Source organism: Leisingera sp. G5_S3_59_S7 (assembly GCF_054968485.1).
This window is the reverse complement of the sequence record NZ_JBQKUH010000035.1, coordinates 1-46,739: the sequence shown is the minus strand read 5'-3', so window position 1 is coordinate 46,739 and position 46,739 is coordinate 1. Positions and strand designations below refer to the sequence as shown.

The window sequence follows — 46,739 nt, the reverse complement described above, 5'->3', positions numbered from 1 at the left end:
CAGCCGGGCGCGGCCTCAGATCTCGATCGCCTGCATCACTTCAGGCTCGATCACGTCCACCCCGGGCAGGCCTTCGATCAGGTCCTTGGCGTCCTGCTCCAGGATCGGAAAGCTCTTGTAGTGGCAGGGAATCACTGTCTTGAAATTGAAATAGCGTTTCGCCGCATAGGCCGCCTGCTTCATGTCCATGGTGAAATGGCCGCCTGCTGACAGGATGCCCACGTCCGGCTTGTAATAATCCCCCATCCAATCCATGTCCGCCATGATCGCAGTGTCGCCGGACAGATAGACCGTCTTGCCCTCCGCCATCAGCATGTATCCCACTTCAGAGCCGCCGGTGCGCAAGCCATCCTCGGTGCTGAAGGTGGAGCTGTGCGACGCCGGCACCATCGCAACCTGCACATCGCCCAGGTCCACCGTGCCGCCCTTGTTGAAGCCGGTGGTCTCTACCCCTTCGGTCTCGCCCCAAAGCCCCATCAGATCGTATTGTCCGATCACCGGCACCTTCAGCCGTTTGGCCAGCGGCAGCACGTCGACCACATGGTCGAAATGCGCATGGGTCAGCAGGATGTGCGTGGCTCCGGAAACCGCCGCCTCTTGCTGCTCCTCAGGCAGCACCGGATTGCCGGTCAGCCAGGGGTCCACCAGCAGCGCCTGGCCGCTTGTTTCGATGCGGAACGAGCCGTGGCCCAGCCAAATGATCTTCATCTGTCATCTCCTCCCGGTTCTAATGCCCGCAGCCTAGCAGGCTGAGGCGAAAATGATATCCAGACGTGCCGGAACTGCGGGCGCCGCCGTTTTCCCGGCCGCCGCACGCCGCAGCCGGCTTGCAGCGCAGGCGGCACGGCGGTAAATGCCTATCCAACACCAGATGAGGGTTTCCATGTCGATTGACCAAAGCACCGCCGCCAAGGTGGCCAAACTGGCCCGGATCAAGGTCGAGGACGACGCGCTGCCGGCGCTGGCAGACGAGTTCAACAATATCCTGGGATTCATCGAGCAGCTGAACGAGGTGGATGTCGAGGGCGTCGAGCCGATGACCTCGGTCACTCCGCAGCGCCTCAAGCGCCGCAAGGACGAAGTCACCGACGGCAACCAGCAGGACAAGATCCTGGCCAATGCGCCGGACGCCCGCGAAGGTTTCTTCGCCGTGCCCAAAGTCGTGGAGTGAGAGACATGAGCGATCTGAACAAACTGGGCCTGGCAGAGGCCCGCGACGCGCTGCGCAAGGGCGACACCACCTCCGTCGAGCTGACCGAGGCCTGCCTCAAGGCAATTGATGCGGCTGACGCGCTGAACGCCTTCGTGCACAAGACGCCTGAGATTGCGATGGAACGCGCCAAGGCGGCGGACGACCGCATCAAGGCGGGCGATGCGCCGTCCATGTGCGGCCTGCCGGTGGGCATCAAGGATCTGTTCTGCACCAAGGGCGTGCCCTCGCAGGCGTCCTCCAGGATCCTCGAAGGCTTCAAGCCGGAGTATGAATCGACCGTTTCGCAGAAACTGGCCGATGCCGGCTCCGTGATGCTGGGCAAGCTGAACATGGATGAGTTCGCCATGGGCTCCTCCAACGAAACCTCGGTCTACGGCAACGCCGTCAGCCCCTGGCGCCGCGGCAATGACGACGCCCAGCTGACCCCGGGCGGCTCCTCTGGCGGCTCCGCGGCTGCCGTGGCAGCCGACCTCTGCCTCGCGGCCACCGGCACCGATACCGGCGGCTCGATCCGCCAGCCTGCCGCCTTCACCGGCACCGTCGGGATCAAGCCGACCTACGGCCGCTGCTCGCGCTGGGGCATCGTCGCCTTTGCGTCCTCGCTGGACCAGGCAGGCCCGATGACCAAGTCGGTGCGCGACGCCGCCATCATGCTGGAAGCCATGTGCGGCCACGACCCCAAGGATTCGACCTCTGCCGAACTGGCAGTGCCGGATTTCGAGGCGATGCTGACGGGCAACATCAAGGGCAAGAAAATCGGTATCCCCAAGGAATACCGTATGGACGGCATGCCGGGCGAGATCGAGAAACTGTGGTCCGACGGCGCCGAAATGCTCAAGGCCGCAGGTGCGGAGATCGTCGACATCTCGCTGCCCCACACCAAGTATGCGCTGCCCGCCTACTATGTGATCGCCCCGGCTGAGGCCTCCTCGAACCTCGCGCGCTATGATGGCGTCCGTTATGGCCGCCGCGCCACGCTGGAAGCGGGTGACGGCATCACCGAAATGTACGAGAAGACCCGCGCCGAGGGCTTCGGCCACGAAGTGCAGCGCCGTGTCATGGTCGGCACCTACGTGCTGTCGGCAGGCTTCTATGACGCCTACTATAACCGCGCCCGCAAGGTCCGCACCCTGATCAAGAAGGACTTCGAGGACGTCTTTGCCGCCGGCGTCGACGCCATCCTGACCCCGGCCACGCCGTCCGCGGCCTTTGGCCTGGGCGAGATGACCGAGGCGGATCCGGTGCAGATGTACCTGAACGACGTCTTCACAGTCACCGTGAACCTGGCGGGCCTGCCGGGTGTGGCGGTGCCTGCGGGGCTCGACAAGCAGGGTCTGCCGCTGGGTCTGCAGCTCATTGGCAAGCCGTGGGACGAGGGCGATCTGCTGAACACTGCCTATGCGCTGGAGAATGCGGCCGGCTTTGTAGCCAAGCCGCAGCAATGGTGGTAAACCTCCGCCTCAGCACTTGAGCAGAGCAGACAGGTAACCCCATGCGCGCATTCGCATCTTACGCCGCCGCAGGCAGCCTTTTGGTGATGGCTGCCTGTTCGCCCCAAGTCCCCGACAGTGCCGCAGGCATTGATGGCGATCCCTTCGCGCCGCCGCCCGCCGCGGGCACGACCATCAACGGTGATCCGCTGGTGCCGCCGGCGCGGGTGTCGACGGAACCGGTGCCGGCAGCAACAGCCCCGCGCAGCCCAGGCTCGGCAGCTGCGGCGGGCACGTTCAATACCGCCAGCACTGCCGCCAGCGGCGCGGACATCGCCCGCGAAACCGCCGCAGCGCTGGCGGCCTCCGGTACCGGCTCCGGCGCTGAGCCGCTGCAGGCAAGCCCCGCGAACCCGGCACCGCAGATGGCCGGCGATGGCCGGATTTCGGACGAGAACGACTTTCAGGCGGTCTCCGCCCGGCAGTCGATCGAGAGCGACGCCGCCCGGCTGGAGCGCCAGCGGGCGCAGTACCAGCAGGTGCAGCCGGTTGCAGTGCCGCAGCGCACGGAGGAGGCAGGGCCCAACATCGTGCGCTATGCCCTCGGCACCAGCAATCCCAAGGGCGTGCGCGTCTACAGCCGCTCCGGTATCAACCTGAAGGCCCGCAACCAGCGCAACTGCGCAGAGTTTGCCTCCCCCGACCAGGCCCAGGTCGCCTTTCTTGACGCCGGCGGGCCGGAGCGCGACCGCAAGGCTCTGGACCCGGATGGCGACGGCTATGCCTGCGGCTGGGACCCGGCACCTTACCGGCTGGCCGTCCAGAACTGATGGCCGCGGATCCGCGCGGGCCTGATCAGCCGGGTGCCCTCTGGCACCCGAGCCCCAACTTCGGGCCCCGCAGGGACGGCTTGAAGCCGTCCCTGATCGTTTTGCACTACACCGCCATGAAGGGTGCGCAGGCCGCGCTTGAGCGGCTCTGCGATCCGGCGGCGGAGGTTTCCGCCCACTATCTGATCGGCACTGACGGCACCCTGTGGCAGATGGTGGCGGAAGAACACCGCGCCTGGCACGCCGGAGCCGGCGAATGGCGGGGGCAGGCGGATATCAACTCCCGCTCCATCGGCATCGAACTCGACAACCTCGGCTCGCACCCGTTCGGCGCGCCGCAAATGGCCGCGCTGGAAGAGCTGATGCGCGGTGTGATGCAGCGCTGGAGCATCCCGGCCGCGGGTGTGATCGGGCATTCCTGCATGGCGCCGGGGCGGAAGTCCGACCCGGGCCCGCGGTTTGACTGGAACCGTCTGGCGCGGCAGGGGCTGGCGGCAGCGGCCGGCGAGGGCCGGGTGCCGCAGAACCCATCCTTTGCGAAGTTCCGCAAGGCCGCCGCTGCAGCCGGTTTCACGGCGCAAGCGGAGGATGAGGCGCTTCTGGCCGCCGTCCGCCTGCGGTTCCGCCCCTGGGCGCGCGGCCCGCTGACGCTAGCGGATTTCGCCCCCCTGGGGGCTGACGCGCTTGAACCCTGATAATATGCGAGGCTCTGCCTCGCGCTCCGGGATATTTCCGGCCAGATGAATAAAGGATCCTGTCTTCATCCGGCTGAAAATATCCTGGGGTGAATTGGCCGTGAGGCCAAGGGGGGCAAAGCCCCTGAATCTGCACTATCCGCTTGACGCCGCACGCTGATGTTTCTACGCCTCCAGTCGCGCAGAAGGCTGGACGGCCGCGCGGGGCGCGCAAGCCCCCCTCGAGGAAAGTCCGGACTCCATGAAGCAACGGTGCCGGGTAACGCCCGGGCGGGGAAACCCGACGGAAAGCGCCACAGAAAACAGACCGCCCGCCGGACCGGAGGTCCGCCAAAGGAGCATCCGCGCGGGTAAGGGTGAAACGGTGGGGTAAGAGCCCACCGCGCTGCTGGCAACAGCGGCGGCACGGCAAGCCCCACCGGGAGCAATGCCAAATAGGGCCCCCGCGCGGGCAGGTCCCGGGCAACCGGGAAACCGCCGCTAGGTTCGCTTCAGCCGAGAGGGGCCGGGTTGGCAGCTTGAGCGGCGCAGCAATGCGCCGCCTAGATGAATGGCCGTCGAACCCGGGATTACGGTCCCGGGGGGACAGGATCCGGCTTACAGGCCTTCTGCGCATAAATCCCTTGGGGAATGGGGGCGAATCCTATTGACTTGGGGGCTGAGGCGGGTAAAAGCCGGGCTTCAGATAGGAATTTACCGAGAGGCCCCTGCCTTTTCGGACGCAGGAGAAGCACCATGGCGAAGCCGACCACCATCAAAATCCGCCTGAACTCGAGCGCGGGCACCGGCCACTTCTATGTCACCAAGAAGAACGCACGCACCATGACCGAGAAAATGGTTGTGCGGAAGTACGACCCGGTTGTGCGCAAGCACGTCGAGTACAAGGAAGGCAAAATCAAGTAAGCCTTTCCTTCGGAATGATTTCCGGAAACGGGTCGCGCCAGGCGCGGCCCGTTTTCTTTTGCAGCTGCCCCGGCGGGACAGCGAATGCCATTAATTCCCGGTAAATGCTGTTTTGATTGTCCGTATTTGCCTGCCGCCGCGGCATCTTCCTGCCGCAATTCTGCTCTAGGCTGACACTTGTGGGTTAATGAGCAAACGGGTGGATGAGCTGTGAAGACATTTGCGATCGCCGCGGCGCTGACAGCGGCCTCGGCACCGGTTTCAAGTTCCTTTGATACAACAGCGGCGGCAGTCCCGCTGCCGCCAGCGGTGACGGCGGTTCACCTGCATTCCGCGCCTTCAGCCCCGGTTCCAGCGGCGGAGCCCGCAGGCCGGGACCACGCTGTGATAGACAGGATCGTGGAGTTCCAGGGACGGGAACTTGCCTTGTGCCTGGTCCGGTCCGGCAGCGCAGGAATGGCAGTGCTGAGCGTGCCTGAGGACAGTGCAGTGCCCAGCCTGCCGGACATCGCCGAAGCGGACTTCCGCGGCCTGGTGACCGGGGCGTCGGGCTGCCGCCTGGAGGGTGATATCCGCGAGGTGGCGAGCAGCCGCGGCACCATTGCCATTTCCACAGGCCTGGACTGCTCCGGCTTAGGGTCCTGAATTCACGGGCCTTAAGCCGTTAACGGGCCTCAGGCGCGCCATTCCGCCATGGTCAGCACCGGCTCCATTCCCATTCCCATTCCCTTCATCAGCGCGGCTGAGGCGGTGTTGAAGGGCGCATAGGTGGCCGCGATCACCGTGGCCCCGGCGTTCAGCGCGCGGGCCTGCATTGCCTCTACCAGTGCCTTGCCGACGCCCATCCGCCGCCAGGCCTCCGTGACTGAAATATGGTGCAGCATGGCGCGTGTCTCGGCCGGGCGGACCGGCAGGGCAGGGCGCTCCTGCAGTTCATAGACCAGATAGCCCAGCAGGGTGCCCTGCGGGCTCTCCGCGGCCAGCGCAAAGACATCTTCCCCGCTCAGCCAGTCCTGCAGCCATTTGGCCAGACCGTCGCTGCCGGGTGCCGGAATGTGGCGCTCCGGCTGATGGGTGACGTGCAGCGCGTGCAGGTCCTGCAGCATCGGCACCAGGCGCTCGGCCTCTTTGGCGGGAACCTCAATAATGTTCATGGGGAATACCTTGTTTTTGTTGTTGAAATAAGAAGGGGCGGATCTTTGCGATCCGCCCCTTGCAATGCCTGAAATGGAGGTGCGCTTATTCGCGGTTGCCAAGCAGCTGGAGCAGCATCATGAACATGTTGATGAAGTCCAGATACAGGCTCAGCGCGCCCATGATCGCGGATTTCGCCAGCCACTCCTGGTCGCCCGCATGGGCCATCTGCAGGTAGTCGTTCTTGATCCGCTGGGTGTCATAGGCTGTGAGGCCCGCAAAGATCAGCACGCCGATCACCGAGATCGCAAATGCCATGGCGGAGGATGCCAGGAAGATGTTTACAATCGACGCCACGATCAGGCCGATCAGGCCCATGATCAGGAAGGCGCCCATGCCGCTGAGGTCCTTCTTGGTGGTGTAGCCCACCAGCGACAGGCCCGCAAAGGCGATAGAGGTGATCAGGAACACCTGCACGATGCTTTCGCCGGTGAAGACCAGGAAGATCGAGCTGATCGACAGGCCCATCACCGTGGCAAAGACGTAGAACAGCAGCTGCACGCCGGCTGCGGACATGCGGTTTGCGGCGGCGCCGATGCCGAACACAAAGGCCAGCGGGGCAAACATGATGACCCACTTCAGCGGCGAGGCATAAAGCGCATACCCGACGTTGGTCAGGTACTTGTCAGCGCTCAGCTGCGCCACGGCGTTTGCCGGATCGGTGGTGACAGCCAGCCCGGCGATTGCCCAGGCGGCCAGGAAGGTGATGAACGTGCCTGCCGCCATGGTGGCGTAGACTTTGTTCATATGGGCGCGAAGGCCCTCATCAATCTGCGCGGCGCGGGCGCCGGCAGCAGACCGGATGGTGTCAAACTGTGCCATTCTCAATGGTCTCCGTAATCTACTCCCTTGCTGCCCGCGCGCGAACGGAGCCGCGGCCGGCAGCTTTCCCGGTAAATATCGGGCTAACCGCCTTGCGGTTCAAGTATTTCGGACCAAGAAATACATGAAAAAAGCAAGTTAGCGGGCCGCTTTTCGGCAGCCCGCGGGAAAAGGCAGGCAGGGGCGGATTTTCCGCTCAGCGCAGCCAGTGGTCCGGCGCGCTCCAGAACCCGCGGCGGGCTTCGGCCTCGGCTTGTGACCGGGTCAGCCCGATGTCTTTGAGCGCCCGGTCATCCAGCGCTGCCAGCTGGTCCCGCTGGCGCCGGACAGACCAGAGCAGGCGCAGGCGGCTGAACAGCGAATGCTGCGGCTTACGGGCGGTGCAGCTGGCGGGGCATGAGGCTGTTGCATGGGTCATGTCGGCGGATCCTTCAGTTGAGTTTGTGATGTTTACCCTTTGGGTGATCAATGGTATTGATGAATATGGCTCCCTGTGGCATATTTTGAAAACGAATGTTTTTGATACAATGCATCAGGTGTTGTGATGGTAAGAAATCTCGATATCACCACGCTCCGCTCCTTTGCAGCGGTGGCAGACAACGGCGGCGTGACACGGGCGGCGGGGTTCCTGCATCTCACCCAGTCGGCGGTCTCCATGCAGCTGAAGCGGCTGGAGGAGCTGCTGGGCGTGGCGCTGCTGGACCGATCCGGCCGCACCATTGCGCTGACGGCAGAGGGCGAGCAGTTGCTGGGATATGCCCGCAGAATGGTGGCGCTGAACGACGAGGTGATCGGCAGGCTGACCGATCAGGCCTATGAGGGCGAGGTGCTGCTCGGGGTGCCGCATGACGTGGTGCACCCGGTGATCCCCACGGTTCTGAAACGGTTCAACCTCAGCTATCCGCGGGTGAATGTGAATCTTTGCACTTCCAACACCCGTGATCTCAAGACAGAGTTCGGGCGCGGCGCCTTTGACCTGATCCTGACCACCGAAACTGGTGCGGGTGAGGGCGGTGAAACGATCCACAGCATGCCGCTGCGCTGGGTCGGCGCGCCGGACGGGTCGGTCTGGCGGCAGCGCCCGCTGCGGCTCGGCTTCTGCCGCAACTGCAGCTTCCGTCCGGTGGCCACGGCCGCGCTGGATGAGGCGGGCATCGAATGGGAGATGGCGCTCGACAGCGATTCCGACCGGACGGTCGAGGCGACGGTCAGCGCTGATCTAGCCGTTGGCGTGCTGCTCGAGGGCACCCAGCCGGGCTATCAGGAGCTGATCGACCAGGGTTGCGGCCTGCCGGACCTGCCGATGCAGCACATCAATCTCTACGGGGCGGAGCGCGTGCGTGCGCCTTACGTCGAAGAATTGGCCGAGTTCATCCGCCAGGGCTTCCAGGGGCTGTGGGCGGCACCGTTGCGGGCTGCCGGGTGACATGCGGCATCCCCGGCACGGGGCGGATCCGGTTGCCGGGGCATTGAGCACACAGTGACCGCGGAAAAGGCGGCCGCATCTCCCGCGCCCGCAGGCCGCCCTGGCTTTGCCAGCGCGTCCCTAACGGCCTTGGGCCAGGCGAATTGGCAGATGCACCGGCGGCGGGCGGGCGCCTTCGCGCAGGCAGCTGTTCGGCCGTCAGCCCTCCCTTGCAATCAGCTGCCGGTGCCTGTGGTGATTACGACCTTGCCAGTGGATTTGCGGCTGCGCAGCAGCTCCAGCCCTTCACCAGCCTGTTCCAGCGGCAGCACGTGGCTGATGTGCGGCTTGATGCGGCCCTCACCGTGCCAGGCAAACAGCGTCTCAAAGGACCGGCGCACCGCTTCGGGACGGAATTTCATGTAGCCGCCCAGATAGAATCCGATCACCGTCAGGTTCTTCACCAGCAGGTGGTTGGCCGGGATCTGCGGCACCTCGCCGCCGGCAAAGCCCACCGGCAGCAGCCGCGCACCGGGATTGGCGGACCGGAAGGCGGCCTTCCACACGTCGCCGCCGATTGCATCGTAAACAACATCCGCGCCGCCAAGCGCCTTCACCGCACTGCGCAGGTCCTCGCCCGCGTCGATCAGGTGATCCGCCCCGGCGGCTGCGGCCACCTCCAGCTTCTCCTGGCCGCGGGCCTGGGCAATTACCGTTGCCCCCATCAGCTTGCCGATCTCGACCGCTGTCAGGCCGACACCGCCGGCAGCGCCCGTCACCAGCAATGTCTCGCCAGGCTGCAGCCGGGCGCAGTGATCCAGCGCCATATGGCTGGTGCCATAGGCGATCTGCATCGCCGCGGCATGTTCGAAACTCATTTCATCGGGGATCCGGATCAGCCGCGCGGCATCGAACACGCCCGCCTCCGCCAGCCCGCCGCAGCCGCCGAACACAGCCACCCGGTCGCCAACGGCAAATCCTTCGGTTCCCTCTCCCAGCGCCGTCACCACGCCGGCGGCCTCCAGCCCCAGGGTGAAGGGCGGTTCCGGCGTGTCCTGATAGCTGCCCTTCATCATCAGCAGATCGGCAAAGTTCAGGCCGCAGGCCCGCAGCGCAATAGCCGCTTCTCCCGGGCCTGGCTGCGGGCATCCGGTTTCCGTCAGGGCTGCCGGTCTGTCGAAGCCGGAAACTTGGTAAGCCAGCATATTTCTTCCTCACCTTTTGCGGGAATCGGGGTGATTCGAAGCGGTACACTGCCGGGCCTCCGCACCCGGGCACACCTCGCTATTTTTGGGGAGGTACGCGATCTGCAGCCGCTTGGCAATAAAACGTTTATAAAAATGATACATGAAATCATGCGGTTGAGCTTTCGGGCCCCGCCGGGGGCGACGGCAGTCTTGCAATCAACCGCAAGGGTTGTACACTTTTGCTTAGAGGTTGATCTCAGATCGCTCTGATGGGGAACCGTGTTCCGGCAAAGATTTGAAGGCGCCAGAACAGGTTATAGGAATGCAGCGGTCCGGGGTGCAGCCGGATTTTGAGACTAGGAGAAACGCATGGCTCATCCCGTTGACGTGCATGTGGGAAAGCGCATCCGCCACCGCCGGTGGCTGATCGGCATGACGCAGCAGCAGCTAGCCGAACAAGTCGGCATTAAATTCCAGCAAATTCAGAAGTATGAGACCGGTGCCAACCGGGTCAGCGCGTCGCGGTTGTGGGATATTTCCGACGCCCTCGAGGTGCCGGTGAGCTTTTTCTTCGAAGGCTTGCAGGAAGAAGGCAAGGCCCCGGCCGAAAAGACCGCCGTGCCGGAGGATCTGATGGGCGACAAGGAAGCGCTCGATCTGGTGCGGTCCTACTACGCGATCCCGGAAAACCAGCGCCGCCGCCTGTTCGAACTGGCGCGGGTGCTGAGCGACGCCGCCTGAAAGCTGGACGGGTCCTGACGGCCATTGCGGCGCAAAACCGGCTTCGCGGCGGGATTTGCGCTTGCAATAAAACCGGCCGGGTGGCACCCGTTCACGCATGACACAGGCCGCTTTTTCCGATCTCGATGTTGCGCACAGGATGGCAGACGCGGCCCGCGCTGCCATCCTGCCGCATTTCCGCACCACCTCCCTGAACACCGAAAACAAGCTGGCTGGCGGGTTTGATCCCGTCACCGTGGCCGACCGCGCGGCAGAGCAAGCAATGCGCGCCGTGCTGGCAGAGCTGCGCCCTGCGGACGGCATCCTGGGCGAGGAGTTCGGCTCAGAACCCGGCACCTCCGGCCGCACCTGGGTGCTGGACCCGATCGACGGCACCCGCGGCTTCATCAGCGGCACGCCGACCTGGGGCGTTCTGATTGCGCTGGCGGATGAAAATGGCCCGTTCCTGGGGGTGATCGACCAGCCCTACACCGGCGAGCGTTTTTGCGGCGGCCCTGAGACCGCCATGATGACCGGCCCGCTGGGCGAGAGGCCGCTGGAAACCCGCGCCACCGCCGCGCTGGAGGACGCCATCCTGTTCACCACCTTTCCGGAGGTCGGCACCGCCGAGGAGCGCGCCGGGTTCGAGCGGGTGTCTGCCCGCGCCAAGCTGACCCGTTACGGCACCGATTGCTATGCCTATGCGCTGGTGGCCGCAGGACAGGTTGATCTGGTGATTGAGGCGGGCCTCAACGCCTATGACATCCAGGCGCCGATAGCATTGATCCAGGCGGCGGGCGGCATCGTGACAGACTGGCAGGGCAACCCGGCGCATCAGGGCGGCCGTGCCTTGGCCGCCGCCAATCCACGGATTCACGCCGCTGCGCTGGAGCTGCTGCGCCAGGCCTGACAGGCTTGAAACCGGCGGAGCCTGCTTGTAATCTGCGCAACAGGCCGGTTCTTCGCCCGTTTTCCATCGGCCAATCACACATTCCACTGAAGCGGGCTGCCAAAAGGAGTGTGTGACGATGGCAGAAATCCTGATTCAAAATGCCGATACCGTCCTGACGATGGACGATGCGCGGCGGGTGCTGCACGGGGCGGATGTGCTGATCCGCGGCGGCCAAATTGCCGCGGTAGGGCAGGGGCTGGAGACCAGCGGCGAGACCGTCTCCGGCCGCGGCTGCGTGGTGACGCCCGGTCTGGTCAACACCCACCACCACCTTTACCAGAACCTCACCCGCGCAGTGCCGGGCGCGCAGGACGCGCTGCTGTTCGGCTGGCTGCAGCGGCTGTATCCGGTTTGGGCGCAGTTCACTCCTGACGAGATGTTCGTCTCTGCCCAGCTGGGCCTGGCCGAACTGGCACTGTCGGGCTGCACCCTCAGCTCCGACCACCTGTATCTCTACCCCAACGGCTCCCGGTTGGAGGACACCATCCACGCCGCCCGTGACGTGGGCCTGCGCTTCCACCCGACCCGCGGCGCGATGAGCATCGGCGAAAGCGACGGCGGCCTGCCGCCGGACAGCCTGGTCGAAGACGAACGGGCCATCCTGGACGACATGATCCGGGTGGTGGACGCCTTCCATGACCCGGCTGAAGGCTCCATGTGCCGGGTTGGCCTGGCACCTTGCTCGCCGTTCTCAGTCAGCCGGGAGCTGATGCGCGACGCCGCGCTGCTGGCCCGCGACAAGGGAGTGATGCTGCACACCCACCTGGCCGAAAACGACGAGGACATCGCCTATTCCCAGGCGCAGTTCGGCTGCCGCCCCGGCCAATACGCCGAGGAACTCGGCTGGACCGGCGATGATGTCTGGCACGCGCATTGCGTCAAGCTCGACGTGCAAGAGATTGATCTTTTTGCCAGAACCCGAACGGGAGTTGCCCATTGCCCCTGTTCCAACTGCCGCCTGGGAAGCGGTATCGCGCCGGTGCGCGCGATGCGCGACGCAGGCGTGCCGGTCGGGCTGGGGGTGGATGGCTCTGCCAGCAACGATATGGCCAGCCTCAGTGCCGAAGCACGCCAAGCCATGCTGCTGCAAAGGGTCGCCAATGGCGCGGACGCGATGAGCGCCTATGAAACCCTGGAGATCGCCACCCGCGGCGGCGCTGATGTGCTGGGCCGCCCCGACTGCGGCCGCCTCGAACCCGGCAAGCGCGCGGATATTGCGATCTGGGACGCCACCGGCATCGCCTCCAGCGGCAGCTGGGACCCGGCGGCCTTGCTGCTGGCCGGCCCCACGCAGGTCAAACACCTGTTCGTCGAGGGCAAGCAGATCATCCGCGGCGGCGAACTCACCACACTGGACCTGCCGCGCCTGATCGAGCGCCACGGCCAGCTGGCGCAACGGTTGATGCAGTAGAGGATCCGTCCTTCATCTGGCTGAAAATATCCCCGCCGGAGGCAGAGGCGCGCCAGCGCCTCTCCTAAACCCGCTTGCCGCCGATCCAGGTCTCGGCAATGGCGCGGTCATCACCCATCATGATGGTCGGGAACACCGCTTCCCAGACATCTTCGGCCCTATCGGCGCGCTGCGCAATGGCCGGGGTGGAGGCCAGGTCCAGCACCACCAGATCCGCCTCCATGCCTGCCGCGATATTGCCGATCTTCCCATCCATCCGCAGCGCCGTGGCTGATCCTTGGGTCGCCAGCCACAACAGCTGCGCCGCGTGCAGCGGCGTGCCGCGCAGCTGGCCGATCTCATAGGCCGCCGCCATCGTGCGCAGCATCGAAAAACTCGACCCGCCGCCGGTGTCGGTGGCAAGGCCGATCCGCTGCCCCTCCGCCATCAGCCCGGCCATGTCAAACAGGCCGGAGCCGATGAAGGTGTTTGACGTCGGGCAATGGATCAGCGCCGCGCCATAATCGCGCAGCCGGTGCCGCTCGCGCTCCTCCAGGTGGATGGCGTGGCCATAAAGCCCCTTGGCGCCCAGCAGGCCGAACTCCTCATAGGTGTCCAGGTAATCCCGCGCCTGCGGGAACAGCTCCCGGACCCAGGCAATCTCATCTGTCTGCTCGCTCAGGTGCGTCTGCATCAGGCATTCCGGATGCTTGCCCCACAGCGCGCCCATCGCCTCGAGCTGCTCCGGCGTCGAGGTGGGGGAGAACCGCGGGGTGATGGCGTACTCCAGGCGGTCCACTCCGTGCCAGCGTCCGATCAAAGCCTCCGAGTCGTCATAGGCCGACTGCGCCGTGTCCCGCAGCCCCTCCGGCGCGTTGCGGTCCATGCAGGTTTTGCCCGCCGCCACCCGCTGGCCGCGCGCCTGCGCCGCGGCAAAGAACGCATCGACGCTTTCGGAATGGATAGTGCAATAGCTGCAGACCGTTGTGGTGCCATGCGCCGCGGTCAGGTCCAGATAGCGCGCGGCGATTTCATCGGCATAGGCCCGGTCCGCAAACCGCATTTCCTCCGGGAAGGTATAACTGTTCAGCCAGTCGATCAGCCGCTTGCCCCAGCTGGCGATGATCGCGGTCTGCGGGTAATGCACATGGGCATCGACAAAGCCCGCCATGATCAGCTTGCCGCTGTGATCCACGGTCGCCGCCTCTGGCAGAAGCGCCTGCATTTCCGCCAGCGTGCCGGCACCCGCGATCCGCCCGTCCTGCACCGCCACCGCCTCCTGCAGCCGGGCCGCGTATTCCGGGCGCTCCCCGTCAAAAGGCGAGCCGGAGAAGGACAGAACCTGTCCCTTCAGGATGAAACCGGTGGCCATATTTCCAACCCTTTCCTTGCAAATGCACCCCGCGCAGGGTACCCGCCGCATCAGCTCCGGACAGATTATGCCATTGTCATTGTTTTCCGGTAGCGGCTTCTTCTATTTTGCAGGCAAATACTCACAAAATACTCCGGGGGCATCACATGAGCAGCGGCGACAACATCTCCGGCGACCTGTCTCAGGACGACGCCTATGACCTGGACCGCAAGCTGGTGGCCCAGATTCTGGAGGCGGTGGAGCAGGGCGACCAGCAGGCCCTGACTGAGCTGCTGGAAGGCCTGCACGCGGCTGACATCGCCGACCTTCTGGAACAGATCGAATCGGCGGAGCGGACCAGGCTGATCCGCCTCTATGACCGGGAATTCGACGGCGAAATCCTGTCGGAACTGGATGAAAGCATCCGCGAAGAGGTCATCGAAATCCTCAACCCGCTGGTCTTGGCCGATGCGGTGCGGGAGATGGAAAGCGACGATGTCGTCGATCTGCTTGAAGACCTGGAGGTGCCGCAGCAGGAAGCCATCCTGGATGCGCTTGAGGATGCCGACAGGGTCGCGGTCGAACAATCCCTGAGCTTCCCGGAAAACTCTGCCGGCCGTCTGATGCAGCGCGAGGTGGTGATGGCGCCCGAGCATTGGAATGTCGGGCAGGCCATTGATTTCATGCGCAACTCCGAGGACTTGCCGGAGCAGTTCTACCATGTGGTTCTGGTTGATCCGCGCCTCCATCCGGTTGGCAACGTCACCCTGGGCCGGATCATGGCCGCCAAGCGCGAAGTGCCGCTGACCGATCTGCTGGAGGAGACGTTTCAGGTCATTCCCGCCGATCAGGACGAGGAAGACGTGGCCTATGCATTTAATCAGTACCACCTGATCTCGGCCCCTGTGGTGGACGACGAGGGGCGGCTGGTCGGCGTGATCACCATCGACGATGCGATGATCGTGCTGGACGAGGAACACGAGGAGGACATTCTGCGCCTGGCTGGCGTCGGCGAGGAAAGCTCGCTCGCCGACCGGGTGATTGAGACCACCAAGCGCCGCTTTCCCTGGCTGGCGGTCAACCTGGTGACGGCAGTGCTGGCCTCGCTGGTCATCGCTCAATTCGAGGCGGCGATTGCCCAGATCGTGGCGCTGGCCGTGCTGATGCCGATTGTCGCCTCCATGGGCGGCAATGCGGGCACCCAGTCGCTGACGGTGGCGGTGCGCGCCATCGCCACCCGCGACCTCACAGGCTCCAACGTCTGGCGGGTGATCCGCCGCGAGGTTCTGGTGGGGCTGGTCAACGGTGTGATCTTTGCCATCGTGATGGGGCTGGTGGGCCTGGCCTGGTTTGGCTCGCCGATGCTGGGTGTGGTGATCGCCGTCGCTATGGTGGTCAATCTGGTCGTGGCGGGGCTGGCGGGCACCGTGATCCCGGTTCTATTGGAGAAGACCGGAATTGACCCGGCCCTGGCTTCCGGCGCCTTTGTAACCACGGTGACCGACGTGGTGGGCTTCTTCGCCTTCCTGGGCCTGGCCGCCGCCGTACTGCTGTAGGAGACCGCTATGACGGATCTGACCGAAATCAAGGCCGCCGCCCGCAAGGCCGCCTTTGCCCGCCGCAAGGAGGCGCATGCCCGCAACATTCCCGGCGCTGCGGGCCACCTGTCGGAGGTGCTGGCCGGCTACCGGGGCGTGCCGCTGTCAGGTTTCTTGCCAATCCGCACCGAGATTGACCCGGTGCCTGCCATGGCAGAGGCCGCAGCACACGGGCCCGTCGGCGTGCCGGTGATCATGGGCGCGGGCAAGCCGCTGAAGTTCAGCCGCTGGCAGCCCGACGGCCCGCTGCGTGACGGCCCGTTCGGCGCCATGGTGCCGGAGGTTGACGATTTCTTTGAACCGGAAATCCTGGTGGTGCCGCTGGTTGCCTTTGATGCCACTGGCGGGCGGCTGGGCTATGGCGGCGGCTTTTACGACCGCACGCTGGAACTGCTGCGCGGCAAGCGGGCGACGCTGGCGATCGGCTTTGCCTTTGACGCGCAAGAGGCCGAAGACCTGCCGCTGGAACCCACCGACCAGCCGCTCGACATGATCGTGACCGAAAGCCGCATTTTGCAGTTCAAACGCTGACGCCGGCCCCCGGCAGCCAGGATTTTTCTGAAAAATCTTGGCAAAACTTTTCAGAAAAGTTTTGCGCGCCCGCCGCGGGACTTGTCCTGGCGGGCGCATCCGCGTACCACGCCGCAATGCGAATTCTGTTTCTAGGCGATGTGATGGGCCGCGCCGGGCGCCGTGCCGTCACCGAAAATCTGCGGCGGCTGCGGCAGGAGTGGCGGCTCGATTTTGTCGTGGTGAACGGCGAAAACGCCTCCAACGGCATGGGGCTGAGCGGCGAGCACGCCAAGCTGCTGCTGGACGCCGGCGTCGACTGCCTGACACTGGGCGATCATGCCTTCGACCAGAAGGACATGCTGCAGTTCATCGAGAAGGAACAGCGCATCATCCGGCCGCTGAACTTTGCCAAGGGCGCGCCGGGCCGCGGCTTCCGGCTGTTCAATGCGCCGGGCGGGCGCAAGGTGCTGGTGGTGCAGGTGCTGGGGCAGGTGTTCATGAAACGCGCCTTTGACGACCCCTTCGGCGCGGTGGAGGCTGTGCTGAAAGCGCATCCGCGCGGCGGGCTGGCGCAGGCGGTCATTGTCGACATGCATTGCGAGGCGACCTCAGAGAAGATGGCAATGGGCCATTTCTGCAACGGCCGCGCGTCGCTGGTTGCAGGCACCCATACCCATGTGCCGACCGCCGATGCGCAGATCCTGTCCGAAGGCACCGGCTATCTGACCGACGCGGGCATGTGCGGCGATTACAACTCGGTCATTGGCATGGACAAGGCCGAACCGATGCGCCGCTTCCTGACCGGCATGCCGAAAACGCGCTTTACCCCGGCAAACGGCGAAGCGACCCTGTCCGGCGTGTTTGTGGAAACCGACGACCGCACCGGCGCTGCGAAACAGATTCGGATGGTGCGCAATGGCGGGCTGCTGCAGGAATCGGCGCTCTGACCGGCGGCCGCATGTCCTCTTGCGCTGCCTGAGGCGGAAAGTTCGGCCGGAATGGCAGCGAATTGCTGCCAATTTTCCTGATTGGCACCGGATCAGCCCCAGCGGGTGCGGTAATTCTTGCCCCGCCAAAAAGTTTCAGGGAAACTGCGCGATGGCACAGCGCTGTCCCGCGCGCTAAACCCGCCTTAATCAATATGGGCATAGTCACGGCACATGCAGTTTTTCCAACTTGGTGACACCGGCAGCGCGGTCCTGGCGCTTGCAATTGTCCTGGCCATGTTCTTGGCGTTCCTGCGGGAAACCTACCCGACAGAGGTTGTGGCGCTGACCGGCGTGGCGGCGATGCTGGCCACCGGCATTCTCCCCTACAGCGAGGCGCTGCCGGTGCTGGCAAACCCGGCGCCCTGGACCATTGCGGCGATGTTTATCATCATGGGCGCCCTGGTGCGGACAGGCGCCCTCGACGCCTTCACCCAGATTGCCAAGAAGCAGGCGGAGGTGAACCCCAGGCTCGCCGTGGCCTTGCTGATGGCCTTTGTGGTGTCCGCCTCGGCCGTGGTGTCCAATACGCCGGTGGTGGTGGTGATGATCCCGGTGTTCATCCAGATCGCACGGACGTTGAAGGTTTCGGCCTCCAAGATGCTGATCCCGCTGAGTTATGCCGCAATCCTGGGCGGGACGCTGACCCTGATCGGCACCTCGACCAACCTTCTGGTGGATGGTGTTGCCCGGGCGCAGGGCTTGAAACCCTTCACCATCTTCGAGGTCACCCCGCTGGGGCTGATCCTGATCGTCTACGGCATGGTCTACCTGCGCTTCATCGCGCCGCGGCTGCTGCCGGAACGCGACAGCATGGCGGCGATGCTGAGCGACAAGTCGAAAATGAAGTTCTTCACCGAGGCGGTAATCCCGCCGGAAAGCAACCTGATCGGCCGCGAAGTCACCGGCGTGCAGTTGTTCAAGCGCCCGGGCGTGCGGCTGATCGACGTGATCCGCGGCGACGATTCCTTGCGCCGCAACCTCAAAGGCGTCGAGCTGCAGGTCGGCGACCGCGTTGTTTTGCGCACAAGGATGACCGAACTTTTGAGCCTGCAAAGCAACAAGGAGCTGAAGCGGGTCGATCAGGTCTCCGCGGTGGAGACCCATACCGTCGAAGTGCTGATCACCCCCGGCTGCCGCATGGTGGGACGTTCGCTTGGCGCCATGCGTCTGCGCCGCCGCTATGGTGTATATACGCTGGCGGTGCACCGGCGGAACCAGAATATCGGCGTGCAGCTTGATGATCTGGTGGTGCGGATCGGCGACACGCTGCTGCTGGAGGGCGCCCCCGCCGACATCCAGCGTCTGGCGGCCGACATGGACCTGGCCGATGTCTCGCAGCCGACCCAGCGCGCTTACCGCCGCAGCCATGCGCCGATTGCGGTTGTGGCGCTGTTCGGCATCGTTGTGCTGGCGGCCTTTGGCGTAGCGCCGATCCTGATGCTGTCGGTGATGTCGGTATCACTGGTTTTTGTGACCCGCTGCATCGACGCGGATGAGGCGTTTTCCTTTGTGGACGGCCGGCTTCTGGCACTGATTTTCTCTATGCTGGCGATTGGTGCGGCGCTGGAAAGCTCCGGTGCTGTCAGCCTGATCGTCAACGCCATTGCGCCAGCCCTGTCGATGCTGCCGCCGTTCCTGCTGGTCTGGGCGGTTTACCTGCTCACGTCGGTGCTGACGGAGCTGGTCTCCAACAATGCTGTCGCGGTGGTCGTCACCCCGATCGCCATTGGACTGGCGCAGGCCATGGGCGTGGATCCGCGGCCGCTGGTGGTGGCGGTGATGGTGGCGGCCTCGGCCTCCTTTGCCACCCCGATCGGCTATCAGACCAATACGCTGGTCTACGGCCCCGGCGGCTACAAGTTCACCGATTTCCTGCGCGTCGGCATCCCGCTGAACCTGACTGTCGGCATGCTGGCTTCGCTGATCATTCCCTTCATGTGGCCGCTCTGATCAGCGCAAAAGGGACTGAAAGCGGCGGACACCCGCCGGACGTGCAGGTCTTTACGGGAAATTAGCGGCGCCCACCCCATATGGAACAGAGTAAGAGTCCAAAGGGGGTAAAGATGGAGACGAGGAGAATATTTCTGTTTGTTGTGCTGGCTGGTTCGACGGCCATCGCGCTGGCGTCGCAGGTTTGGGCGCCCGATGCCGGTCAGGCGGTTCTGGCTGCATCGCAGGCCGCAAAACCCTTCTGACGGGCTCTGGCCGACCTTCTGAGCAAACGTTCTCCGCCGCCGGCTACAGCGGCCAGAAGACCAGAATGGCCGGGATCGACACCGCGATGACCAGCACCTCCAGCGGCAGGCCCATGCGCCAGTAATCGCCAAAGCGATAGCCGCCAGGCCCCAGCACCAGCGTGTTGTTCTTGTGCCCGATGGGGGTCAGGAACGCCGCGGACGCCGCAACCGCTACCGCCATCAGGAACGGATCCGGAGAGACCCCCAGGGTGTTTGCCATCTCGATCGCCACAGGGGCCGCGACAATCGCCGTGGCGGTGTTGTTCAGCACATCCGACAGCGTCATGGTGACCACCATCAGCACCGCCAGCACCGCCCAGGCCGGCAGCCCCGCCGTCAGCCCGTTCAGCGCATTGGCAATCAGCGCGGTGCCGCCAGAGGAATCCAGCGCCGCCCCCAGCGGGATCATCGAGCCGAGCAAAACCACCACCGGCCACTCAACATGGTCATAGATCTCTGCCACCGGCAGGATCTTCAGCAGCACATAGCCCACAGCGACCAAACCCAGCGCAACCGGCAGATACAGCAGCCCAACCGAGGCCGCGACCACTGCCGCGGCAAACAGCCCGATCGCGGCCCAGGTCTTGTCATTGGCAGTCACCGACAGGCCGCGCGCGGCCAGCGGCAGGCAGCCCAGCCAATCAGCGACATCGGCGCTGCGCCCGCGCGGACACAAAAGCAGCAGGATATCCCCCGCCTCGATCTTGGTCTGGCGGATGTGGTGAGTGATCCGGCGGCCTTGGCGGGCAATCCCCAGCAGCACTGCGCTTTGCCGCCAGGACAGCCCGATGGCCTGGGCGCTGCGGCCGCGGATGCGCGCGGTCTCGGGCACTACCAGCTCCAGCAGCTCCAGCCCTTCACCCGCCGCGGTCAGCTTCTCCTGACGGGCGGCATCTGCAAAATCCAGCTTCAGCGCGCTGCGGAATTCATCCAGCGCTTCCGGCTCGGCCTCTATCACCAGCGCGTCGCCCTCCCGCAGAATGGCAGCGACAGAGCGCCCGTAGCGCCGCTTGCCGTCCCGGATCAGCCCGAGAATGGCGACATCCGCCTTCTCAGCCTCTTCTTCCAGCTCCCCCAGCCGCTTGCCGATGAGATCGGACTCCTCGCCCACCGTCAGCTCGGCGATATAAGGCGCCAGCTGCGCCTCCGAGGCGCCGGCCGCGTTCTCCCGCGCCGGGATCAGCCGCCAGCCGATCAGCGCCACAAATGCCAAGCCCGCCAGCGCCGCCGCACCGCCCACCGGGGCAAAATCGAACATCCGGAACGGCTCGCCCAGGGTTTCCTCGCGGATCGCAGCGATTATGATGTTGGGTGGGGTGCCGATCAGTGTCGCCATGCCGCCCAGGATGGTGGCAAAGGACAGGGGCATCAGGCTCAGCCCCGGGGCGCGGCCCGCCTTGCGGGCAGTCTGAATATCCACCGGCATCAGCAGCGCCAGCGCTGCCACATTGTTCATAAAGGCCGACAGCACAGCGCCGACCCCGCCCATCAGCGCGATGTGGGCGCCCAGGCCGCGGGCGCTGTCCACCAGCGTCCGGGTGATCAAGAACACCGCGCCCGACCGCACCAGCCCGGCCGAGACGATCAGCACCAGCGCCACCACCAGCGTTGCCGGGTGCCCGAAACCGGCAAACGCCTCGCCCGCGGGCACCACCCCCAGCACCACGCCTGCCATCAGCGCGGCAAAGGCCACCAGGTCGTATCGCCAGCGCCCCCACAGAAGCAGGCCAAAGACGGCGGCAAAAAGGGCAAATAAAACACTTTGATCGAATGTCATACCGCCACCTTAGCCGCTCAAAACCGCGGAACAAGGACCAAGACTGGGCGGCAGCGCTTGAAAGCGGGCCGCGCCCAAGGCTATATGAGCGCCAATTCAGATATTCAGCAGCAAGGATGCACCATGGCAGGCCATTCAAAATGGGCTAACATTCAGCACCGCAAGGGCCGTCAGGACGCGGCGCGGTCAAAACTGTTTTCCAAGCTGGCCAAGGAGATCACCGTGGCCGCCAAAATGGGCGACCCTGATCCCGACAAGAACCCGCGCCTGCGCCTGGCCGTGAAGGAAGCCAAAAGCCAGTCCGTCCCCAAGGACGTGATTGAGCGCGCGATCAAGAAGGCCGTTGGCGGCGACGCCGAAAACTACGACGAAATCCGCTATGAGGGCTATGGCCCCAATGGCGTTGCGGTGATCGTCGAGGCGATGACCGACAACAAGAACCGCACCGCCTCCAACGTGCGCTCCACCTTCTCCAAGAACGGCGGCAACCTGGGCGAAACCGGGTCCGTGGGCTTCATGTTCGACCGCAAGGGCGAAGTGACCTATCCGGCCTCTGTCGGCGATGCCGACACCGTGATGATGGCAGCCATCGAAGCCGGGGCCGAGGATGTCGAAAGCTCCGAGGACGGCCACATCATCTATTGCGCCGACACTGATCTGAACGATGTTTCCAACGCTCTGGAAGCGGAGCTGGGCGAATCCGAGTCGACCAAGCTGGTCTGGAAGCCGACCACCACCACCGAGCTGGACCTGGAAGGCATGCAGAAGCTGATGAAGCTGGTCGATGCGCTGGAGGACGACGACGACGTGCAGCGCGTCACCACCAACTTCGAAGCCACCGACGAGGTCATGGCGCAGCTCTGACCCGCCCCGGACCGGACATGCAAAGGCCCGCCTTCCGGCGGGCCTTTTTCTTTGCTGATGATACCTCTCTGGGCCGCTGCGGCCTCTCGGCTGCATCTTTCGGGGCCCTGACACCCCGGACAGAGGCCGAAGTCCGGGAGGCAGCGCCCCTGTGCCTCAATCCAATTTGCGGTACTGCAGGAGATTGCCGCGCGGCAGGAACATCAGCGTCAGTTCCAGATGGTCGACGTAGTCGATGACATAACAGTATTCTTCGCCGGTTTCCTCCTCCCGGGCATAAAGATACGGTCCGCTGCCGTCAAAGTCCTGGCACCATCCGGACACCGACAGATACTCCCGTCCGGCATAGGCGCCGTCATAGGTATTGTCCCGCTCAGCCCCCAGCACGGTGAACTGCGCGTTGGGATCGTCCACTGAATACCAATGTCCCTGCAGCTTGTTCAAAAGCCCGTCATGCTCCGTCCACGGCCGCACGGCCGCATCCCGCAGCACAACATCCGCAGTCCGGTCGTACACGGCCTCCAGATCACCTTCGACGGTCAGCGGTGTTCCGGGATCCAGCGCCTCCATCGCGGCAAAGACAAACTGCGGTGTGCGCCCGTCGTCATAGACAAAGAACTTGGTGCCGCCGGCATGAAAACTGCAGGCCCGCTGCCCGTCCGAATGGCAATCCTGCAAGATCACATTGTCCGTGTAAGGCTCGCCAAAGGTGCCCGGCGCGCTGCCTTGCGGCGCGGCCGGCGGCTGTTCGGCCGGTGCCCCTGCCGCGGCGTTCAAAGTCAGCGTGAAACGGGTCGCGGTCTCGCCGGTGTCGAGCTTGCGGAAACCCTGGGTTTCATAGCCGCGCGCGGCGCAGTTGCTGTCACCGTGAATTGTGAAGGCCTGCGAGGTGGTGCAAAAGCTGTACTCGCCGCTGGCAAACGCCGTGCCCCCGGCATTGGCCCGGTAATAGTAATAGCGTTTCTTCAAATCGCCGGTTACCGGCGTTTTGCACTCCCCTGCGGGAATGTTCCACCAGCCTTCTGAAATCCATTCTTCGCCGTTGGAATATCCGATGGCCAGGCTCAGGCTTTGGCCGGCATTGTTGCAGATTTCCAGTCCGGCCAGTGCCGGCGATGCTGCCAGCCCAATGGCCGCGGTCAGTATAATGCTCTTCATGCAATGTCCCCGGGATGACCGTAGGAGGCAAAGGCCGGTCCGGCAAGGAAAACCCGTTCCCGCGGCGGTCCGCCCGGTCAGTCGGTGATGACCCCGCCAGCCAGCAGTTCGCCGGCCTGAGGGATCCAGAGGCCGCTGAAGGGGACGTCAAAAATACTGCTTGCAAAGTCCGCACGCACGCCTTGCCCGACCAGGAAGGCGCGGTCCTTCTGCTGTTCCTTGCGGATGTCTATGTGCGGCAGCCCGCTGCTGGACTGCAGGGCATAGCTGTGGAACCCAAGCTGCCCTGCCGGTCCCAGGCTGCGGCGGCTGCCGGCTGCAAAGAGCAGCGTGCAGGCGGACGCGCACAGCCCGTCTGCGTAAGTGTTCCAGCCCTGATCCCGGATCACCCGGGCGGCGCCGCGGGCCTCTGCAATCAGCCCGCCGGGGCCAGCAAGCTCCATCTGCTCTATGTCCGGGTGGTCCTGGGCCAGTTGCCGCAGCCGCTTGGTCAGTCCATGGGTGATTTCGCCGTCAAAGATCAGCACCCGGCCATCGCCGGAGACCGCCAGGCTGTATTTGGCCTCGCGCTTCAGCCGCTGCTGTTCGGCATAGGCCGGCTCCGCCACCGTCCGGGCAATCAGCAGCGCGTCCCACCACAGGATCAGCGCGGCAAAGCCTGCAAACAGCAGCACCAGATAGCCGCCCCAGACCGGCATCATCGCCCCGGTGCTGCGCACATGCGCATCAGCGCTCAGCTGAAACGCCCGTGCCTGCCACAGCAGGAACAACCCGTCCGCCGCCATCAGCAAAAAAGCCAGCGGCACCGGCAGCCGGATCCATTGGTTCAGCGCCAGCCACCCCAGCACCAGACAGCCCCGCGGCAGCACGACCTGCAGCGCCAGGCTGCGCGGCAGGGGCAGGGCGGTCACCCGCCCGTTCCCGCAGCCGCCTTGGCACGGACAGCCCGCGGCTGCAGCACAGGCGGCGGTTTGCCTTCAATAATCATTGCGGCCCTTTCCGGCGCGGCGGGTCAGTCTTGCGTCAGGTACTGCCTAGCCGATTTCTGCACGGCGCGGGTGACTTCGGCAAGGGCAGGCGCCATCACCCGCGCCACCTGCCAGGTCAGCGGCACCGGCAGCGTGCTGTCCGGGATCAGCGGCACCAGCCGCCCGGTTCGGATATCCTGCGCCACCATCGCCAGCGGGTTCATGCCCCAGCCCAATCCGGCGGCGGCGGCGTCAATGAACGCCTGGGTCGAGGGCAGGAAATGCGCCGGTGGCGCCAGACCTGGCGCCACATTCCGCTCCAGCCACAGGCGCTGCAGATTGTCCTTTGCGTTGAAGATCATACAGGGCGCTTTTGCAGCGGCCTCGGGCGTCACCCCGTCCGCAAACCAGCGCGCCATGAACGCCGGGCTGGCGGTCGCCGCGTAATCCAGCGTGCCCAGCGGATAGGCCTCGAACCCGGTCACCGGCTTGGAACTGGCAGTCACCGCGGCAGAAACCTCGCCGCGTTTCAGCCACTCCGCGCTGTGGTCCTGGTCATCCACCAGCAGATCGAACAGCACCCCCTCCACCGCCGCCATCGCCCCTATGAACCAGCTGGCCAGGCTGTCGGCATTGACCGCAATCCGCAGCCGCACCGGGCCGTGACCCGCCTCCAGCGCCAGCTCGCGCGCCAGCTGCGCTTCCAAGAGGCCGATGTCCTCCGCGTGTTTGGCAATCCTGAGCCCCGCCGCGGTGCCGGTGCAGGGCGCGCCGCGCAGCACCAGCGCGGTGCCGGTCCGGTCCTCCAGCGCCTTGATCCGCTGGGATATGGCCGAGGGCGTCACCGCCAGCGCATGCGCCGCCGCTTCAAAGCTGCCAAGGCGCAGCACCGCGCTCAGCGCGGCCAGCTGGCTGGGATCCATATTCATTAGAAGCTCTAATCTAGCCTAAGTCTCTTTAACTGGATTAATGGCAGGGCGGGGGTTAGTCAAACTTCGTACGAATACGAGGAGACATCCATGCCCCCCAGCCTGATTGCCGGATTTGCCCTGGGCCTCAGCCTGATCATGGCGATTGGCGCCCAGAACGCCTTTGTCCTGCGCCAGGGTCTGCGGCGTCAGCATGTGTTCTGGATCTGCCTCACCTGCGCGGGCTCGGATGCGGTTCTGATCACCGCCGGCGTCTTCGGTTTCGGCTCCCTGGCACTGGCGGTGCCGTGGTTCGAACAGGCGATGCGGCTGGGCGGCGCCGCCTTTCTGATCTGGTACGGTGCCCGCGCCCTGCGCACCGCCTGGCAGGGCGGGGAAAAACTGGAAGCGGCGCAGGAGGGCGCAGGCGCCGCGCTGCTGCCGGTGCTGGCCACGGTGCTGGCGCTCACCTGGCTGAACCCGCATGTGTATCTGGACACCGTGGTGCTCCTCGGCTCAATCTCCGCCCAGTATCCGCAGCCGCTGGTCTTTGCTGCCGGCGCCACCATCGCCAGCTTCACCTTCTTCTTCACGCTGGGCTACGGCGCCAGCCTGCTGGCCCCGGTCTTTGCCCGCCCGCGCGCCTGGCAGGTGCTGGACGCCGTAGTCGGCCTGACGATGTGGGCAATTGCCGCCAAGCTTCTCTTGATGTGACGAACAGCGCCTGTGCGCGTCCCGCCCTAACGCCTGCACTGAAATGCACTACCTTGTCCCTGTAGCCACCGACAGGAGGGAAGGATGAGCTGGAACCCGGCACTGGAACCGCAATGCCCCGATGCGGGCGACCTCGACGCGATCGAAACGGTGATCATCCCGCGCGCCCGCGACATCGGCGGCTTCGAGGTCCGCCGCGCGCTGCCCGCGCCGCGCCGTCAGATGGTCGGGCCCTTTATCTTCTTCGACCAGGCGGGGCCTGCCGAGTTCCTGACCGGTCAGGGCATCGACGTCCGCCCGCACCCGCATATCGGCCTCGGCACCGTCACCTATCTGTACGAAGGCGAGTTCGAGCACCGCGATTCCCTAGGCACCCACCAGATGATCTATCCGGGCGAGGTGAACTGGATGGTGGCGGGCGAGGGCGTCACCCATTCCGAGCGCACCTCCGCCGCCACCCGCCAGGGCGCCAGCAGCCTGTTCGGCATTCAGACCTGGATCGCACTGCCCGAAAGCCACGAGGATGCGCCCGCAACCTTTGAACACCACGGCAAGGAGGCGCTGCCGCTGCTGGAGGGCGAGGGCAAGGCCGCCCGGCTGATCCTTGGCACTGCTTGGGGGGAGAAAGCGCCAGCTACGCTCTATTCCGACACCTTCTATGCCGATGTGGTTCTGCAGGCCGGGTCCAAGCTGCCCTTGCCCACCGATCACGAGGACCGGGGCATCTATGTCACCCAGGGCTCTGTCGAAATCGCAGGCGAAACCTTCGAGGCCGGCCGCATGATGGTGTTCCGCCCGGGCGATGAAATCACCGTGACCGCAGGCCCCGAGGGCGCCCGGCTGATGGCGCTGGGCGGCGAGACGCTGAACGGGCCGCGCTATATCTGGTGGAACTTCGTCGCCTCCTCCCGCGACCGGATCGAGGCCGCCAAGGACTCCTGGGCTGCCGGCGACTGGCAGCACGGGCGTTTTCAGCTGCCGCCCGGCGACGATCAGGAGTTCATCCCGCTGCCGTGACGCCGCAGCGTTTCCGGGGCGGAAAGCGGCCTGCCCAGAGATAATTCACATGTGAAGCCTTGTGCCGCCGCCCGAACGGGTGTTCTGTCACCTCATGAGCCAGACCGCAGACACCGCCCCAGCCCTCCATAACCCGCTCAAAGGCGTGTTCTGGATGGTGGTGACGGGCCTGTGCTTTGTCGCGGTGACAGCGCTGGTCAAATACCTGGGCACCCGCATCCCGCCCGCCGAAAGCGCTTTTCTGCGTTATCTCCTGGGGCTGGTTTTTCTGCTGCCGATGATCGGCGCCCTGCGCAAGGCGCGCCTGACCCCGCGGCTGTGGGGGCTTTATGCCGGCCGCGGCGTGGTGCACTCCGCCGGGGTGATGCTGTGGTTTTACGCGATGACCCAGATCCCGCTGGCCGAAGTCACGGCGATGAACTACCTGTCGCCGGTTTACGTCACCCTGGGCGCGGCGCTTTTCCTGGGTGAGAAGCTGGCGTTCCGCCGCATCTCAGCCATTGCCGTGGCGCTGATCGGCGCGCTGATCATCCTGCGCCCGGGCTTCCGCGAGGTTTCGCCCGGCCACATTGCCATGCTGTTCACCGCGGTGTCCTTTGGCGCCTCCTACCTGATTGCCAAATTCACCGTCGGCAGCAACAGCCCGGCGGTGGTGGTGGCGATGCTCTCGGTCTTTGTCACCTTGGGGCTGGCGCCCTTCGCCCTGGCCGTCTGGGTGACGCCCACCCTGGCAGAGGTCGCAATCCTGTTCGGCGTCGCCTGCTTTGCCACTGCGGGCCACTACACCATGACCCTGGCCTTTGCCGCCGCTCCGGTGACGGTGACCCAGCCAGTCACCTTTTTGCAGCTGGTCTGGGCCACCCTGCTGGGCGCCCTGGTGTTCGCCGAGCCGGTGGACATCTGGGTGGTCTCCGGCGGCGGGCTGATCCTGGCGGCAGTCAGTTTCATCTCCTGGCGTGAAGCCAGGATCAAAAAGAAAGCAGCTACACCTTCGGGTAACCCGGCTGGGCTTTGATCGTCTTATAGATGTTACATGCCCGGGGTAATCTCGCGCCCTTACAGATGTCAGCGGGGGCTGTGAATGGCGTTCTTCCTTTGGCTGCCCGCGCTGCTGCTGGCGGCCCTTACAGATCCGGCGGCCGCCAATGCCGGGACCAGTATCTGCAATGATACCGGTGCCCTGCATCAGCTTGCCGTGAGTGTCCGTACAGAGGGCAGCTGGGTCACTGAGGGCTGGCAGGCTCTGGCGCCCGGCGACTGCATCAATCCTTTGCCGGAGGGGCACCAGGGCCGGTTCTTCTACTTCCGCGCCGAAAGCCCGGGGTACCAGTTCCGCGACGACAGCATCCGCTTCTGCACCAAGTCAGGGCCGTTCCGCGCCGGTGGCGGTGATTGTGCAGCCCGCGGTTACCGCGAGCAGGCATTTGCCAGGGTCCGCACCGATGCGGACGGGCAGGAGATCCTGCTCAGCTCCCGCTCTCAGGCTGCCGCGGCGGCGGAGCACTCGGCCGCCGCCGCGGCAACGCCCTATGCGGCGGATGTGGTTTTCCAGGGCTGCAGCCGGAGCCAGCCAGGTGCAACAGTGGCCTGCCGCTTTGTCGGAGGCGGTATGGAGATCAGGGCCGCCAGCGGCGAAACGGCCGCCGCGCCGGTATTTGCCATGCTGATGGGGCTGCAGCGGGGGGCGCTGCTGGCGGTTGAGGGAGAGTTGACCAGTTTCTTCGGCTCTCACGGCGAGCTGGACCTGCACAGCGCTGCATTGCGCAGGCCCAACCGTCATGACCGGATTTTGCAGCAGATGCAGGGCAAATGGGTGTCAGCAGCAGACCCCGGCGACAGTTTCACGATTGCCGGCGCGGTCCGCCAGGTCAGCTACATGGGCAGCGCGATGCCGCCGGAATTCGTCTCGGTGCAGGACAGCTGCCGCGGTGCGGACGATGCCGGCGATTTCCTGATCGCCCGCGACAGCGAGCGCGGCACCAGCCTGTGCTACCGGATCCATTCCCTGAGCCCTGATGAGCTGACCCTGATCTACCTGCCGCGCGGCAACCGCCTGGTCTACCGGCGCCAGCCGGAGGGCTAGGGGCGGGGCCGCAGCCGTTCAGGGGATCACCAGATCCACCACCCGGTGCGCCGCCGCGCGCGCATCCTCCGGGTTCAGCGCTTCCTCGGATTGCGCCGCCTGAAGCCAGACACCGTCCATATAGCACTGCAGCGCCTGGCGCGCGGTCTCCAGCTGTCCCGCCGGCAGCAGCGCCCGCAGCTCGGCCAGGAAATGGCTGCGCACCCGGGAACGGTTGATTCGGTGCAGGCGGCTGAGGCGCGGCGAATAGGGGGCATTTGCCCAGAACTGCATCCAGATGCTGCACTGCGGAACGGTGAACAGATCGTCGGCAAAGTTCGCATCCATCACCGCATACAGCCGCTCGCGCGGGGTGCGCGCAGTGGCGTAACCTTCGCTCATCGCCCGTCGCAGCTTGCCTAAAAGATGCAGCATCGTGGCTTCCATCAGCCCTTCCTTGGAGCCGAAATAGTAGTTGATCGACGCCGCCGAAGCCCCGGCCTCCCTGGCGATTTCCGCCATGGTAACAACGCCGTAACCGCGCTTGTGCACGGCGACGATGGTCGCTTCGATCAGCTCTTCGTTGCGGATGTCCCGGATGCGTTTCCTGCTCATGACAAAGTTGTGCGGCAATTGGGGCGCCGTTTCAACTGTTGTTCGCGTGAAATGAAATCTTGAATGGTCATTCAAAAAACCATTTGGCCGATCAGCCGGCTGTGTTATGTACCCAATCCATGTCTAAGGGCGGATACCGCCCGGAAATGGGAGGGACAAATGACTTCAATCATCTCATTCGGGATTCTGCTGGCCTTTGCGCTGGTGGCGTTCTGCGTGATCAAGTGGTGGAACGTCCGCAACGTCGGCGTGACCCCCGTTCACCTTTTCACCTTCATCGCAATCCTCTTCACCTCCGGTCTGGATGTGGGCCTGATCATGTTCCCGCTGGCCTGGGACTTCCCGCTTTATGCGGATACCGCGGCAGAGCCCGCCTACGCCTTCACCAACCCGCTGGCGCTGGAGTTCGGCTTCTGGGGCTTCCTGATCTGGGGCTTCTACTTCCTGACCACCTTCTATTTCTGCGTGATCGAGCCGCGGGTGAAGTTCTTCGAGATCCCGCTGGTGAAATGGATCAACAACATCGTGATCATCGGCACCTGCGCCTTCACCGGCGCGCTGTTCCTGATCTACCTGCCGTATTACGCCACCTTCATGGGCGACGGTGAAACCGTGATCCCGGCCTTCTATGTCATTACCTTCCTGGTGATCCTGTTTGCCGCCTTCTCCTCCACCGACATCAAATACGTCCGCATCCTGTCGGTGGGCTCCACCGTTCTGTTCATGGCGCTGATCCTGGGCATGTGGGCCTATGCCGGCATGGGCCTGGGCGCCTTTGGTGATACCGCCTCCAACATCGGCGGCTATTTCTCCAACATCCACAAATTCATCCTGCCGCTGACCGACTATCATGAGTTCTACCTGTTCTGGTGGTTTGCATGGTCGATCATGATCGGCCAGTTCACGTCCCGCTTTGTCGGCGGCCTGCGCACCTGGCAGGTTCTGGCAGCGCTGCTGATCTTCCCGTCGATCCCGCTGGGGGTGTGGTTCTCGGTGCTGTACTACTACCACCTGAACAGCATCGAAACGACGCTGCTGATCAACGTCTCCATGGTCGCGGTGGGCATCATCTTCGTGGTCAACTCCTTTGACTCGCTGATCCGCCTTTACACCGACAACCTGAACCTGACGGCCAAGCGGTTCGGCACCATCCCTTACGTGCTGGGCAACGCGGTTGTGCTCTTCGGCCTCACTCTGGCCTTCCAAAGCCAGTGGCTGCAGATCCAGTGGATCGGCACCATCGTGATCGGCATCTATGTGGCCTGCCTGGCCTACATCATGATCGCCAAGCGCAGCGAAGTGATGAGCATCGACGCCTCGCCCGAGGAGAACATTCTCGACTTCGAAAAGATCAAGACGGCCCACTAAGGGCGGTCTCCCGGCTGGCCCCCAAGTTTCCCCGAATGACGGGACCAGCCACCAACTGCCTGGCAGCGCCTTCGGGCCTGCCAGGCGCCTTTCGAAGAAACATCGCCAATACTTGGGAGGTCCGCGATGAGTGCCCCGAATATCCTGATCCTGATGGTAGACCAGTTGAATGGGACGCTTTTCCCGGACGGCCCCGCCGAATGGCTGCATGCTCCGAACCTGAAAAAGCTGGCGGAACGCTCCACCCGCTTTGCAAACGCCTATACCGCGTCGCCGCTCTGCGCGCCGGGCCGCGCCTCCTTCATGTCCGGCCAGCTGCCCTCGCGCACCGGCGTCTATGACAACGCGGCTGAGTTCCGCAGCGACATCCCCACCTACGCCCACCACCTGCGCCGCGCGGGCTATTACACCTGCCTCAGCGGTAAGATGCACTTTGTCGGCCCCGACCAGCTGCACGGGTTTGAGGACCGCCTGACCACCGACATCTACCCGGCCGATTTCGGCTGGACACCGGATTACCGCAAGCCCGGTGAGCGGATCGACTGGTGGTATCACAACATGGGGTCGGTCACCGGGGCAGGGGTGGCGGAAACCTCCAACCAGATGGAATACGATGACGAGGTTGCCTATAACGCCACCGCCAAGCTCTATGAGCTGTCGCGCGGGTTGGACGACCGCCCCTGGTGCGTGACCGTCTCCTTCACCCACCCGCACGACCCCTACGTGGCGCGCCGCAAGTACTGGGACCTGTACGAGGACTGCGAGCATCTGCTGCCTGAAGTCCCGGCGATGGACTACGAGGACCACGATCCCCACGCCCAGCGGATCTTTGACGCCAACGACTGGCGCAGCTTCGACATTACTGAAGAGAACATCAAACGCTCCCGCCGCGCGTACTTCGCCAATATCTCATACTTGGATGACAAGATCGGCGAGATCCTGAACGTGCTGGAAACCACAAGGCAGGAGGCGATCATCCTGTTTGTCTCCGACCACGGCGACATGCTGGGCGAGCGCGGCCTCTGGTTCAAGATGAGCTTCTACGAGGGCTCCTCCCGCGTGCCGCTGATGATCTCGGCGCCTGATCTGCCCGCGGGCCTCATTGAAACCCCGGTCTCCACGCTGGACGTGACCCCGACGCTGGGCGCGCTGGCCGGTGTCGACATGGCAGAAATCGAACCCTGGACTGACGGCCAGAACCTGGTGCCGCTGGCCAACGGGACTGAACGCAGCGAACCGGTCGCCGTGGAATACGCGGCGGAGGCGTCTTATGCGCCGCTGGTGTCGCTCCGCTATGGCAAGTGGAAATACAACCGCTGCGCCCTGGACCCCGACCAGCTGTTCGATCTGGAGGCCGACCCGCACGAGCTGACAAACCTTGCGGACGACCCGGCCCATGCAGGCACCCTGCAAACCCTGCGCGCCAAGTCCGAAGCCCGCTGGAACCTGGAAACCTTCGACGCAGAGGTGCGCGCCAGCCAGGCCCGCCGCTGGGTTGTCTACGAGGCCCTGCGCCAAGGCGGCTATTACCCATGGGATTACCAGCCGCTGCAAAAAGCCTCGGAGCGCTACATGCGCAACCACATGAATCTCGACACCCTCGAGGAAAGCAAACGTTTTCCCCGGGGCGAGTAACCCGAAAACAGCATCCCGCCAGTTCTTCTGGCCCCAAATATCCCCGCTGGAGGCACGAAAATATGACACACCCCGCACAGCCCAAAGCCAGCCATTTCATCAACGGCGAATACGTCGAAGACACCGCAGGCACCCCGATCCCGGTGATCTATGCCGCCACCGGCGAACAGATCGCCACCGTCTACGCCGCGACGCCCGCAATCGTCGAACAGGCGCTCTCCACCGCTAAGGAAGCGCAAAAGGCATGGGCCAAGATGACCGGCACCGAGCGCGGCCGCATCCTGCGCCGCGCCGCCGACATCATGCGCGAGCGCAACCACGAACTCAGCGTCCTGGAAACCTACGACACCGGCAAGCCGCTGCAGGAAACCTTGGTCGCCGACGCCACCTCCGGCGCCGATGCGCTGGAATACTTCGGCGGTCTCGCCGCCTCGCTGACCGGCGAGCATATCCCGATGGGTGAGGACTGGGTCTACACCGTGCGCGAGGCGCTGGGCCTGTGTGTGGGCATCGGCGCCTGGAACTACCCGACCCAGATCGCCTGCTGGAAAGGCGCGCCTGCGCTGGCTTGCGGCAACTCGATGGTGTTCAAACCGTCTGAGACCACGCCGCTCTGCGCTCTGAAAGTCGCGGAAATCCTGATCGAGGCCGGCGCCCCCGCTGGTATCTACAACGTCGTTCAGGGCATGGGTGAGGTCGGCAGCGCTCTGGTCACCGACCCGCGCGTCGACAAGGTTTCGCTGACTGGCTCCGTCCCGACCGGCAAGAAGGTTTATGCCGCCGCCGCCGAGGGCATGAAGCACGTCACGATGGAGCTGGGCGGCAAGTCGCCGCTGATCATCTTCGACGACGCCGACATCGACAACGCCGTCGGCGGTGCCATCAACGGCAACTTCTACTCCTCCGGCCAGGTCTGCTCCAACGGCACCCGCGTGTTCGTGCAGAAAGGCATCAAGGAGAAATTCCTGGCCCGTCTGGCAGAACGCACCGGCAACGCCATCATCGGCGACCCGATGGATGAGGCCACCAGCTTTGGCCCGATGGTCAGCGAGAACCAGATGAACATCGTGCTGGGCTACATCGAGAAAGGCAAGGAAGAGGGCGCCCGCCTGGTCTGCGGCGGCAAGCGCGCCGACAAGGACGGCTTCTTCATCGAGCCGACCGTGTTCGCCGATGTGACCGACGATATGACCATCGCCCGCGAGGAAATCTTCGGCCCGGTCATGTCCGTCCTCGACTTCGACACCGAGGAAGAGGTAATCGCCCGCGCCAATGACACCGAATTCGGCCTGTCTGCCGGCGTCTTCACCAACGACTTCAGCCGCGCCCACCGGGTGATCGGCCAGCTGGAGGCGGGCAGCTGCTTCATCAACTCCTACAACGACGCGCCGGTCGAGGCGCCGTTTGGCGGGGTGAAGGCCTCCGGCGTGGGCCGCGAGAACTCGAAAGAGGCGATCAAGCACTTCAGCCAGGTGAAATCCGTCTACGTGCGCATGGGCGACGTCGAAGCGGCATTCTGAGCGCATCTGCCTGAAGGCAACGGCCGGGCAGGGCGCCCCGCGCGCCCGCCCAATCAAACGAAAACGGCAGCAATCCAGAACCTCCGGCTGCCGGATGGAGAGTAGAAATGAACGCGGATTATGTGATTGTCGGGGCCGGCTCTGCGGGCTGTGCCATGGCCTACCGGCTCAGCGAGGCCGGCAAGAAGGTGCTGGTGATCGAACACGGCGGCACCGATGCCGGGCCGTTTATCCAGATGCCGGGCGCGCTCAGCTACCCGATGAACATGCCGCTTTATGACTGGGGCTACAAATCCCAGCCCGAACCGCACCTGGGCGGCCGCGAGTTGGTCTGCCCGCGCGGCAAGGTGATCGGCGGCTCTTCTTCGATCAACGGCATGGTCTATGTGCGCGGCCACGCGGGCGACTATAACCACTGGGCCGAGTCGGGCGCGGCGGGCTGGTCCTATGCCGACGTGCTGCCCTACTTCAAACGCATGGAAACCTGGAACGACCGCGGCCATGGCGGCGACCCGGACTGGCGCGGCAAGGACGGCCCGCTGCACGTGACCCGCGGCCCACGCGACAACCCGCTGCACGACGCTTTCGTCCAGGCGGGCGAGCAGGCAGGCTACCCTGTCACCTCCGACTATAATGGCGAGCAGCAGGAGGGCTTCGGCCCGATGGAGATGACGGTCTACAAGGGCCGCCGCTGGTCCGCCGCCAACGCCTACCTGAAGCCGGCGCTCAAGCGTGAAAACTGCGACCTGATCCGCGCCTTCGCCCGCAAGGTGGTGATCGAGGACGGCCGCGCCGTGGGCGTCGAGATCGAACGCGGCGGCAAGGTCGAGGTGATCCGCGCCAATGCCGAGGTGATCCTGGCCGCCTCCTCGCTGAACTCCCCCAAAATGCTGATGCTGTCCGGCATCGGTCCGGCCAAGCACCTGGCAGAGCATGGCATCGACGTGGTTGCCGACCGCCCCGGTGTGGGCCAGAACCTGCAGGACCACCTGGAATTCTACTTCCAGTTCGCCTGCAAGCAACCGATCACCCTGTTCAAGTACTGGAACCTGTTCGGCAAGGGCCTTGTCGGTGCCCAGTGGATGTTCACCAAGACCGGACTGGGGGCCTCCAACCAGTTCGAAAGCGCCGCGTTCATCCGCTCCGACAAAGGCGTCGACTACCCGGATATCCAGTACCACTTCCTGCCGATCGCGGTCCGCTACGACGGCCAGGCCGCGGCCGAGGGGCACGGCTTCCAGGCCCACGTCGGCCCGATGCGCTCGCCGTCTCGCGGCGAGGTCACGCTGGCGTCGAACGATCCCAAGGACGCGCCGAACATCCTGTTCAACTACATGTCCACCGAGCAGGACTGGATCGACTTCCGCAAATGCGTGCGCCTGACGCGCGAGATATTTGCCCAGGACGCCATGAAGCCGTTCCTCAAGCACGAGATCCAGCCGGGCGCCGATGTGCAGACCGATGACGAGATCGACGGCTTCCTGCGCGAACACGTGGAAAGCGCCTATCACCCCTGCGGCACTTGCAAGATGGGCGCCGTGGAGGATCCGATGTCGGTGGTCGACCCGGAATGCCGCGTGATCGGCGTTGACGGCCTGCGGGTCGCTGACAGCTCGATCTTCCCGCGCATCACCAACGGCAACCTCAACGGCCCCTCGATCATGACCGGTGAGAAAGCCTCCGACCACATCCTGGGCCGCCGCCTGCCGTCCTCCAACGCAGAGCCGTGGTTCAACCCGAACTGGCGCGAAGCGCAGCGCTGATCCTGCTGCCAAGCCAGCAAGCCGCCCGCCACCTCCCCTTTGTGCGGGCGGCTTATTGGCCATAAAATTTTTTCTGAAAATCAGCGCGCCGCGCACATCTTTTGATCCGCGTCAAAGTGGCGGGGCAGGGGGCGGCATAATCTGCAACCGACCCTAGGAAAAAGGAGCGAGCAGGTGTCCAACACTCCCCATGAACTGTCCGAAGAATTCCCCGAAAAAGCGGCGCTGATGAGCCAGCTGAAACAGACGGATGCGCATTTCGCCAAACTGTCGGACGAATACCACGCGGTGAACCGCGCCGTGCACCGGGCAGAAACCAACGTGGAGCCGGTGAGCGCCCAGGCCGAAACCGAGATGCGCAAGCAGCGCGCTGCGCTGAAGGATGAGATCTGGGGGATCCTGTCCAACGCATAAGGCAAAGACGGGTTCGTGACCGAAGGGGGGCATCGCCGATGCTCCCCTTTTTTGCGCCGCTGCCACAGGTTCTGGCGTGCGCCGCGTCGCGCCGCGGCTGGCGCTGCCGGTCATTCGGCCTGAATGGACTCCAGGAACTTCACCAGCGCGGCCACGCGTCCGAACGCAAGCGCCTGCGCGTCGACGTCATGCGGAACCGACTTTGATTTTTCCATGCCCACGGCAAAGTAACGGTTTCCCCAGATAGGCATCCCCCGGTCGCCATGCGGGTTGACCATGTTCCGGCCATCCACGATCGCCTGAATCTCATCGGCCGGGAACTGGCCGCTGTAGCGCGCTGAAATAGCGGTAAGATCCGGCGGCTTCTTCACAAGCACCTGGGCCACGGGGCCGTCGCCCTTGCCCCTCGGACCATGGCAGGATGCGCATTGCGCCATGTATTCCGACTGCCCCAAGGCCACCTGCGCGGCTTCATCCAGCGCACTGCCCTGACCCGCGAAGGCAATCAGCGAAACACAAGCGTAAACGGCCACAGGCACCTTGCGCCCGATTTTCTTGGCAATAGTCATGTCATTCTCCCAAACCAGAAATACCCGTACCAAAACAAAAGCGTGAGACACCCAGGCGCGGCTGTTCCCTGTCTCGCAGGGGCTGCCGGAACTGCTGCGGCCGCGTCTGGCCGTGCCTGACAGGTGCAGTGTTCCACCGCCGGAATTCTGCCGCAATAACGCAGATCAATCCCGCAGGCCGGGCCGTGCGGCAGGCTGGGTCAGGCCGCGGCGGTGTCCCGCAGGAACGCTTCGCCCGCCGCCAGGCCAGCGTCCCAGGTCGCCTGGATCTTCGCCGGATCGGTAAAGTCGATCTTGTCCGCGGGCACTTCTTCTTCCGGCGCGACATACAGCCGTCCCGGGACGTCCGGCAGGCGCTTGTAATTGCGGGTCAGCAGCACCAGCGTGCGCCCCTCATCCGGCTCCGGCATCGGCGCCTGATCGGCCATGCCGCCGTCGATCACCGCCCGCCCGTTCCAGCGCGGCGGCTTGAACACCGGCGGAATGGTGGCGGCGAACCGCACCAGATCGGCCAGCCGCCCGTCGCGCGCCGCAGCGTTCGCGTCCACCAGGCTGGAGGTGACGCCGATCCGCTCTGCCCAGTTGAAATGCGGTGAGCCGACCATGTGCAGCTCCGCCTCATAGGCCAGCGTGGCCATACTGCCGCTCAGCCGCGCCCAGCGGTCTGAGGGCGGATGCCCCAGCAGGATCTGCGCCTGCGGCCCGTTGGCCACCCGCGCCATTGCATCGCCGTCCAAGGCCCGGCCCACCACCTCGCCATAGACCCGCTGGTGCGGTGTCAGCCCGCCCTCGCCGGGCTCATGCCAGCTGATGTTGCTGCCGGTCCTGCGGAAGGCATCCTTCATCTCTGCCAGCACCCGCTCGCCGCGGCCCGCCAGGAACCCGGCCAGCGTCAGGGCGCCGCCGGACACCCCGGTCACGCGGGCCGGGCTCAGCGGCAGCTTATCCTGCACCACGTGCAGAAAGCCGCCCTGCCAGAAACAGCGGCATCCACCGCCGGACAGGACCAGTTGTTCAAATGCTGCCATGAAACCTAACCTAGAACGCGCAGCGCATGCAGGCCAGCCGGGGCATCAGCTGACCTCATAGGGCAGCACGCCGCGCTGGTCGGTGTTGATGGTCAGCCGCCGCTCCAACGGCGGGACAGAGCGCTGATGGCAGTCCTTGCGCTCGCAGATGCGGCAGGAAATGCCAATCGGCTCATAGGCGCTGCCGTTGCTGACATCCAGCCCGTCGGCATAGACCAGCGCATCGGCGTGGCGCACCTCGCACCCCAAGGCAATCGCATAGCGGCGCACCGGCGCGCCGAAGGAGCCGCCGGGCTTCGACACATCCCGCGCCAGCGAGATATAGCGCACCCCGTCCGGCGTCTCTGCCAGCTGGCGCAGGAACCGGCCCGGCGTCTCAAACGCCCGGTGCACGTTCCACAAGGGGCAGGCGCCGCCGAAACGGGCAAACTGCAGCCGCGTGGCCGAATGGCGCTTGGTGATGGTGCCCGCCTGATCGACCCGCACGAAGAAAAACGGAACCCCCTTGGCGCCCGGCCGCTGCATCGTCGACAGCCTATGCGCAATCTGCTCGATCGAGGCGCCGAAACGGATCGCCAGCAGCTCCAGGTCGTGGCGGCAGGCCTGCGCCGCCTCCAGAAACCGGGTGTAGGGCATCAGGGCAGCCCCCGCGAAATAATTGGCCAGACCGATCTTGGCGATGGCGCGGGCCTCCTCGCTCTGGAACTTTGCAAAATCCAGCGTTGCCTCCAGCAGCTGGTTCTGCCGCAGCAGGGCGACCTGCAGCAGCATCTGGAACAGCTGCGTCTGCGGGGCGGAGCGGTTGGACAGATGCAGCACGCCCGCCTCCGCATCAAAGTGGCGCAGCCCCTCCATCTCGGTCTGCTTCACGGCAACCCCGCCGCGCTCCAGTTCCGCCACCGCGGCGGCGCGGATATCGCTGGTGGCGGCAAAATGCTCCGCCGCGCGGTCCACCGCGTCGATGTAGTTGTCGCAATAATGGAAGAAATCCCGCACCTCCTCCCAAGGGCTGGCCTGAATGCGCGCATCCTCCCGCCCCAGCGCCTCATCCAATGAGGCAAGGCGTTCATGGGTCTGGCGGTAGGCCTGGTGCAATGTCAGAAACGCCCGCGCCAGCGCCGGCGCGTTCGACGCGGTCAGCCGCAGATCCGCCAGCGGCGGCGCGTCATCGGCAAACACCGGGTCCGCCATCGCCTCGCGCATGTCACTGACCAGCCGCTCGCTGTCGCCAGCCGACAATTCGGTCACATCCATGCCGAATTCCTGCGCCAGCGCCAGCACCACCGTGGTCGACACCGGGCGGTTGTTATTCTCCATCTGGTTCAGATAGGGCAGGGAGACCCCCAGCTTGGCAGCAAAATCCTTTTGCGTCAGCTCCAGCCGCTGCCGCATCTCGCGCAGCTTGGCGCCGGCATAAAGTTTCTGGGTGGCCATGAAGCGCGCCTTTGCAAATCAAACTCCTGCGAAGAGTATAATTGCAAAGGGCCGCCTGCAAGGCCGCGGCGGCGCTTAAGCGCGGATCTGCCGCTCCCGCCAGACCACCAGCAGAATCGCAACCAGGCCGCAGGCGGCAGTGGCGAACATGATCACCAGCAGCGGCACCGCCGTTGATCCCGGCACCAGCAGCATCCCCGCAAACGCGCTGAGCGCCGCGCCCGCGCCGATCATGATTGCGCCGCTGAGGCCGGAGGCGGTGCCTGCCAGATGCGGCCGCACCGAAATCGCGCCGGCAGTGGCATTGGGGATCGCCATGCCATTGCCGAGGCCGACAAAGCACATGAGGCCGAAGAAGGTTATCACGCTGTCCGCGCCCGCCATTGCAATCAGCAGCGACAGCAGCACCCCGCCGCCATTGATCACGCAGCCCCACAGCACCATACGGTTGACCCCCAGCCGCATGGAGTAGCGGCCGGAAATGAAGTTGCCCGCAAAGTACCCCACTGCAGGCGCGGAGAAGTAAACGCCCAGCTCCGCCGTGTTCAGCCCGTAAACCTCGGTGCCGACAAACGGCGCGCCGCCCAGGTAGGCAAAGAACGCGCCCGAGGCGAGGCCCGAAGACAGCGAATAGCCCCAGAACCGCGGCGAGCGCAGCAGCTCGGGATACTCGCGGAACTGCGCCATCAGCGTCTTGCCGCTCTTGTGCGCGGTCTCGCCGAAATCGGTGAAGGTGATCATCAGCGTTGCCGCGCCGACCAGGAACAGCATCCAGAAATTCGCCTTCCATCCCATCCACTGATCCAGAAAGCCGCCGATTGCCGGGCCGATCATCGGCACGATTGCCATGCCCATGGTGACATAGCCGATCATGCTGGCGGCCTCGTTGGTGTCATAAAGATCGCGCACCGCGGCGCGGCTCAGCACCATGGTGGCCGCCACCGCCGTCTGGGCCACCCGGAACATCAGGAATATCTCTGCCGTCGGCGCATAGATACAGCCCAGCGTGGCCAGCAGGAACAGCACGATGCTGGTCAGGATTACCGGCCGCCGCCCCATCTGATCGGAAATCGGCCCCACAAAGATCTGCACCACCGCATTGCCCGCCAGATACAGCGCCACCGACAGCTGCATCACCCGGTAGTCGACCGCGTAATACTCGGACATGCCCGCCAGCGACGGCAGATGCAGGTTCATGCCAAGCGCCGACAGGCCTGCCAGCAGGATCAGGGTGAAGATGCGCGGAGGCGTCCGCTGGCCGGGGGCCCGGGTATCATATGTGGACATACAATCCGGTTAGAGCAGTCGGCCGGCGTTGTCCATCAATCCTCTGCGCAGCCACGCACACAGGTGCCGCAGCGTCAAAAGACCCTTGCAAGAAATTCGCGGCGCCGCCTATGGTTGCTCAGGCGCCGCATGTTTTCGCGCCTTTCCCAAGGCCGCCCCTTTTTTATGTCGAGGTGATACATGGCCAATACCCCGGATCCGCTTGCCAACAACCCGGCCATCCGCCAATGGGCAGAACGGTTTTATGCCGTCAAGGCCTGGACCATGCCGGATATGCCGGATCCCGGCGATGAGGAACTGGACGCCCGGCGTAAGGCGGCGCTGGCGGAACTGGCCAAGATCCCCATCCCCGCCGCGCTCAGCTCCGGCGCACGGCGCAGCCTGGCGGGCGGGCGCAAGGCGCTGAAAAAGGAAATCATAAGTGCGGGCGGGGTGGAGGCCTTCGGTCAGATCGACAGCGATATCCAGGACCTGTCCAGCCAGATCGCCGCGCAGCTGGCCACTGCCGCAGCCCGGGACAAGGCGCAGGCCGCCGTTGCCGCGGCGGAACAGAAATTCAAAGCAGTGCGCGACAGCCTCGACCAGGGCGCCTTCTCCTATCTCGAAGGGCTGATCAAGGCGGCGCACAAGGCGATGGCGGCCGCTGTCACAGCGTCTGACTTCGAGGCTGTGGAGGCAGCGGCCAAGGACATCACCGTCCAGGCGGAGGCCGCGCATGCCTACGGCCAGTTTTTCGATAACTGGACCCGCGGCACGCTGGCGCTGATTGCCGCGATGAACGGCGGCACCAAGGACGCCGCAGAGGATGACCGCAGCGCCCGGATGAAAACCGCAGCCGGGCATTCCGAGACCGGCGCTTTCGGCGCTGCCAGGACGGCGCTGGAGGGCTGGAAGGCCAACCTCGGCGATGAAGGGGACCTGCCCAAGGCGCTCAGCTTTGACGCGCTGCTGGCGGACTATATGGCAAACGCCCATGACCGCTGCGAATTCATCCTCGCCAGTGCGGTGCCGGATGCCCGGGACTACCGCAACCACCTGAAGAACGCCAAGAAGAAGGCCTATAAGGAGCAGAAATTCACCGAAGCGGAGGCGCTGGTGCAGGAACTGATCGCCTACAGCTCCCAGGAGCGCGGCGCACTGGCCCGCTACATGCGCAGCTTCGATGGCTCGCTCCGGGCGGACCAGGGGTTCCGCGATACCCTGGCGGCGGCTGAAACCAAGCAGAAATTCAAGGGCACCAATGACCCGGCCGGGGCGATGGCCGACCTCAAGGCCTGGGAGAAATCCAACCGCGCCCTGATGCGCAAGAGCCTGTCCAAGCAGATCGTCAAGGCGCTGGAAAAGAAATACCAGGCCCTCAGCAAGGTCCTGACCGACCCGGAGCTGAGCGACCTGAAAGCCACCTGGGACGCGCATAAACTCCTGGCGGATGCGGACAACTTCGACAAGGACGCGGGCGCGCCGCAGTATCACGCCAAACTTGACCAGCTGTTCAAGCTGGAGAAGGTGGTGGACGAACGCCGCGAGATGGCGCTGATCCTGCAGCGCTATCCAGCTGCTGCTGCCTATGATTTTCAGAAACCGGTGGCGGACGCCCTGACCGCGAAGAAATACCCGGAGGCGGTGGCAGCCGTGCCTGACGCTTTGGCAAAGCTGCGCGCGATGCCCGCCTATCTGGACACCAGAACGGCGGCCCAGGATCTGCTGGCGGTGCTGCCCGGCGATGCGGATGAGCTGACCGGCCCGCTGGATGCGGCAATCAAGGCGGCAGAGGTGACGGCGCGCGGCGGCGATCCGGCCAAGGCCGCCAGCGACCTGCAGGCGGTGCTGGACGGCACTGATTACATGGACCTGGTGCTGGCGATGGCGGACTACCGCGCCAAGCTGGCCAAAGTTCAGAAAGAGCACATCCGGACGAAAAAATACCTCAAGCTGGCCCCGGCAGAGGATGCGCTGGATGCGTCACTGAAAACCGCCACAGACCGGGCGGACAGTGACAAGGAGTACGGCGACGCCTTCCTGCTGCTGGACGCGCACCAGAAACTGCTGGCAGAGGTCAAACCGATGGCCACCGCCCGTTTCCAGGTGAATGGCATCCTCAAGGCGCTGGAGCGGGCAGGCACGGACGCCGCCAAGCTGACCCCCTTCAAGGAGCGGGTTGCGGCGGCTGAGGACGAGGCGAAGAAGCCGGATTTCACCACGGCCAAGACCGCGTTTGACGGCATCCGCACCGACTTGCAGGCGCTTTGCACGGAGGCCGCCGAGGACTGCGAGGCGAAGGATGGCGTAGGCAGCAACGCGGGCCACTCGCTGGACCGCCACGGCCCAGGGGTCAGCGACGATGACCTGATCGAGCGCCTGAAGACCGGCAAGCCGCCGAATGCAAAATCGGATGACGAACGCTCCTACACCGGCGCGTCGTCCAAGTTCCACAGCGCGCAGGACTGGCTGGCAGGCCGCGAGCTGGCGGCCCAGGCGGCCAAGGCCAAGGGCATCGACATCGACGAGGCTGAGATGGACGTCTCGGGCGACCCGCTGGACTGGCCGGAAGAAAACGCCGATTTCACCGTCGAGCACGGCCGCGCGATCGACAAGGCCTACATCGGCCACAAGAAGCACGTCCGCATGGATGACGAACCCGTCCCCGACAAGACCTATGAAAGCTTCGAGGAGGTTGAGGGGCTGACCCGCGCCTATGTGAACTTCATCTGGGAACCGGAGGATCTGCCGGATGAGACCACCGGTCATCCCAATCCCGGGACCCACTACCCGCCGGAAGAAACCCAGGACAACGCGGATTACGCCGAGAAGTACACGGCCCGGCACGGCACCGCCCCAACCAAGATCCCGGGCCGCTGGGTGATGATGCAGCAATACCCGGTCGCCGATGGCTGGGACAATGAAACCAAGACCTACACCAACGCCAATCCGGGGAACATGATCCCATGAAAATCCGCAAGGAACTGATCGCGGGCTACACGCGGCTGCTGACCATGGGCCGCGCCGTCAACGCGCCCGATCCGATGGCCGACCTCTCCCAGTTCGATGCCGACATCCGTGCGATGCACAAGCGCGCCCGCAACGAAGGCAACCTCGACTGGCTGCGGCTGGCGCTGGACTCCCTGATCGCCAGCCCGCGCGGCCGCATCGGCCAGTTCGCAGGCCAGCAGTACCCCTTTGACGAGGCGGAGCTGCAGGCGCTGTTCCGCCGCGCCTACGGGATGATCTGGCCGGACCAGCCGCTGTCGGAACCGGGCGATGAGGCGGATCTGGAGTTTGTCGATATGAGTGCTGAGGAGTGGGCCGCCGTTACCGGCCCCAGCTAGGGGGATGCCATGCCAGACCAGGCTTTTGAGTCCGACGCCGTCCTGAAACTGCTGAAAAAGTCCAAGGCCAGCGGCAACGAGCTGCCCTTTGCTTTCGGACTGGCGGGCAAGCCGGAGAACTGCGGCCTGATGATCGACCTGCGCAAGCCCGGCAAGGTGCTGCGCGGCGACATGAAGAAGATGCCGGGCATCAAGAAAACCTGCTTCGGCACCCTTCGGGTGGAGGAGAACGAGGTCTTCCTGCAGCCTGAAAAGCCCGTGAAAGGCATCATCAAGCAGTTGAAGAAGCGGTTCAAAGCCGAAGGCATGGTCAAGTTCAAACCGGTGCTGGTCGGCCCCGACGGCAGCATCATCGACGAGGACAGCTTACCGGATGACGACGCCGAAGCGGTTGAAGCCAGCGCGCCGCCGCAGGCGGATGATGGCGCGGCAGCCGCTCTGAAACAGCGCATCGCCGCCGCTGCGGGCGCGGTCAAGGCGCTGGGCAATCCGGAGCTTGCGGGCAAGCTGGCGCCGGAAATCAAGGCCAGTGCCAAGCTGCTGGGGCAGGGCGACCACGACGGCTGCGCCGCCCGGCTCGACCGGCTGGAGGCCGCGCTGGCCAAGCTGCAGGCGCAGCCCAAACCGGCCCCGGCGCAGTCCGAACAGGCCGCCAAGCTCAGCAAGCTGCTGGCGGCGCAGGCGGCCCGGATCAAGACCCTGCCGCCGGAGCAGGCCGCACCTCTGGCGGAACAGGCGCGGGCCATCGCCGCCAGTCTGAAGGCGGGCGCCCTGCCGGCAGCTGCAGAGGGCCTCAAGGCGCTGATCAAGGCGCTGGACACCCCGGCAGAGGCGGCGGCGCCGCAGGCTGACCCGATGGAGATCTGGCAGGCCGCCAAGGAGGACGTCGACCGCGGCGTCTCCAGCCTGCAGGATGCGCTCAGGGCGCAAAACCACCCGGTGCTGGCGCAGATCGCCGATGCCGGTCTGGCAGGCGTCACCGATGGCAACCAGACCGCCCTGATGAAGGCGCTGTTCGAGATGAAATCCGCCACTGGCGATGCCCGCAAGCCCGCGGCGCAGGCGCTGCTGGCACAGATTGCGGCCTATCTCAAGTTCCTCAAGGACGACCCGGTGATCGGCATGGTCGAGGACAACCCGTTTGGCGTCTCCGTCCCGGTCAAGGCGCCGCTGACCAGCGCGCTGCGGCAAATGGCGGACATCGCAAAAGCCGCCTGAAGCCGCATTCCTTGCCGCCGGAACACGGCGGCGGGCTGCGCCCCGACTTTGCTGATTTTCAACTTTGCCAACAGCGTATGCAAACGGTTTGCAAATTTGCGATAATGTCCTTTGGCTCAGCGCCCGCGCAATATATGGTCCCGGTGACATCTACAGGGGACATGTGCCATGAAAGACATCCTTTCCGAGCTGGAAGACCGCCGCGAGGACGCGCGGCTGGGCGGCGGCCAGCGCCGCATCGACGCACAGCATGGGCGCGGCAAGCTGACGGCCCGCGAACGGATCGAGCTGTTGCTGGACGAGGGCAGCTTTGAAGAATTCGACATGTTCGTCAGCCACCGCTGCGCTGATTTCGGCATGGAAGACAACAAACCCGCGGGCGACGGTGTTGTCACCGGCTGGGGCACCATCAACGGCCGCCAGGTCTATGTCTTCTCCCAGGACTTCACTGTGCTGGGCGGCTCGGTCTCCGCGACCCACGCGCAAAAGATTTGCAAGATCATGGACATGGCGGTGCAGAACGGCGCGCCTGTGATCGGCATCAACGACTCCGGCGGCGCCCGCATCCAGGAAGGCGTCGACGCCTTGGCCGGTTACGCTGAGATCTTCCAGCGCAACATCATGGCCTCCGGCGTGATCCCGCAGATCTCCGTCATCATGGGCCCCTGCGCCGGCGGCGCGGTGTATTCACCGGCGATGACCGACTTCATCTTCATGGTGAAAGACACCTCCTATATGTTCGTGACCGGCCCGGACGTGGTGAAAACCGTGACCAACGAGGTGGTGACGGCTGAGGAGCTGGGCGGCGCCTCCACCCACACCCGCAAATCCTCCGTGGCAGATGGCGCCTTTGAAAACGACGTCGAAGCGCTGGCCGAAGTCCGCCGCCTGGTCGACTTCCTGCCGCTCAACAACCGCGAAAAGCCGCCGGTGCGCCCGTTCTTTGACGAGCCCGGCCGCCTGGAGACCAGTCTCGACACCCTGATCCCGGAAAACCCCAACAGCCCCTACGACATGAAGGAGCTGATCACCAAGGTGGCGGATGAGGGCGATTTCTATGAGATCCAGGAGGATTTCGCCAAGAACATCATCACCGGTTTCATCCGCCTTGAGGGCCAGACCGTGGGCGTTGTCGCCAACCAGCCGATGGTGCTGGCGGGCTGCCTGGACATCGACTCTTCCCGCAAGGCTGCTCGTTTCGTGCGTTTCTGCGACTGTTTCGAAATCCCGATCCTGACCTTCGTCGACGTGCCGGGCTTCCTGCCGGGCACCTCCCAGGAGTACGGCGGCGTCATCAAGCACGGCGCCAAGCTGCTGTTCGCCTATGGCGAAGCCACCGTGCCCAAGGTCACCGTGATCACCCGCAAGGCCTATGGCGGCGCCTATGACGTGATGGCCTCCAAGCACCTGCGCGGCGACTTCAACTATGCCTGGCCCACCGCTGAGATCGCAGTGATGGGCGCCAAGGGCGCCACCGAGATCATCCACCGCGCCGATCTGAACGATCCCGAAAAGATCGCCCAGAAAACCGCGGAGTACGAAGACCGCTTCGCCAACCCCTTTGTGGCAGCAGAGCGCGGCTTCATCGACGAGGTGATCATGCCCCAGTCCACCCGCAAACGGGTCAGCCGCGCCTTTGCCTCCCTGCGGGGCAAGCAGCTGAAG

44 protein-coding genes and 1 other RNA gene are annotated in these 46,739 nt (G+C 64.7%); 30 read left to right on the top strand and 15 right to left on the bottom strand.

The window, feature by feature from the left end; all coding sequences use genetic code 11:
• Nucleotides 1-15: 15 nt before the first annotated feature.
• Entirely contained in the window at nt 16-708 is a 693-nt protein-coding gene (locus tag ACTRWG_RS15375) for a metal-dependent hydrolase (protein ID WP_462829552.1), read from the bottom strand.
• A gap of 175 nt (nt 709-883) precedes the next feature.
• On the opposite strand from ACTRWG_RS15375, the gene gatC reads away from it, so the two are divergent.
• The 7 genes from gatC to ACTRWG_RS15340 all read left to right on the top strand — a co-directional run bounded on the left by gatC (nt 884) and on the right by ACTRWG_RS15340 (nt 5,716).
• Nucleotides 884-1,171 (top strand): Asp-tRNA(Asn)/Glu-tRNA(Gln) amidotransferase subunit GatC, encoded by a 288-nt coding sequence (gatC, locus tag ACTRWG_RS15370; RefSeq protein ID WP_259969017.1) that lies wholly within the window; start codon nt 884-886, stop codon nt 1,169-1,171.
• A 5-nt stretch (nt 1,172-1,176) separates the two neighbouring features.
• Entirely contained in the window at nt 1,177-2,664 is a 1,488-nt protein-coding gene (gene gatA / locus ACTRWG_RS15365; protein WP_462829551.1) for an Asp-tRNA(Asn)/Glu-tRNA(Gln) amidotransferase subunit GatA, read from the top strand.
• Between the two features lie 41 nt (nt 2,665-2,705).
• Complete coding sequence (locus ACTRWG_RS15360) at nt 2,706-3,473, top strand: excalibur calcium-binding domain-containing protein (RefSeq protein WP_027238199.1); 768 nt, start codon at nt 2,706-2,708, stop codon at nt 3,471-3,473.
• On the top strand, nt 3,473-4,168 hold the full coding sequence (locus ACTRWG_RS15355) for an N-acetylmuramoyl-L-alanine amidase (RefSeq protein ID WP_462829550.1): 696 nt from the start codon (nt 3,473-3,475) through the stop codon (nt 4,166-4,168). Before ACTRWG_RS15360 ends, ACTRWG_RS15355 begins: the two co-directional genes overlap by 1 nt.
• A 181-nt stretch (nt 4,169-4,349) precedes the next feature.
• Nucleotides 4,350-4,784: RNase P RNA component class A (rnpB, locus tag ACTRWG_RS15350), an RNA gene on the top strand.
• A gap of 119 nt (nt 4,785-4,903) precedes the next feature.
• A complete protein-coding gene (rpmG, locus tag ACTRWG_RS15345) occupies nt 4,904-5,071 on the top strand; it encodes a 50S ribosomal protein L33 (protein ID WP_008554190.1) in 168 nt (55 codons plus the stop codon).
• Nucleotides 5,072-5,527: 456 nt separating this feature from the next.
• Entirely contained in the window at nt 5,528-5,716 is a 189-nt protein-coding gene (locus ACTRWG_RS15340) for a hypothetical protein (RefSeq protein ID WP_462829549.1), read from the top strand.
• Nucleotides 5,717-5,745: 29 nt separating this feature from the next.
• Here the strand turns inward: ACTRWG_RS15340 and ACTRWG_RS15335 are convergent, their stop codons facing one another.
• The 3 genes from ACTRWG_RS15335 to ACTRWG_RS15325 all read right to left on the bottom strand — a co-directional run bounded on the left by ACTRWG_RS15335 (nt 5,746) and on the right by ACTRWG_RS15325 (nt 7,505).
• Nucleotides 5,746-6,225 (bottom strand): N-acetyltransferase family protein, encoded by a 480-nt coding sequence (locus ACTRWG_RS15335; protein ID WP_462829548.1) that lies wholly within the window; start codon nt 6,223-6,225, stop codon nt 5,746-5,748.
• An 85-nt stretch (nt 6,226-6,310) separates the two neighbouring features.
• Nucleotides 6,311-7,087, bottom strand: a complete 777-nt coding sequence (locus ACTRWG_RS15330; protein ID WP_027238195.1) for a Bax inhibitor-1/YccA family protein — start codon at nt 7,085-7,087, stop codon at nt 6,311-6,313.
• 196 nt (nt 7,088-7,283) lie between these two features.
• Entirely contained in the window at nt 7,284-7,505 is a 222-nt protein-coding gene (locus ACTRWG_RS15325; protein WP_027238194.1) for a DUF1127 domain-containing protein, read from the bottom strand.
• Nucleotides 7,506-7,631: 126 nt separating this feature from the next.
• On the opposite strand from ACTRWG_RS15325, the gene ACTRWG_RS15320 reads away from it, so the two are divergent.
• Nucleotides 7,632-8,513 carry a LysR family transcriptional regulator gene (locus ACTRWG_RS15320; protein WP_027238193.1) on the top strand — a complete coding sequence of 294 codons (882 nt, stop codon included), beginning with the start codon at nt 7,632-7,634 and terminating at the stop codon, nt 8,511-8,513.
• 215 nt (nt 8,514-8,728) lie between these two features.
• Here ACTRWG_RS15320 and ACTRWG_RS15315 read toward each other — a convergent pair whose 3' ends face one another.
• Nucleotides 8,729-9,697: an NADPH:quinone oxidoreductase family protein gene (locus tag ACTRWG_RS15315; RefSeq protein WP_027238192.1), complete on the bottom strand. Its 969-nt coding sequence runs from the start codon at nt 9,695-9,697 to the stop codon at nt 8,729-8,731.
• Between the two features lie 351 nt (nt 9,698-10,048).
• Here ACTRWG_RS15315 and ACTRWG_RS15310 point away from each other — a divergent pair, with 351 nt between their 5' ends.
• The 3 genes from ACTRWG_RS15310 (at nt 10,049) to ACTRWG_RS15300 (ending at nt 12,762) form a co-directional block, all read left to right on the top strand.
• Nucleotides 10,049-10,420 (top strand): helix-turn-helix domain-containing protein, encoded by a 372-nt coding sequence (locus ACTRWG_RS15310; RefSeq protein WP_027238191.1) that lies wholly within the window; start codon nt 10,049-10,051, stop codon nt 10,418-10,420.
• A 97-nt stretch (nt 10,421-10,517) separates the two neighbouring features.
• Nucleotides 10,518-11,309 carry a histidinol-phosphatase gene (gene hisN, locus ACTRWG_RS15305; RefSeq protein WP_027238190.1) on the top strand — a complete coding sequence of 264 codons (792 nt, stop codon included), beginning with the start codon at nt 10,518-10,520 and terminating at the stop codon, nt 11,307-11,309.
• Between the two features lie 118 nt (nt 11,310-11,427).
• Complete coding sequence (locus tag ACTRWG_RS15300; protein ID WP_027238189.1) at nt 11,428-12,762, top strand: 8-oxoguanine deaminase; 1,335 nt, start codon at nt 11,428-11,430, stop codon at nt 12,760-12,762.
• Nucleotides 12,763-12,826: 64 nt separating this feature from the next.
• On the opposite strand, the gene guaD is transcribed toward ACTRWG_RS15300, so the two are convergent.
• Complete coding sequence (gene guaD, locus ACTRWG_RS15295; RefSeq protein WP_027238188.1) at nt 12,827-14,113, bottom strand: guanine deaminase; 1,287 nt, start codon at nt 14,111-14,113, stop codon at nt 12,827-12,829.
• A gap of 146 nt (nt 14,114-14,259) precedes the next feature.
• Here guaD and mgtE point away from each other — a divergent pair, with 146 nt between their 5' ends.
• The 5 genes from mgtE (at nt 14,260) to ACTRWG_RS15270 (ending at nt 19,387) form a co-directional block, all read left to right on the top strand.
• A complete protein-coding gene (gene mgtE, locus ACTRWG_RS15290) occupies nt 14,260-15,648 on the top strand; it encodes a magnesium transporter (RefSeq protein ID WP_027238187.1) in 1,389 nt (462 codons plus the stop codon).
• 9 nt (nt 15,649-15,657) lie between these two features.
• Nucleotides 15,658-16,221, top strand: a complete 564-nt coding sequence (locus ACTRWG_RS15285; protein WP_027238186.1) for a 5-formyltetrahydrofolate cyclo-ligase — start codon at nt 15,658-15,660, stop codon at nt 16,219-16,221.
• A 116-nt stretch (nt 16,222-16,337) separates the two neighbouring features.
• Complete coding sequence (locus ACTRWG_RS15280) at nt 16,338-17,150, top strand: TIGR00282 family metallophosphoesterase (protein WP_027238185.1); 813 nt, start codon at nt 16,338-16,340, stop codon at nt 17,148-17,150.
• 213 nt (nt 17,151-17,363) lie between these two features.
• Complete coding sequence (locus tag ACTRWG_RS15275) at nt 17,364-19,142, top strand: SLC13 family permease (RefSeq protein ID WP_027238184.1); 1,779 nt, start codon at nt 17,364-17,366, stop codon at nt 19,140-19,142.
• A gap of 80 nt (nt 19,143-19,222) precedes the next feature.
• A complete protein-coding gene (locus ACTRWG_RS15270) occupies nt 19,223-19,387 on the top strand; it encodes a hypothetical protein (RefSeq protein WP_209320226.1) in 165 nt (54 codons plus the stop codon).
• 43 nt (nt 19,388-19,430) lie between these two features.
• Here ACTRWG_RS15270 and ACTRWG_RS15265 read toward each other — a convergent pair whose 3' ends face one another.
• Nucleotides 19,431-21,206 carry an SLC13 family permease gene (locus tag ACTRWG_RS15265; protein ID WP_027238183.1) on the bottom strand — a complete coding sequence of 592 codons (1,776 nt, stop codon included), beginning with the start codon at nt 21,204-21,206 and terminating at the stop codon, nt 19,431-19,433.
• Nucleotides 21,207-21,329: 123 nt separating this feature from the next.
• On the opposite strand from ACTRWG_RS15265, the gene ACTRWG_RS15260 reads away from it, so the two are divergent.
• The gene (locus tag ACTRWG_RS15260) at nt 21,330-22,070 is read left to right on the top strand and encodes a YebC/PmpR family DNA-binding transcriptional regulator (protein ID WP_027238182.1); all 741 of its coding nucleotides are present in this window, start codon (nt 21,330-21,332) and stop codon (nt 22,068-22,070) included.
• Between the two features lie 156 nt (nt 22,071-22,226).
• Here the strand turns inward: ACTRWG_RS15260 and ACTRWG_RS15255 are convergent, their stop codons facing one another.
• The 3 genes from ACTRWG_RS15255 to ACTRWG_RS15245 all read right to left on the bottom strand — a co-directional run bounded on the left by ACTRWG_RS15255 (nt 22,227) and on the right by ACTRWG_RS15245 (nt 25,125).
• Complete coding sequence (locus tag ACTRWG_RS15255) at nt 22,227-23,228, bottom strand: DUF1036 domain-containing protein (protein WP_051357894.1); 1,002 nt, start codon at nt 23,226-23,228, stop codon at nt 22,227-22,229.
• A 77-nt stretch (nt 23,229-23,305) separates the two neighbouring features.
• Nucleotides 23,306-24,139: a COG3904 family protein gene (locus ACTRWG_RS15250; protein WP_027238181.1), complete on the bottom strand. Its 834-nt coding sequence runs from the start codon at nt 24,137-24,139 to the stop codon at nt 23,306-23,308.
• Between the two features lie 101 nt (nt 24,140-24,240).
• A complete protein-coding gene (locus ACTRWG_RS15245) occupies nt 24,241-25,125 on the bottom strand; it encodes a LysR family transcriptional regulator ArgP (protein ID WP_027238180.1) in 885 nt (294 codons plus the stop codon).
• 90 nt (nt 25,126-25,215) lie between these two features.
• Here ACTRWG_RS15245 and ACTRWG_RS15240 point away from each other — a divergent pair, with 90 nt between their 5' ends.
• From ACTRWG_RS15240 to ACTRWG_RS15225, 4 genes are all read left to right on the top strand, one after another.
• Nucleotides 25,216-25,818 carry a LysE/ArgO family amino acid transporter gene (locus ACTRWG_RS15240; protein ID WP_462829546.1) on the top strand — a complete coding sequence of 201 codons (603 nt, stop codon included), beginning with the start codon at nt 25,216-25,218 and terminating at the stop codon, nt 25,816-25,818.
• A gap of 84 nt (nt 25,819-25,902) precedes the next feature.
• A complete protein-coding gene (locus ACTRWG_RS15235) occupies nt 25,903-26,835 on the top strand; it encodes a pirin family protein (protein WP_027238178.1) in 933 nt (310 codons plus the stop codon).
• A gap of 94 nt (nt 26,836-26,929) precedes the next feature.
• Nucleotides 26,930-27,850, top strand: coding sequence for a DMT family transporter (locus ACTRWG_RS15230; protein ID WP_260031091.1), 921 nt, complete (start codon nt 26,930-26,932; stop codon nt 27,848-27,850).
• Nucleotides 27,851-27,916: 66 nt separating this feature from the next.
• Complete coding sequence (locus ACTRWG_RS15225) at nt 27,917-28,918, top strand: DUF1036 domain-containing protein (protein ID WP_462829544.1); 1,002 nt, start codon at nt 27,917-27,919, stop codon at nt 28,916-28,918.
• An 18-nt stretch (nt 28,919-28,936) separates the two neighbouring features.
• Here ACTRWG_RS15225 and betI read toward each other — a convergent pair whose 3' ends face one another.
• Entirely contained in the window at nt 28,937-29,512 is a 576-nt protein-coding gene (gene betI / locus ACTRWG_RS15220) for a choline-binding transcriptional repressor BetI (protein WP_027238175.1), read from the bottom strand.
• A gap of 159 nt (nt 29,513-29,671) precedes the next feature.
• Between betI and ACTRWG_RS15215 the strand changes: the two genes are divergently transcribed.
• The 5 genes from ACTRWG_RS15215 (at nt 29,672) to ACTRWG_RS15195 (ending at nt 36,212) form a co-directional block, all read left to right on the top strand.
• Entirely contained in the window at nt 29,672-30,880 is a 1,209-nt protein-coding gene (locus tag ACTRWG_RS15215; RefSeq protein ID WP_027238174.1) for a choline transporter, read from the top strand.
• Nucleotides 30,881-31,006: 126 nt separating this feature from the next.
• Nucleotides 31,007-32,515 carry a choline-sulfatase gene (gene betC, locus ACTRWG_RS15210; protein WP_027238173.1) on the top strand — a complete coding sequence of 503 codons (1,509 nt, stop codon included), beginning with the start codon at nt 31,007-31,009 and terminating at the stop codon, nt 32,513-32,515.
• Between the two features lie 62 nt (nt 32,516-32,577).
• The gene (betB, locus tag ACTRWG_RS15205) at nt 32,578-34,035 is read left to right on the top strand and encodes a betaine-aldehyde dehydrogenase (protein ID WP_027238172.1); all 1,458 of its coding nucleotides are present in this window, start codon (nt 32,578-32,580) and stop codon (nt 34,033-34,035) included.
• Nucleotides 34,036-34,142: 107 nt separating this feature from the next.
• The gene (betA, locus tag ACTRWG_RS15200) at nt 34,143-35,798 is read left to right on the top strand and encodes a choline dehydrogenase (protein WP_027238171.1); all 1,656 of its coding nucleotides are present in this window, start codon (nt 34,143-34,145) and stop codon (nt 35,796-35,798) included.
• A 174-nt stretch (nt 35,799-35,972) separates the two neighbouring features.
• A complete protein-coding gene (locus tag ACTRWG_RS15195) occupies nt 35,973-36,212 on the top strand; it encodes a YdcH family protein (protein ID WP_027238170.1) in 240 nt (79 codons plus the stop codon).
• Between the two features lie 110 nt (nt 36,213-36,322).
• Here the strand turns inward: ACTRWG_RS15195 and ACTRWG_RS15190 are convergent, their stop codons facing one another.
• The 4 genes from ACTRWG_RS15190 to ACTRWG_RS15175 all read right to left on the bottom strand — a co-directional run bounded on the left by ACTRWG_RS15190 (nt 36,323) and on the right by ACTRWG_RS15175 (nt 40,530).
• A complete protein-coding gene (locus ACTRWG_RS15190; protein ID WP_051357893.1) occupies nt 36,323-36,781 on the bottom strand; it encodes a c-type cytochrome in 459 nt (152 codons plus the stop codon).
• Nucleotides 36,782-36,981: 200 nt separating this feature from the next.
• Complete coding sequence (locus ACTRWG_RS15185) at nt 36,982-37,809, bottom strand: patatin-like phospholipase family protein (RefSeq protein WP_027238168.1); 828 nt, start codon at nt 37,807-37,809, stop codon at nt 36,982-36,984.
• A 45-nt stretch (nt 37,810-37,854) separates the two neighbouring features.
• Nucleotides 37,855-39,243 carry a helix-turn-helix domain-containing protein gene (locus ACTRWG_RS15180; protein WP_027238167.1) on the bottom strand — a complete coding sequence of 463 codons (1,389 nt, stop codon included), beginning with the start codon at nt 39,241-39,243 and terminating at the stop codon, nt 37,855-37,857.
• Between the two features lie 75 nt (nt 39,244-39,318).
• Complete coding sequence (locus ACTRWG_RS15175; RefSeq protein ID WP_259958885.1) at nt 39,319-40,530, bottom strand: multidrug effflux MFS transporter; 1,212 nt, start codon at nt 40,528-40,530, stop codon at nt 39,319-39,321.
• Nucleotides 40,531-40,710: 180 nt separating this feature from the next.
• Between ACTRWG_RS15175 and ACTRWG_RS15170 the strand changes: the two genes are divergently transcribed.
• From ACTRWG_RS15170 to ACTRWG_RS15155, 4 genes are all read left to right on the top strand, one after another.
• Nucleotides 40,711-43,479 carry a hypothetical protein gene (locus ACTRWG_RS15170; RefSeq protein WP_462829543.1) on the top strand — a complete coding sequence of 923 codons (2,769 nt, stop codon included), beginning with the start codon at nt 40,711-40,713 and terminating at the stop codon, nt 43,477-43,479.
• Entirely contained in the window at nt 43,476-43,856 is a 381-nt protein-coding gene (locus ACTRWG_RS15165; protein ID WP_462829541.1) for a hypothetical protein, read from the top strand. The genes ACTRWG_RS15170 and ACTRWG_RS15165 overlap by 4 nt, the downstream gene beginning before the upstream one ends.
• Before the next feature lie 9 nt (nt 43,857-43,865).
• Nucleotides 43,866-45,074, top strand: a complete 1,209-nt coding sequence (locus ACTRWG_RS15160; protein WP_462829539.1) for a hypothetical protein — start codon at nt 43,866-43,868, stop codon at nt 45,072-45,074.
• 168 nt (nt 45,075-45,242) lie between these two features.
• Nucleotides 45,243-46,739 (top strand): acyl-CoA carboxylase subunit beta (locus tag ACTRWG_RS15155; protein ID WP_462829538.1); only part of this gene is annotated, 1,497 nt, incomplete at its 3' end.

Bases quoted from the DNA above. Each gene is read 5' to 3' on its own strand.
- ACTRWG_RS15285 (WP_027238186.1), top strand. From the start codon at position 15,658: ATGACGGATCTGACCGAAATCAAGGCCGCCGCCCGCAAGGCCGCCTTT.
- betI (WP_027238175.1), bottom strand. From the start codon at position 29,512: ATGAGCAGGAAACGCATCCGGGACATCCGCAACGAAGAGCTGATCGAA.
- ACTRWG_RS15300 (WP_027238189.1), top strand. From the start codon at position 11,428: ATGGCAGAAATCCTGATTCAAAATGCCGATACCGTCCTGACGATGGAC.
- ACTRWG_RS15280 (WP_027238185.1), top strand. From the start codon at position 16,338: ATGCGAATTCTGTTTCTAGGCGATGTGATGGGCCGCGCCGGGCGCCGT.
- ACTRWG_RS15320 (WP_027238193.1), top strand. From the start codon at position 7,632: ATGGTAAGAAATCTCGATATCACCACGCTCCGCTCCTTTGCAGCGGTG.
- ACTRWG_RS15255 (WP_051357894.1), bottom strand. From the start codon at position 23,228: ATGAAGAGCATTATACTGACCGCGGCCATTGGGCTGGCAGCATCGCCG.
- ACTRWG_RS15260 (WP_027238182.1), top strand. From the start codon at position 21,330: ATGGCAGGCCATTCAAAATGGGCTAACATTCAGCACCGCAAGGGCCGT.
- ACTRWG_RS15185 (WP_027238168.1), bottom strand. From the start codon at position 37,809: ATGGCAGCATTTGAACAACTGGTCCTGTCCGGCGGTGGATGCCGCTGT.
- rpmG (WP_008554190.1), top strand. From the start codon at position 4,904: ATGGCGAAGCCGACCACCATCAAAATCCGCCTGAACTCGAGCGCGGGC.
- ACTRWG_RS15245 (WP_027238180.1), bottom strand. From the start codon at position 25,125: ATGAATATGGATCCCAGCCAGCTGGCCGCGCTGAGCGCGGTGCTGCGC.
- ACTRWG_RS15275 (WP_027238184.1), top strand. From the start codon at position 17,364: ATGCAGTTTTTCCAACTTGGTGACACCGGCAGCGCGGTCCTGGCGCTT.
- mgtE (WP_027238187.1), top strand. From the start codon at position 14,260: ATGAGCAGCGGCGACAACATCTCCGGCGACCTGTCTCAGGACGACGCC.
- ACTRWG_RS15165 (WP_462829541.1), top strand. From the start codon at position 43,476: ATGAAAATCCGCAAGGAACTGATCGCGGGCTACACGCGGCTGCTGACC.
- ACTRWG_RS15340 (WP_462829549.1), top strand. From the start codon at position 5,528: ATGGCAGTGCTGAGCGTGCCTGAGGACAGTGCAGTGCCCAGCCTGCCG.
- ACTRWG_RS15160 (WP_462829539.1), top strand. From the start codon at position 43,866: ATGCCAGACCAGGCTTTTGAGTCCGACGCCGTCCTGAAACTGCTGAAA.
- ACTRWG_RS15240 (WP_462829546.1), top strand. From the start codon at position 25,216: ATGCCCCCCAGCCTGATTGCCGGATTTGCCCTGGGCCTCAGCCTGATC.
- ACTRWG_RS15180 (WP_027238167.1), bottom strand. From the start codon at position 39,243: ATGGCCACCCAGAAACTTTATGCCGGCGCCAAGCTGCGCGAGATGCGG.
- ACTRWG_RS15235 (WP_027238178.1), top strand. From the start codon at position 25,903: ATGAGCTGGAACCCGGCACTGGAACCGCAATGCCCCGATGCGGGCGAC.
- ACTRWG_RS15330 (WP_027238195.1), bottom strand. From the start codon at position 7,087: ATGGCACAGTTTGACACCATCCGGTCTGCTGCCGGCGCCCGCGCCGCG.
- hisN (WP_027238190.1), top strand. From the start codon at position 10,518: ATGACACAGGCCGCTTTTTCCGATCTCGATGTTGCGCACAGGATGGCA.
- ACTRWG_RS15335 (WP_462829548.1), bottom strand. From the start codon at position 6,225: ATGAACATTATTGAGGTTCCCGCCAAAGAGGCCGAGCGCCTGGTGCCG.
- ACTRWG_RS15355 (WP_462829550.1), top strand. From the start codon at position 3,473: ATGGCCGCGGATCCGCGCGGGCCTGATCAGCCGGGTGCCCTCTGGCAC.
- ACTRWG_RS15315 (WP_027238192.1), bottom strand. From the start codon at position 9,697: ATGCTGGCTTACCAAGTTTCCGGCTTCGACAGACCGGCAGCCCTGACG.
- ACTRWG_RS15170 (WP_462829543.1), top strand. From the start codon at position 40,711: ATGGCCAATACCCCGGATCCGCTTGCCAACAACCCGGCCATCCGCCAA.
- ACTRWG_RS15225 (WP_462829544.1), top strand. From the start codon at position 27,917: ATGGCGTTCTTCCTTTGGCTGCCCGCGCTGCTGCTGGCGGCCCTTACA.
- ACTRWG_RS15310 (WP_027238191.1), top strand. From the start codon at position 10,049: ATGGCTCATCCCGTTGACGTGCATGTGGGAAAGCGCATCCGCCACCGC.
- ACTRWG_RS15325 (WP_027238194.1), bottom strand. From the start codon at position 7,505: ATGACCCATGCAACAGCCTCATGCCCCGCCAGCTGCACCGCCCGTAAG.
- betB (WP_027238172.1), top strand. From the start codon at position 32,578: ATGACACACCCCGCACAGCCCAAAGCCAGCCATTTCATCAACGGCGAA.
- ACTRWG_RS15190 (WP_051357893.1), bottom strand. From the start codon at position 36,781: ATGACTATTGCCAAGAAAATCGGGCGCAAGGTGCCTGTGGCCGTTTAC.
- gatA (WP_462829551.1), top strand. From the start codon at position 1,177: ATGAGCGATCTGAACAAACTGGGCCTGGCAGAGGCCCGCGACGCGCTG.
- ACTRWG_RS15265 (WP_027238183.1), bottom strand. From the start codon at position 21,206: ATGACATTCGATCAAAGTGTTTTATTTGCCCTTTTTGCCGCCGTCTTT.
- guaD (WP_027238188.1), bottom strand. From the start codon at position 14,113: ATGGCCACCGGTTTCATCCTGAAGGGACAGGTTCTGTCCTTCTCCGGC.
- ACTRWG_RS15360 (WP_027238199.1), top strand. From the start codon at position 2,706: ATGCGCGCATTCGCATCTTACGCCGCCGCAGGCAGCCTTTTGGTGATG.
- ACTRWG_RS15375 (WP_462829552.1), bottom strand. From the start codon at position 708: ATGAAGATCATTTGGCTGGGCCACGGCTCGTTCCGCATCGAAACAAGC.
- ACTRWG_RS15175 (WP_259958885.1), bottom strand. From the start codon at position 40,530: ATGTCCACATATGATACCCGGGCCCCCGGCCAGCGGACGCCTCCGCGC.
- ACTRWG_RS15230 (WP_260031091.1), top strand. From the start codon at position 26,930: ATGAGCCAGACCGCAGACACCGCCCCAGCCCTCCATAACCCGCTCAAA.
- betC (WP_027238173.1), top strand. From the start codon at position 31,007: ATGAGTGCCCCGAATATCCTGATCCTGATGGTAGACCAGTTGAATGGG.
- ACTRWG_RS15215 (WP_027238174.1), top strand. From the start codon at position 29,672: ATGACTTCAATCATCTCATTCGGGATTCTGCTGGCCTTTGCGCTGGTG.
- betA (WP_027238171.1), top strand. From the start codon at position 34,143: ATGAACGCGGATTATGTGATTGTCGGGGCCGGCTCTGCGGGCTGTGCC.
- gatC (WP_259969017.1), top strand. From the start codon at position 884: ATGTCGATTGACCAAAGCACCGCCGCCAAGGTGGCCAAACTGGCCCGG.
- ACTRWG_RS15270 (WP_209320226.1), top strand. From the start codon at position 19,223: ATGGAACAGAGTAAGAGTCCAAAGGGGGTAAAGATGGAGACGAGGAGA.